Annotated in this window: 55 protein-coding genes, 2 tRNA genes and 2 riboswitches (2 of these 59 cut by a window edge); of the genes, 46 read left to right on the top strand and 11 right to left on the bottom strand. The window is 58.5% G+C overall.

Annotated elements, in window-relative coordinates:
- A protein-coding gene (locus tag NT179_02010; GenBank protein MCX5720791.1) for a Fe(2+)-trafficking protein crosses the window boundary here: on the bottom strand, window positions 1-198 show its 5' portion. 81 nt of this gene lie to the left of the window's left edge; 198 of the gene's 279 nt are visible here — the first part of the coding sequence; its start codon is at window positions 196-198; its stop codon lies off the left edge, out of view.
- A 149-nt stretch (window positions 199-347) separates the two neighbouring features.
- Between NT179_02010 and NT179_02005 the strand changes: the two genes are divergently transcribed.
- The 3 genes from NT179_02005 to NT179_01995 all read left to right on the top strand — a co-directional run bounded on the left by NT179_02005 (window position 348) and on the right by NT179_01995 (window position 1,760).
- Window positions 348-434, top strand: a tRNA-Leu gene (locus NT179_02005).
- Between the two features lie 230 nt (window positions 435-664).
- Window positions 665-1,405 (top strand): hypothetical protein, encoded by a 741-nt coding sequence (locus NT179_02000; protein MCX5720790.1) that lies wholly within the window; start codon window positions 665-667, stop codon window positions 1,403-1,405.
- A gap of 115 nt (window positions 1,406-1,520) precedes the next feature.
- On the top strand, window positions 1,521-1,760 hold the full coding sequence (locus tag NT179_01995) for a sulfurtransferase TusA family protein (GenBank protein MCX5720789.1): 240 nt from the start codon (window positions 1,521-1,523) through the stop codon (window positions 1,758-1,760).
- Here NT179_01995 and NT179_01990 read toward each other — a convergent pair.
- Window positions 1,735-2,538: an rRNA small subunit methyltransferase 1 gene (locus NT179_01990; GenBank protein MCX5720788.1), complete on the bottom strand. Its 804-nt coding sequence runs from the start codon at window positions 2,536-2,538 to the stop codon at window positions 1,735-1,737. The genes NT179_01995 and NT179_01990 overlap by 26 nt on opposite strands.
- Before the next feature lie 62 nt (window positions 2,539-2,600).
- On the opposite strand from NT179_01990, the gene ccsA reads away from it, so the two are divergent.
- The 21 genes from ccsA (at window position 2,601) to NT179_01885 (ending at window position 24,746) form a co-directional block, all read left to right on the top strand.
- Entirely contained in the window at window positions 2,601-3,404 is an 804-nt protein-coding gene (ccsA, locus tag NT179_01985; protein MCX5720787.1) for a cytochrome c biogenesis protein CcsA, read from the top strand.
- Window position 3,405: 1 nt separating this feature from the next.
- On the top strand, window positions 3,406-4,797 hold the full coding sequence (gene hemA / locus NT179_01980) for a glutamyl-tRNA reductase (protein ID MCX5720786.1): 1,392 nt from the start codon (window positions 3,406-3,408) through the stop codon (window positions 4,795-4,797).
- A 345-nt stretch (window positions 4,798-5,142) separates the two neighbouring features.
- On the top strand, window positions 5,143-6,090 hold the full coding sequence (gene hemC, locus NT179_01975; GenBank protein ID MCX5720785.1) for a hydroxymethylbilane synthase: 948 nt from the start codon (window positions 5,143-5,145) through the stop codon (window positions 6,088-6,090).
- Window positions 6,087-7,652 (top strand): uroporphyrinogen-III C-methyltransferase, encoded by a 1,566-nt coding sequence (cobA, locus tag NT179_01970; GenBank protein ID MCX5720784.1) that lies wholly within the window; start codon window positions 6,087-6,089, stop codon window positions 7,650-7,652. Before hemC ends, cobA begins: the two co-directional genes overlap by 4 nt.
- Window positions 7,653-7,700: 48 nt before the next feature.
- On the top strand, window positions 7,701-8,093 hold the full coding sequence (locus tag NT179_01965; GenBank protein MCX5720783.1) for a CBS domain-containing protein: 393 nt from the start codon (window positions 7,701-7,703) through the stop codon (window positions 8,091-8,093).
- Between the two features lie 4 nt (window positions 8,094-8,097).
- Window positions 8,098-9,069, top strand: a complete 972-nt coding sequence (hemB, locus tag NT179_01960; GenBank protein ID MCX5720782.1) for a porphobilinogen synthase — start codon at window positions 8,098-8,100, stop codon at window positions 9,067-9,069.
- Window positions 9,070-9,074: 5 nt separating this feature from the next.
- Window positions 9,075-10,022 (top strand): bifunctional riboflavin kinase/FAD synthetase, encoded by a 948-nt coding sequence (locus tag NT179_01955; protein MCX5720781.1) that lies wholly within the window; start codon window positions 9,075-9,077, stop codon window positions 10,020-10,022.
- Window positions 10,023-10,024: 2 nt separating this feature from the next.
- Window positions 10,025-11,506 carry a tRNA lysidine(34) synthetase TilS gene (gene tilS / locus NT179_01950; protein ID MCX5720780.1) on the top strand — a complete coding sequence of 494 codons (1,482 nt, stop codon included), beginning with the start codon at window positions 10,025-10,027 and terminating at the stop codon, window positions 11,504-11,506.
- A 6-nt stretch (window positions 11,507-11,512) separates the two neighbouring features.
- A complete protein-coding gene (hpt, locus tag NT179_01945; GenBank protein MCX5720779.1) occupies window positions 11,513-12,052 on the top strand; it encodes a hypoxanthine phosphoribosyltransferase in 540 nt (179 codons plus the stop codon).
- Between the two features lie 98 nt (window positions 12,053-12,150).
- The gene (gene ftsH / locus NT179_01940) at window positions 12,151-13,962 is read left to right on the top strand and encodes an ATP-dependent zinc metalloprotease FtsH (protein MCX5720778.1); all 1,812 of its coding nucleotides are present in this window, start codon (window positions 12,151-12,153) and stop codon (window positions 13,960-13,962) included.
- A gap of 117 nt (window positions 13,963-14,079) precedes the next feature.
- Window positions 14,080-14,964, top strand: a complete 885-nt coding sequence (gene folP, locus NT179_01935; GenBank protein MCX5720777.1) for a dihydropteroate synthase — start codon at window positions 14,080-14,082, stop codon at window positions 14,962-14,964.
- A complete protein-coding gene (gene glmM / locus NT179_01930) occupies window positions 14,957-16,306 on the top strand; it encodes a phosphoglucosamine mutase (GenBank protein MCX5720776.1) in 1,350 nt (449 codons plus the stop codon). Before folP ends, glmM begins: the two co-directional genes overlap by 8 nt.
- A 152-nt stretch (window positions 16,307-16,458) precedes the next feature.
- A complete protein-coding gene (locus NT179_01925; GenBank protein ID MCX5720775.1) occupies window positions 16,459-19,008 on the top strand; it encodes a DNA internalization-related competence protein ComEC/Rec2 in 2,550 nt (849 codons plus the stop codon).
- A 41-nt stretch (window positions 19,009-19,049) separates the two neighbouring features.
- Window positions 19,050-20,081 (top strand): S-methyl-5-thioribose-1-phosphate isomerase, encoded by a 1,032-nt coding sequence (gene mtnA / locus NT179_01920; GenBank protein ID MCX5720774.1) that lies wholly within the window; start codon window positions 19,050-19,052, stop codon window positions 20,079-20,081.
- Between the two features lie 96 nt (window positions 20,082-20,177).
- Window positions 20,178-20,597 (top strand): nucleoside-diphosphate kinase, encoded by a 420-nt coding sequence (gene ndk / locus NT179_01915; protein MCX5720773.1) that lies wholly within the window; start codon window positions 20,178-20,180, stop codon window positions 20,595-20,597.
- Between the two features lie 64 nt (window positions 20,598-20,661).
- Window positions 20,662-21,048 (top strand): glycine cleavage system protein GcvH, encoded by a 387-nt coding sequence (gene gcvH / locus NT179_01910; protein ID MCX5720772.1) that lies wholly within the window; start codon window positions 20,662-20,664, stop codon window positions 21,046-21,048.
- A gap of 9 nt (window positions 21,049-21,057) precedes the next feature.
- Entirely contained in the window at window positions 21,058-22,479 is a 1,422-nt protein-coding gene (lpdA, locus tag NT179_01905; protein ID MCX5720771.1) for a dihydrolipoyl dehydrogenase, read from the top strand.
- Entirely contained in the window at window positions 22,479-22,955 is a 477-nt protein-coding gene (locus tag NT179_01900) for a helix-hairpin-helix domain-containing protein (protein MCX5720770.1), read from the top strand. The genes lpdA and NT179_01900 overlap by 1 nt, the downstream gene beginning before the upstream one ends.
- Window positions 22,952-24,166, top strand: coding sequence for a tyrosine--tRNA ligase (gene tyrS / locus NT179_01895; GenBank protein ID MCX5720769.1), 1,215 nt, complete (start codon window positions 22,952-22,954; stop codon window positions 24,164-24,166). Before NT179_01900 ends, tyrS begins: the two co-directional genes overlap by 4 nt.
- A 53-nt stretch (window positions 24,167-24,219) precedes the next feature.
- A tRNA-Gly gene (locus NT179_01890) sits at window positions 24,220-24,294 on the top strand.
- A 137-nt stretch (window positions 24,295-24,431) separates the two neighbouring features.
- On the top strand, window positions 24,432-24,746 hold the full coding sequence (locus tag NT179_01885) for a hypothetical protein (GenBank protein MCX5720768.1): 315 nt from the start codon (window positions 24,432-24,434) through the stop codon (window positions 24,744-24,746).
- A 185-nt stretch (window positions 24,747-24,931) separates the two neighbouring features.
- Here the strand turns inward: NT179_01885 and rpmB are convergent, their stop codons facing one another.
- Entirely contained in the window at window positions 24,932-25,138 is a 207-nt protein-coding gene (gene rpmB, locus NT179_01880) for a 50S ribosomal protein L28 (GenBank protein MCX5720767.1), read from the bottom strand.
- Window positions 25,139-25,257: 119 nt separating this feature from the next.
- On the opposite strand from rpmB, the gene NT179_01875 reads away from it, so the two are divergent.
- The 14 genes from NT179_01875 (at window position 25,258) to NT179_01810 (ending at window position 38,165) form a co-directional block, all read left to right on the top strand.
- On the top strand, window positions 25,258-25,515 hold the full coding sequence (locus tag NT179_01875; protein ID MCX5720766.1) for a SemiSWEET transporter: 258 nt from the start codon (window positions 25,258-25,260) through the stop codon (window positions 25,513-25,515).
- An 80-nt stretch (window positions 25,516-25,595) separates the two neighbouring features.
- Window positions 25,596-25,766, top strand: a riboswitch (cobalamin riboswitch).
- Window positions 25,723-26,853 (top strand): cobalamin-binding protein, encoded by a 1,131-nt coding sequence (locus NT179_01870; protein MCX5720765.1) that lies wholly within the window; start codon window positions 25,723-25,725, stop codon window positions 26,851-26,853. (Overlaps the previous riboswitch by 44 nt.)
- A gap of 5 nt (window positions 26,854-26,858) precedes the next feature.
- Window positions 26,859-27,992: an iron ABC transporter permease gene (locus tag NT179_01865; GenBank protein ID MCX5720764.1), complete on the top strand. Its 1,134-nt coding sequence runs from the start codon at window positions 26,859-26,861 to the stop codon at window positions 27,990-27,992.
- Entirely contained in the window at window positions 27,989-28,888 is a 900-nt protein-coding gene (locus NT179_01860; GenBank protein ID MCX5720763.1) for an ABC transporter ATP-binding protein, read from the top strand. Before NT179_01865 ends, NT179_01860 begins: the two co-directional genes overlap by 4 nt.
- Before the next feature lie 86 nt (window positions 28,889-28,974).
- A riboswitch (cobalamin riboswitch) is annotated at window positions 28,975-29,175 on the top strand.
- Window positions 29,176-29,224: 49 nt separating this feature from the next.
- The gene (locus NT179_01855) at window positions 29,225-31,174 is read left to right on the top strand and encodes a TonB-dependent receptor (GenBank protein MCX5720762.1); all 1,950 of its coding nucleotides are present in this window, start codon (window positions 29,225-29,227) and stop codon (window positions 31,172-31,174) included.
- A gap of 36 nt (window positions 31,175-31,210) precedes the next feature.
- Window positions 31,211-31,810: a cob(I)yrinic acid a,c-diamide adenosyltransferase gene (gene cobO, locus NT179_01850; GenBank protein MCX5720761.1), complete on the top strand. Its 600-nt coding sequence runs from the start codon at window positions 31,211-31,213 to the stop codon at window positions 31,808-31,810.
- A gap of 4 nt (window positions 31,811-31,814) precedes the next feature.
- Entirely contained in the window at window positions 31,815-32,021 is a 207-nt protein-coding gene (locus tag NT179_01845) for a cysteine-rich CWC family protein (protein MCX5720760.1), read from the top strand.
- 11 nt (window positions 32,022-32,032) lie between these two features.
- Window positions 32,033-32,629, top strand: a complete 597-nt coding sequence (locus NT179_01840; protein ID MCX5720759.1) for a cob(I)yrinic acid a,c-diamide adenosyltransferase — start codon at window positions 32,033-32,035, stop codon at window positions 32,627-32,629.
- Window positions 32,630-32,633: 4 nt separating this feature from the next.
- On the top strand, window positions 32,634-33,170 hold the full coding sequence (cobU, locus tag NT179_01835; GenBank protein ID MCX5720758.1) for a bifunctional adenosylcobinamide kinase/adenosylcobinamide-phosphate guanylyltransferase: 537 nt from the start codon (window positions 32,634-32,636) through the stop codon (window positions 33,168-33,170).
- A gap of 14 nt (window positions 33,171-33,184) precedes the next feature.
- A complete protein-coding gene (gene cobT / locus NT179_01830; GenBank protein MCX5720757.1) occupies window positions 33,185-34,240 on the top strand; it encodes a nicotinate-nucleotide--dimethylbenzimidazole phosphoribosyltransferase in 1,056 nt (351 codons plus the stop codon).
- Window positions 34,237-34,998 (top strand): adenosylcobinamide-GDP ribazoletransferase, encoded by a 762-nt coding sequence (locus tag NT179_01825; protein ID MCX5720756.1) that lies wholly within the window; start codon window positions 34,237-34,239, stop codon window positions 34,996-34,998. Before cobT ends, NT179_01825 begins: the two co-directional genes overlap by 4 nt.
- Window positions 34,995-35,957 (top strand): adenosylcobinamide-phosphate synthase CbiB, encoded by a 963-nt coding sequence (gene cbiB / locus NT179_01820; protein MCX5720755.1) that lies wholly within the window; start codon window positions 34,995-34,997, stop codon window positions 35,955-35,957. The genes NT179_01825 and cbiB overlap by 4 nt, the downstream gene beginning before the upstream one ends.
- Entirely contained in the window at window positions 35,954-37,045 is a 1,092-nt protein-coding gene (cobD, locus tag NT179_01815; protein MCX5720754.1) for a threonine-phosphate decarboxylase CobD, read from the top strand. The genes cbiB and cobD overlap by 4 nt, the downstream gene beginning before the upstream one ends.
- Window positions 37,046-37,643: 598 nt before the next feature.
- A complete protein-coding gene (locus tag NT179_01810) occupies window positions 37,644-38,165 on the top strand; it encodes a hypothetical protein (GenBank protein MCX5720753.1) in 522 nt (173 codons plus the stop codon).
- An 18-nt stretch (window positions 38,166-38,183) separates the two neighbouring features.
- On the opposite strand, the gene lpxD is transcribed toward NT179_01810, so the two are convergent.
- The 5 genes from lpxD to lptF all read right to left on the bottom strand — a co-directional run bounded on the left by lpxD (window position 38,184) and on the right by lptF (window position 43,349).
- Window positions 38,184-39,278: a UDP-3-O-(3-hydroxymyristoyl)glucosamine N-acyltransferase gene (lpxD, locus tag NT179_01805; protein MCX5720752.1), complete on the bottom strand. Its 1,095-nt coding sequence runs from the start codon at window positions 39,276-39,278 to the stop codon at window positions 38,184-38,186.
- A gap of 4 nt (window positions 39,279-39,282) precedes the next feature.
- Window positions 39,283-39,597, bottom strand: a complete 315-nt coding sequence (locus NT179_01800) for an acyl carrier protein (protein ID MCX5720751.1) — start codon at window positions 39,595-39,597, stop codon at window positions 39,283-39,285.
- 23 nt (window positions 39,598-39,620) lie between these two features.
- Window positions 39,621-40,877: a beta-ketoacyl-ACP synthase II gene (gene fabF, locus NT179_01795; protein MCX5720750.1), complete on the bottom strand. Its 1,257-nt coding sequence runs from the start codon at window positions 40,875-40,877 to the stop codon at window positions 39,621-39,623.
- Window positions 40,878-41,161: 284 nt separating this feature from the next.
- Complete coding sequence (gene lptG / locus NT179_01790) at window positions 41,162-42,253, bottom strand: LPS export ABC transporter permease LptG (protein ID MCX5720749.1); 1,092 nt, start codon at window positions 42,251-42,253, stop codon at window positions 41,162-41,164.
- Between the two features lie 4 nt (window positions 42,254-42,257).
- Entirely contained in the window at window positions 42,258-43,349 is a 1,092-nt protein-coding gene (gene lptF, locus NT179_01785) for an LPS export ABC transporter permease LptF (protein ID MCX5720748.1), read from the bottom strand.
- A gap of 306 nt (window positions 43,350-43,655) precedes the next feature.
- Here lptF and NT179_01780 point away from each other — a divergent pair, with 306 nt between their 5' ends.
- Window positions 43,656-43,874, top strand: coding sequence for a cold-shock protein (locus tag NT179_01780; protein MCX5720747.1), 219 nt, complete (start codon window positions 43,656-43,658; stop codon window positions 43,872-43,874).
- A 146-nt stretch (window positions 43,875-44,020) separates the two neighbouring features.
- Complete coding sequence (locus NT179_01775) at window positions 44,021-45,283, top strand: tetratricopeptide repeat protein (protein MCX5720746.1); 1,263 nt, start codon at window positions 44,021-44,023, stop codon at window positions 45,281-45,283.
- Between the two features lie 17 nt (window positions 45,284-45,300).
- Here the strand turns inward: NT179_01775 and NT179_01770 are convergent, their stop codons facing one another.
- On the bottom strand, window positions 45,301-46,266 hold the full coding sequence (locus NT179_01770; GenBank protein ID MCX5720745.1) for a D-glycerate dehydrogenase: 966 nt from the start codon (window positions 46,264-46,266) through the stop codon (window positions 45,301-45,303).
- A 929-nt stretch (window positions 46,267-47,195) separates the two neighbouring features.
- Between NT179_01770 and NT179_01765 the strand changes: the two genes are divergently transcribed.
- The 3 genes from NT179_01765 to NT179_01755 all read left to right on the top strand — a co-directional run bounded on the left by NT179_01765 (window position 47,196) and on the right by NT179_01755 (window position 50,625).
- Window positions 47,196-50,039, top strand: coding sequence for an FAD-binding and (Fe-S)-binding domain-containing protein (locus tag NT179_01765; GenBank protein ID MCX5720744.1), 2,844 nt, complete (start codon window positions 47,196-47,198; stop codon window positions 50,037-50,039).
- Complete coding sequence (locus tag NT179_01760) at window positions 50,036-50,275, top strand: hypothetical protein (protein ID MCX5720743.1); 240 nt, start codon at window positions 50,036-50,038, stop codon at window positions 50,273-50,275. Before NT179_01765 ends, NT179_01760 begins: the two co-directional genes overlap by 4 nt.
- A 71-nt stretch (window positions 50,276-50,346) precedes the next feature.
- On the top strand, window positions 50,347-50,625 hold the full coding sequence (locus tag NT179_01755) for a MoaD/ThiS family protein (protein MCX5720742.1): 279 nt from the start codon (window positions 50,347-50,349) through the stop codon (window positions 50,623-50,625).
- A gap of 130 nt (window positions 50,626-50,755) precedes the next feature.
- Here NT179_01755 and hrpB read toward each other — a convergent pair whose 3' ends face one another.
- On the bottom strand, window positions 50,756-53,272 hold the full coding sequence (gene hrpB, locus NT179_01750) for an ATP-dependent helicase HrpB (GenBank protein ID MCX5720741.1): 2,517 nt from the start codon (window positions 53,270-53,272) through the stop codon (window positions 50,756-50,758).
- 71 nt (window positions 53,273-53,343) lie between these two features.
- On the opposite strand from hrpB, the gene NT179_01745 reads away from it, so the two are divergent.
- The 3 genes from NT179_01745 to NT179_01735 all read left to right on the top strand — a co-directional run bounded on the left by NT179_01745 (window position 53,344) and on the right by NT179_01735 (window position 56,498).
- Entirely contained in the window at window positions 53,344-53,550 is a 207-nt protein-coding gene (locus NT179_01745) for a hypothetical protein (protein MCX5720740.1), read from the top strand.
- A 215-nt stretch (window positions 53,551-53,765) separates the two neighbouring features.
- Entirely contained in the window at window positions 53,766-55,556 is a 1,791-nt protein-coding gene (locus NT179_01740) for a DEAD/DEAH box helicase (GenBank protein MCX5720739.1), read from the top strand.
- Window positions 55,557-55,817: 261 nt separating this feature from the next.
- Window positions 55,818-56,498 (top strand): inorganic pyrophosphatase, encoded by a 681-nt coding sequence (locus NT179_01735; GenBank protein ID MCX5720738.1) that lies wholly within the window; start codon window positions 55,818-55,820, stop codon window positions 56,496-56,498.
- Window positions 56,499-56,509: 11 nt separating this feature from the next.
- Here the strand turns inward: NT179_01735 and NT179_01730 are convergent, their stop codons facing one another.
- Window positions 56,510-56,825 carry the 3' end of a sensor domain-containing diguanylate cyclase gene (locus tag NT179_01730; GenBank protein MCX5720737.1) on the bottom strand. 1,046 nt of this gene lie beyond the right edge of the window, so only the last 316 of its 1,362 coding nucleotides appear in the window; the start codon falls outside the window, past its right edge; the stop codon is at window positions 56,510-56,512.

Genomic DNA, 56,825 nt, shown 5'->3' with positions numbered 1-56,825 from the left:
CTTGACGAGTTCCCTGCCGCTTTCTTCGCCCAGGTTGACCTGGTATTCGTTGATGACCATGACTCGCATGCCTTCCCACTTCTTCCAGCAGGGTTTGCAGACTTTGGCTTTCACCTCGGCTTCGAGCTTCCCCATGAATAGGGGGTCGGTAATGGCTTCTCCCGCTTGTCCACACGTCACACACTGAACGTCTGCCATGGTCTGAGGATCCTCCTGCGCATAGAATAAGGTAAGTGGAGCGGGATTGTAGCATTGCGTTCATGCGTAAGAAAAGAGGGGAGATTGATTGCGCCTGCCTATGGCTTCGTGTTAAGAAGGTGCGACCTTTTATGATTGGTATGTGCTGTGCCCGGATGGCGGAACTGGCAGACGCGCCGGACTCAAAATCCGGTTCTCGTAAGAGAGTGGGAGTTCGACCCTCCCTCTGGGCACCAACAGTTGAGACGTTGAGGGCATCGGGTTTTTCGCGGTTCGTTCAGTTGGCCGGTTGTGCGTGAATCAACAGCGAATTCATCGCAATTATGCCTCTTGACATGACGGAATGGGTGGCCTATAGTCCGCGCCCTAGAGCAGTGATGAGAAAATTCTAACCTGATCATGTTGGTCCCATATTTTGTTGTCCGTCATTTCATTTCATTCTCTAATCTCACCAAGGAGGCAGCACATGCGTAAAGTGTTGGCACTAGGAACGGCAATTCTTTTTGTCGGTTCCGTGGGTGTGTCAATCGCTCAGGAGCGCTTGCAGACTAACCAATCAGGGTTGGGCGTGGGCGAAGGAGTTGGCGATGTGTCGGGGTCGAGCACCCGCGTGACTACGTTCGATCGGAGCAGCTTCCTCGATCGGTTGTCGCAGGCGGAAACGATTTATGGCCGCGTGATCGGCCTGGATCTGCCGGCTAAGAAAATGCATCTTGAGGGCGGCGGCAGCTCTCACGATGAGGGCCGTGCGGGTGGTGGCGCCATGAACTACCGCACCGTGTATTTCGATGACAAGACCAATTTCGATCAGATTCGTATCCTTGAGTCTGGTGACGACGTCACCATTCAGGCATATGAAGAAACGAGTGCGGCTCAGCCCTTCGGCACGGGCCGGAAGATCGTCCGTGAGATCACCGTCATTCGCGGGAATGAGAAGCTCGCTGGTAACGGCGGACTTGGTCAACGCCCGAATCCGGGAACCGAGCGCGGGATTAATACGAATAGCGGCTCCACCACCGGTGGTATTGGCGGTGCGGTGCTCCCAGGCAAGATCGATTCTGGTATCACCAGCCCGGTTGGTGAATACACCGGCGCCGCTCCTTGCTGGCAGTGTGAACCGCAGCCAGGCTGGGGCAATGCAGTCGGCAACAAGTCAGACTACGGGACGGACTACACCAAGCCGAACTTGGTCAAGGGTCTGAACTAAGTCGAGATACATTCCGTGAGGATGTGAGAAGGGGCAGCGTTTTCGCTGCCCCTTCTTTTTTTGCGCGCAGCGGGTCGCTACAATGCAAGCACATGCGAGAGGGAGCGCGACAGTGATGGATCAGCCGGATGCCGAGTTAGATTTGCGGGGAGTGATTTGCCCCTACAATTTCGTTAAGACGAAGTTGAAGCTGGAAGCGATGGAAGGGGGGCAGGTTCTTTCCGTGCTCTTGGATGGTGGCGATCCGATTCAGAATGTCCCCCGCAGCGTGAGCAATGAAGGCCACACCATCCTTTCGCAAGATCTCGTCGAGGGGTCCTATCGCGTGCTCATTCGCCGCCGTGAAGGGGAGTAGCGCGAGGTTGTTTTCCTTTTTTTTGTTTGATTTGGTTTCCCGCCCCATCTCCTTCAATCACGACCGTCACAGCTGAGTCTCTGGGCACTCGTCCGATCTCTTGGAGCAGGCCCGTAGGCGTTCCGCGGAAGAGCGCTTCTTGGTTCGTGGTGAGATTTATGGCGATAGCCACTTGTCTGGTTGGGAGTATTTGCGCCAGGGTTTTTATCAACCTGGTGAGGGCTCCTGGATCCACGTAGAAGGCGAGAGTTCTTCGTTCTGTGCGGAATTGAGAGAGATGTTTTGAGAGACGATCGCTGGTTGAAGGAAGTTTTCCCTCGAAGATGATCGCGTCACCGGAGAAGCCTGAGATCGCAGTCGCGGCCGTCATGGCAGAGGGGCCTGGAATGATTTTGACCGGGATTCCTGCGTGATGAGCCGCAGCCACTAACTGACTGCCCGGGTCGTAGATCACGGGGTTGCCGTTATCTGAAACGAGAGCAACATCCTGCCCCTGGGCGAGCCGGTGCAGCAGGAGTGGCACTTTCTCCTGGCGATTGAGCGGGCCGTAGCTCGTGACGGTGGCGGTAATGCCATGGTGGGTGAGGAGCCGTTGGGTTTCTCGAGGGTCCTCGGACGCAATAATCGATACGCTGCGCAGGATCGCAAGAGCCCGCAACGTGATGTCGTCAGGGTGGCCAATCGGTGTGCCGACGATGTAGAGTGTGCCGGATAAGCGGGACGTGGCGGTCTTGCCTTTCAGATTACGATCGTTTTGTTGACTCCCATCTCGCGCCATCGATATAATTCCTTGTTTATCGCCCGTCTGTTTGTCCTGAAAAGTTGAGAGGATAGACCTCTATGGCCGCCATGTTTTTCGTGGTGACGATGGCCCTCTATTTTGCGGCCACCGTTTCCTTTCTTGCCTACTTGCTCTGGCCCTCGAAAGCCCTGTCAAAAGTCTCGCTTGGTATGACGGCAGTCGGGTTTGCCGCCCATACGATCGCGCTCGTGGCGCGGATGGTTGGCGCGACAGATGTTTCGCCGCCAGACTTCCATGAAGCCCTGTCGTTTTTTTCCTGGATGCTGATTCTTGTTTTCCTTGCCGTGGAGTTTCGCCATCGGCTGCATGTGTTGGGGTCGTTCATCGTTCCGTTGGCGCTGGTCTCGCTCGTCTCTGCCGCGGCCTTGCCGGACACGGCTCCGACATTGACCCCGGTGTTTCGAACCCTGTGGGTCCACGTCACCCTGAGCATGCTCGGCACCGTGGGATTTGCCGTGGCCTTTGTGGCTGGTGTCATGTATCTGATTCAGGACGGACTTCTCAAGTCCAAACGGTTTAACACCCTCTATTCGAAATTGCCCGCCTTGGATTTCCTGGATCATCTGAGTCAACAGTCGATCGTGATGGGATTTCCGCTCTTGACGCTCGGCATCATTACCGGCGCGCTGTCCGCCGAGTTTTCGCGAGGGTCGTATCTGAATTGGAACCCCGAGCAAACCTGGGCGTTGGTGACGTGGATGTTCTATTTTGCCGTGCTGATGGGACGATTGACCATGGGCTGGAGAGCCAAGCGGGCAGCCTATTTGACGATCATCGGGTTCGCCGGGGTGCTCCTGACCCTCATTGGCGTGGTCCTCAAGAGTCATGGACCGGTGTCTTGAGATGCATATTGTTGTTGTTGGGTTAAGCCATAAGACCGCCCCGGTGGAAATCCGCGAGAAGCTCGCGGTTCCTGAAAGCCGGATGGGCGAAGCCCTAACCCGTCTCTGCTCGTATCAAGGGGTGCGGGAGGGGATCTTGCTGTCGACCTGTAATCGCGTCGAAGTCTATGCCGTCGTGGATGAGATCGAAGCCGGCTATGGGCGCATCCAGGAGTTTCTGGCCGATGCCCACCTGTCGCTCTCCTCGGAGCAACTGACGCCTCATCTGTATTGGCACCAAGGGGACCGGGCGATCAACCATTTGTTCCGCGTGGCCTCCAGTCTTGACTCCATGATCATCGGCGAATCGCAGATTCTCGGGCAAATTAAAGATGCCTTCGAGGCCGCGCTCACGCATAAGTCGACAGGCATCATTTTAAACAAGGTCGTGAAGAAGGCGATCTCCGTCGCCAAACGTGTGCGGACGGAAACGAAGATCTCCGAGATGGCGGTGTCGGTCAGCTATGCGGCGGTCGAACTGGCCAAGAAGATTTTTTCTGATTTGAGCGAGAAGACGGTCTTGCTGGTGGGGGCGGGGGAGATGGCCAAGCTGGCGGCCAGACATTTTATTGCCAGCGGCGTTCGCCATGTGCGGGTGACGACCAGGAATCCGCAACATGGGTTGGAGTTGGCCGAGCGGTTCGGCGGCACCGCGGTTTCTTTCGAGCAGTTTCGGGAGGACATGGCCTCGGCCGATATCGTTTTGGTGTCGACTGGCGCCGCCCATTATCTTGTGAGCGAGGATGACGTGCAGCGCTCGGTCCGGCAACGGAAGAATCGTCCGATGTTCTTGATCGATATTTCGGTTCCACGCAATATCGATCCGGCCGTGCGCCATGTGGATAATGCCTTCCTCTTCGACATTGACGATTTGAAAGCGCGGGTCGAGCAGAATCGCGGGGGCCGCTTACAGGAGGCCGAGAAGGCCGAGCGGATGGTGGTGGATGAAGTCGGGGTTGTCAGGCAATGGCTCCAGTCGCTCGAAGTGACCCCCACCATCATGGCGCTTCGCACGAAAGCCGATGACATCAAGCGCGTGGAGGTCGAGAAGACCTTGGGGCGCTTGGCGAATCTGTCCGCGTCGGAGCGGGAATTGGTCGAGGCGATGGCCTCATCGATCGTGAACAAGCTGATTCATAATACGATGGTGACGTTGAAGGCCGAGGTGAATTCCTCGGACGGAGCCGCCTTCGTCGAGGCGGCGAGACGGTTTTTCAGTCTCGGGGACCAGGCCCTCTTCGCCGTCAATGAGAATGCCTCTTCTGCGTCGGGGGCCGGTGTATTACCGCAAGACGAGAGCAAGGATACTGAAGCGATGATCCCGAGAGCCGGTTCGAAGAGGCCGGATCATTGAGCGGCTATTGGTATGGGAACCGCCAGCAAGGGACCGAAACTCTTTGTCTGTCCCAAGTGTCGAAAGACGTACTTGGGGCATGACCCCTTGCCCGATTGCCCGGCCTGCGGGTTCGATTATCGTGAACGTGAGGGCGTGCGATGGGATGTGCTCGTGTATCTCCTGTCGATTCTCGGCTTGATCAGCTTTTTATTGGCTTCGTCGTCCTATCGGAGTTTTGTCAGCGGAACTCTCTCCAGCGAGACATCACGGCCGGACCGCGAGGGTTCTGAGAAACTTCCTGGGCGCAAAGGATCTGCGACGTTTCATACCCCGTATCATGATGTGAGCCGGTGAAAGGGAGCCATGTCGAAAGTCAGTCATGAACGATCGTCCGTCGTGCTGGGAACCAGGGGCAGCAAACTGGCGGTGCATCAGAGCGAATGGGTGCAGGCGCAGTTGCGTGCGCTGGCTCCGCATGTAACGGTGACGCTGCGCCGCATCCAGACATCGGGAGATAAGATTCTCGACGTCCCGTTGGCGCAAATCGGCGGGAAGGGTCTGTTCGTCAAGGAGATCGAGGAAGCCCTCTTGAGCGGCGAGATCGATCTGGCGGTGCATAGCATGAAAGATGTGCCGACGGAGCTGCCAGAAGGATTGGCCATTCTCTGTGTGCCTCCCCGCGAGGATCCCAGGGATGCTCTGATCAGCCGGGAAGGACGGTCGTTTGCGGATCTTCCTTTGGGTGCCAGAATCGGCACCAGCAGCCTGCGCCGCCAATCGCAACTTCTGCATGCCAGGCCCGATCTCACGATTGTCATGTTGCGCGGGAACCTGGATACCCGTCTCAAGAAATTACGCGAGGGCCAGTTCGACGCCATTGTGCTCGCCGCGGCCGGGCTCCGTCGATTGGACTGGGGGCATGAGATCACGGAGTACATTGCGCCGGAGATCTGTTTGCCTGCCATCGGCCAGGGGGCGCTGGGCATCGAGGGCCGGAGCGACGATCTCTTTATTCGTTCGCTGTTGAGCGGCTTGAATCATGCGCCAAGTCAGACCGCTGTCCTGGCTGAACGGGCCCTGCTCCATCGGCTCCAAGGTGGCTGCCAGGTTCCGATCGCGGCCCATGCCACCTTGGCCGGGACGAAGGTGATCGTGGAGGGAGTGGTGGCCAGCGTGGACGGGAAGGAGCTCATTCGCGATCGGGCGGAAGGCAGTATCCAAGATCCTGAGTCGATCGGCATTCAGCTTGCGGAGCAGTTGCTCGAGCGCGGCGCCGACAAAATTCTTCGCGCCATCTACGGGACGGCATGACGACACAGAGCAAGTCCGGGAAAGTCTATTTAGTCGGAGCGGGGCCTGGCGACCCGGGTCTCTTGACGCTGAAAGGCAAGGAATGTCTGGAGCAGGCGGATGTCGTGCTCTACGATTATCTCGCCAATCCTGTGTTGCTTCAGTATGCTCCGGCCACGGCGCAGCGCCTGTATATCGGTCGGCGGGGACGCGGGCAGTATCGAGATCAAGCCGATATCAATCGACTGCTCATCGAACGGGCCAAAGCGGGGAATGTGGTGGTCCGCCTCAAGGGCGGCGACCCCTTTGTGTTCGGGCGCGGGGGCGAAGAGGCGGAAGCGATGGCCGCGGCAGGGGTCGAGTTTGAAATTGTGTCCGGTGTGACGGCGGCCGTTGCCGTGCCGGCCTATGCCGGCATTCCTGTGACCCATCGCACCTTGGCCTCCACTGTGACATTCGTGACCGGCCACGAAGACCCGACCAAACCGGAAACCCTGTTGGAATGGCCGAAGTTGGCTAATGTGTCCGGCACCCTCGTGTTCATGATGGGCATGAAGAATCTCCCGTCGATCGTGGCCCACTTACTGGCGGAAGGGCGTGCGTCCGATCAGCCGGTGGCGGCGATCCGTTGGGGGACCAAGGCCGATCAACAGACGATCGTGGGGACCCTGGCCGATATTGTCGACAAAACCGAAGCGGCGCAGCTCGAGCCGCCGACGGTGATCGTGGTGGGCGAGGTCGTGCGATTGCGAGGGCAGCTGAACTGGTTTGAAGCCAAGCCGCTCTTTGGCAAGCGGATCGTGCTGACCAGGGCGCAGGAACAGGCGAAGGAATTTTCCCAGTTGCTGGCCGCCTATGGAGCGGAGCCGGTCGAAGTGCCGACGATTCAGATCGTGCCCCCGGCCAGTTGGCAGGCGCTCGATGATGCGATTGCTCGTCTCGGGACCTATCAGTGGCTGATCTTCACCAGCGTGAACGGGGTGGGACCTTTTATGGATCGGCTCCAGGTGGCAGGAAAAGATGCGCGGGCTTTGGCGAATCTTCGTCTCTGTGCCATCGGGCCACGCACGGCACAGGAACTGAAGACTCATGGGTTGACGGCGGATCTCGTACCGGCCGAGTTTCAAGCAGAAGGGGTCATCGCCGTCCTGGCCCAGGTGGGAATTCGAGGCAATCGGATCTTGATTCCCCGTGCGGAAGTGGCGCGCGAAATCTTGCCGGAGCAGTTGCGTGAGCTGGGGGCGATCGTCGATGTGATTCCCGTCTATCGCACAATCGTGCCCACCGTCGATGTCTCGGCGTTGACGCAGCAGCTTCAGGATGGGTCGGTGGCGGCGCTTACCTTCACGAGTTCTTCCACCGTGCGCAATTTCGTGGAGCTCTTTGGCGGGCAGGAAACAGTCCGACGATTAGTGGCGCAGGTGGCGATTGCCTGTATTGGACCGATCACGGCTCGCACGGCCGAGGAATATGGGTTGACGGTCACGATCATGCCGGCAGAAAATACCGTACCGGCATTGGCCGAGGCCATTGTGAAACATTTCAGTGAAGGGGCGCGCGTAGCCGTCCCGACGCATGGATAGGCAAGAGTAGACGGCGAGAAACGGACTGATTAGTAAGGAGGAGATCTCATGGTTGCAGTGAAGTCGTTCATGGTTCCGAAAGAGAAATTTATTACGGTTGAGCGGGATACGGATGTCCAGACGGCGGCGCGTATCATGCGGGATCGCGGGATCGGCAGCCTCTTCGTGACGAATGGGAAGGAAGTCGTCGGCATCCTGACCGATACCGATATGGTTCGGCGGGTGGTCGCGGCAGGAGCAGACACCCACAAGACGACGGTCGAACAGATTATGTCGGCTCCGCTCTTGACGATCGAGGAGAACAAGACTCTCTTGGATGCCAACGATCTGATGGCCCAAACGCATCTCCGCCATCTCGGCGTGACGAAGGACGGCAAGTTGGTGGGCATGATTTCCGTCCGCGACCTCGTGGTGTTCTTAACGAATCTTCCGAGGAAGTAATCCGATGGCCTTTCCAATTCAGCGGCTCAGGCGGTTGCGGCAGCACGAGGGATTTCGTCGCATGGTGCGGGAGACGAGCCTGTCCCCTTCCGATTTCATCTATCCGCTGTTCGTCGTCGAAGGGCGCAACCGCCGTGAGGAGATCGTCTCGATGCCGGGCCAGTTCCGGCTTTCGGTCGATCTCTTGGTGAAGGAGGCGGGCGAGATTGCGGCGTTGGGAATTCCCGGTATCATCCTCTTCGGGATTCCGGATCGGAAGGATGCGAAGGGGAGCTCCGGCTACGATCCGAACGGCATCGTGCAGCGGGCCGTCAAGGCGGTGAAGGACCATGTGCCGGGCCTGATGGTCGTGACCGATGTCTGCATCGACGAATATACCGACCATGGCCACTGCGGGGTCGTGAAGGATGGACGCATCCTCAACGATGAAACCTTAGACTGTCTTCGTGCCATGGCCCTGACCCATGCGCAGGCTGGAGCCGACATGGTAGCCCCGTCCGATATGATGGATGGGCGGGTTGCGGCGATCAGGGCGGAATTGGATCAGGCAGGGTTTACCGAGTTGCCGATCATGGCCTATGCCGCCAAGTTTGCCTCCTGCTTTTATGCGCCCTTCCGGGATGCGGCCTTTTCGAGCCCGCAATTCGGCGATCGGCAATCCTATCAAATGGATCCGGCCAACCGCCGGGAAGCCCTTCGTGAGATTGCCCTCGATGTCGAAGAGGGGGCCGATATCATCATGGTGAAGCCGGCTCTGCCCTATCTCGACATCATTGCCGCGGCCAGAGACCAGATCCTGCTGCCAGTGGCGGCCTATCAGGTGAGTGGGGAGTACAGCATGATCAAGGCAGCCGCCAACGCCGGCTGGCTCGACGAGTCGCGCGCCATGATGGAATCCTTGCTCTCGATCAAACGGGCCGGCGCGGATCTCATTCTGACTTACTTCGCTAAAGACGCCGCGCGTCTTCTCCGCTGACGACCATGTTGAAAGTCACGCGTGGGCTGTCCGGCGAACGTGCTCCTCGGGCCTATCCGGTCGCCACGATTGGCAATTTCGATGGGCACCATCTTGGTCATCGGGCGCTGTTGCAGACGGTGGTCGAGACGGCCAGGAAGTCACAGGGAACCGCACTCGTATTGACCTTCGAGCCTCATCCGGTGAAAATTCTTGCGCCCCATGTCGATCTTCGCTTTCTGACTAGTCCCGAGGAAAAGCTGGCGCATCTCGAAGCGGCAGGGATCGATGAAGTGGTCTTCCTGGACTTTACTCCCACCTTCGCGGCGATGAGCCCGGATCAATTTGCCTCAGACATTCTGCATCGGTCTCTCACCCTGGCTGAATTGTTCGTGGGGAATCACTTTGCCTTCGGGAAGGGGCGGGCAGGCCATATCGACGACCTGGTGCGTCTTGGCGACCAGTACGATTTTCTCGTGCATCCTGTGATGCCTGTGATGGTCGAGGGGGACGTGGTGAGTTCGACCAGAATTCGCCAGCTCATTCAGGCCGGGCATGTTGATCGGGCTGCCACGCTGCTCGGACGAACCTATGGAATCAGAGGCCCCGTGGTGCGCGGGATGCAACAGGGCCAGGCGCTTGGTTGGCCCACGGCCAATCTGCGCATCCCGGCTGAGCGTGTCGTGCCGCCGGATGGAGTCTATGCTGCGCGGGCGGTGCATGGGGCGGAGGTCTATGACGCCATCGCCTATATCGGGACCAGACCGACCTTTGGCGCGGGCGAGCGGCTCATTGAGGTTAATCTCCTGGATCACTCCTGCGATCTCTACGGCCAGGAAATTACCGTGCAGTTTGTCTCGCGGGTGCGGGGCGACCATACCTTTGCCTCGGCCGAGGAGTTGTCGAAGCAAATTGTCCGTGATGTGGAACAGGCTCGCGTCAGCTTGCGCAATATTCCGCAGGGAGTTCCGTAACCATGCCAGTTGAGACGCCCATGGCGAGGCCGTCATCCAGATCGACCGCACGACCGGCCCTATTGACCCATCTCATTCGAACGGTGCGGCAGCATGAACTATTCGTTCCGGGCCAGCATCTGCTCGTGGCTGTGTCAGGCGGACCTGATTCGATGGCCTTGCTGTCGCTCCTTTATCGCCTGGTCCAATCCTGGCGGCTCACCGTGACGGTCGTCCATTGCAACTATGGATTGCGGGGAGCGGAGTCAGACGGAGACGAGTCCTTTGTTCGAGATTTTTGTCAGGAACGGAAGCTGCCTCTGGTCATCCATCGGCCTCTGCTCGTCAAACGACGGCAGCGCTCCTCGCTTCAAGCCATGGCCCGTGACGCGCGCTATGAGTTCATGAAGCAACTGGCCCATGACGTGGAGGCGGACCGCATTGTGGTCGGTCATACGGCCAACGACCAGGCGGAAACGGTGCTCATGTGGATGTTGCGGGGGGCCGGCATGGCCGGGTTGGCCGGGATGCCCTATGTGCGTGAGGACAGAGTCATTCGTCCGCTCCTGGCCTCCACCCGCGAGGAGGTGCTGGCCTACTTGGATCAGGAAGGGCTGACCTATCGCCGCGATTCGAGCAACGAGAAGCCGCTCTACCATCGCAATCGGATCAGGCGGGAACTCCTGCCTGTCGTCACGAAGTTGGCGCCGGCTGCCGTTCGTCTGTTGCAGAGGCAGGCGGATGTCTTGCGTGAGGATGAACGATATCTGGAGCAGGTGACGGGCGATCTGGTGCGCAGGCTCGTGAGTCAGGATTCCGGAGGCGAGCAACGAGTCGATCGCCAGGCCTTCATTGAATTGCCAGTCGCCCTGCAACGGCGTCTCGTTCGGACCATCTTACGGATCTACGATGAAGAAGGCCGCGCCAGCAGCCTTCGTGTGGTGGAGTCAGTCCGACAGGTCTTCCTCAAGGGCAAGGGCGGGGCTCAGCTCTCATTGAAGCAGGTCCTTGTGATTCTGGAGCAGGAGTCGGTGCGATTTTGTCCCCTGGGTGGGGCCTGCAAAGATGCAACTGGTTCCGGGTTTGGACAGAGCGAGAGCCTGCGTCTTTCCGTGCCTTCAACGGTCTATTGGGCTGGAACGAATCAACAAATTCATGTACAACGTATGGCTCGTCGCGAGGCGGAGCAGGGAGGTGCGACTCCGTCTTCGCAGCGGGCTGTATTCGATGCCGACCGTTGTTCGGAGCCCTTGGTGGTTCGGTCCTGGCGAGCCGGCGATCGATTTGTTCCTCAGGGGATGAAGGGGAATAGTAAAAAGTTACAAGATTTCTTTACCGACCGGAAGGTCCCTCGCCACCGACGTGAGGCGCTTCCCTTATTGGTGGCCCCGGAAGGGATTCTGTGGGTGGTGGGCATGAGGCAGGATGAACGATTTGCTGTCCGCAGTGGGACGGCCACCTGTTTAGTGGTGTCGGTGAATCACAGGGTTTCAGAGAAGGAGTAGGGGAGCATGGAGCGAATTTTCGGTCGACCGATCGTGACGCAGGAAGAAATGCGTGCGCGGATTCGAGAGCTGGGCAAACAGATCACGACCGACTATATGGGGAAGGATCTCGTGTTGGTCGGGGTGCTGAAGGGGGCCTATGCGTTCTATGCCGATCTGGCCCGCGCGATCAGAATTCCCATCCGGGTGGATTTTCTCATGGTGACGAGTTACGGGTCCCGGGCAAAAACATCCGGCAAGGTCAAGATGGTGACCGAGCTGACCGAGGAGATCAAAGGCAAAGATGTCTTGCTGGTGGAAGACATCGTCGACTCAGGATTGACGGTCCAATATTTGGTCAAGGCCTTAGGGAAAAAGAAGCCCAAGTCGATTAAAGTCTGCACCCTCTTGAGTAAGCCGGAGCGACGGACAATCGACGTGACCATCGATTACGAGGGATTCAGAATTCCGAATAAGTATGTGGTCGGGTATGGACTCGATTATCAGCAGAAGTATCGCAACCTGCCCTATCTGGCTGTCTTGGATGTGGCAGAGGATCAAGAATAGGCTCGTGCCCGAACGGTTGTCAGTAGGAATGGGCTGTGGTAGCATCACAGAACTGCGTGGTTTTCCTCATTTAAGCGTCAATCCACAAGGAGATCTGGATGAATTCCAGGGCAAAGAATCTGCTTTTCTGGGTCGTCGTCGGCCTTTTCATGATTTTACTGTTCAATCTGTTCAGTGTGCCGACCCATGCGCCTGAAGAAGATGTGATTTTCAGCGAGTTTATGGCCAAGCTCGACAAGGGCGAAGTCGAGCGGGTCATCATCAAATCCAGCCACATCAGCGCCGTTCTGAAAGACAAGACCCGTATCAGGACCTATTCGGTGGAATATCCTGAATTGGTGAAAGTCCTGCGGGAGCGTGGCGTGCAGATCGAAGCCAAGCCACCGGATGAAAGCCCTTGGTACATTACCTTCTTAGTGACGTGGGGGCCGTTTGTGCTCTTCCTGGGCCTGTGGTTCTTCCTGATGCGGCAAATGCAGATGGGGGGCAATAAGGCCCTCTCATTCGGGAAAAGCCGTGCCCGCATGTTGACGGAGGACCGCAAGAAAGTGATGTTCTCCGATGTCGCAGGCGTCGATGAAGCGAAAGAAGAAGTGCTGGAGATCATCGAGTTTCTCCGGGACCCGCGTAAGTTCCAAAAGCTGGGCGGCCGTATTCCAAAGGGCGTTTTGATCGTCGGACCTCCCGGGACCGGGAAGACCCTGTTGGCCAAGGCCATTGCCGGTGAAGCCAGCGTGCCGTTCTTCAGCATCAGCGGATCGGACTTTGTGGAAATGTTTGTCGGCGTCGGCGCTTCCCGTGTGCGCGATCTCTTCGAGCAGGGGAAAAAGCATGCGCCCTGCATCATTTTCATCGACGAAATCGATGCAGTCGGCCGGCTTCGCGGCGCAGGGTTGGGCGGCGGGCATGACGAGCGTGAGCAGACGCTGAATCAATTGCTCGTCGAGATGGATGGATTCGATACGACTGAAGGCGTGATTTTGGTTGCGGCGACCAATCGGCCTGACGTCCTTGACCCCGCCCTTCTCAGACCTGGACGCTTCGACCGACAAGTCGTTGTCAATCGACCGGACTTACGGGGCCGTACGGAAATTCTCAAGGTGCATACGAAGAAAGTGCCAATCGCCACGGACGTGGAGCTGGAAAAAATTGCGCGCGGCACGCCAGGCTTCTCAGGAGCCGATCTGGAGAACCTGGTCAATGAAGCTGCGCTCTGGGCTGCGAGACAGAACAAGAAAGAAGTGGAAGTCGTCGACTTCGAGATGGCCAAAGACAAAGTCTTGATGGGGGCCGAGCGCAAGAGCCTGATCTTGAGCGACGAAGAGAAGCGGACGACGGCCTATCATGAAGCAGGCCATGCGCTGATCGCCAAGCTGATTCCGGGAACGGACCCGGTCCATAAAGTCACGATTATTCCTCGGGGCCGTGCGTTGGGCGTGACGATGCAGCTTCCCACCGATGACCGGCACAACTACTCGAAGGAGTTCTTGTATAACAACCTGGCCATCCTCATGGGCGGGCGTGTGGCGGAAGAGCTGGTCTTGAAGCACATGACGACCGGAGCAGGGAACGATCTTGAGCGGGCTACGGATCTCGCGCGGAAGATGGTCTGCGAATGGGGCATGAGCGAAAAGTTGGGTCCTCTGACATTCGGCAAAAAAGAAGAAGAAGTGTTTCTTGGGAGAGAGATGGGGAGTCGGCGCGATTTCAGCGAACAAATCGCTTTGGAAATCGACCAGGAAGTGAAACGGCTGGTGACGGAAAACTATGAGCGGGCGAAGCGTCTGCTCACGGAGCACATGGCCAGTTTGAAGGGCTTGGCGGAAGCGCTTCTGGAAAAAGAAGTGCTGGACTCAGCCGATATCGACCAGATTATTTTGCAGTCCACATCGCAAACAGTTCCTGCCTAATTGCATGCACTGGTCCGGGCCGCCCAGCCAGGGAGGCCCGGCAGTACAGCCGAGTTGTCATAGACGAGAAGGCCGCTGGCGGATTTTCAGCATCCTGCTGCAGGGAGGCGCCGTCGTTTGCTGGTAGATTACACAACATTGACGAGACGGGCCACGGATCGGCTGATCGAATTTCCCGGCCGACCGCTCATGATGGGCGTGGTGAATGTCACACCCGATTCATTTTCTGACGGTGGCCGTTACCTGGATCCTGACGCTGCCGTGGCCCATGCCCTTCGCCTAGTGGCGGAAGGGGCGGATCTCTTGGATATCGGCGCTGAGTCGACTCGCCCTGGCGCGGACCCTGTCGATGAGGCGGAAGAGCGTCGTCGCGCGATTCCCGTCGTGGCCGCAATGGCCAAAGCCGTCAGGGTTCCGATTTCCATCGATACCTCGAAAGCCTCGGTGGCACAGGCGGCTCTCGATGCGGGAGCGGTGCTGGTGAACGATGTCACGGCCTTGCGGGGCGATCCCGCGATGGTCGAGGTTATTGTCCGCATGGGAGCTGGGATCGTCCTGATGCATATGAGCGGGACGCCTCGCACGATGCAGCAGCATCCACGCTATGAGGATGTGGTGGGCGAGCTCTCCGCATTTTTCGACGAACGAATCCATTTCGCCTTATCGCGCGGCGTGGTGCAAACACAAATCATGCTTGATCCGGGCATCGGATTTGGTAAGCTGCTCGAACATAACCTGACGCTCTTGGCGCAACTGGACCGCTTTGCGGGGTTTGGCTGCCCCCTGCTGGTGGGTGTCTCACGCAAGGCGTTTCTCGGACAGCTGGTGGACCGGCCGGTGCAGGAGCGTCAGTGGGCGACGGCGGCAGCGGTGGCGATGGCGGTCGAACGCGGGGCCGGAATCCTTCGTGTGCACGATGTGCGCGCGATGCGAGAGGTGATGCAGGTGACAATGGCAATCAGTCAAGCGACGGCTCGGCCCATGAAAGCACAACATGCGTAAATTGTTCGGCACGGACGGGGTTCGCGGGGTAGCCAATCTCGATCCGATGACCAGTGAAATGGCGATGCAGCTGGGACGGGCCGCCGCGCATCTGTTTATGCGCCGGGCCGGACGACACCAGATCGTGATCGGCAAGGATACTCGCATCTCCGGCTATATGTTGGAGTCGGCCTTGACCTCCGGGATTTGCTCCATGGGCGTGGATGTGTTGTTAGTCGGTCCGATGCCGACCCCGGCGATTGCATTTCTAACCAGGAGTCTCCGGGCCGATGCGGGGGTGATGATTTCGGCTTCGCACAATCCTTACCAGGATAACGGTATCAAGTTTTTCTCCAACGACGGATTCAAGCTACCCGATGAAATAGAAGCGCGCATCGAGGAGCTCATCGTCTCGAACGGGATCGCCCATCTCAGGCCGACGGCCGATGCCATCGGCAAGGCCTATCGCATCGACGACGCCGAGGGCCGCTATATCGAGTTTGTCAAACGGTCCCTGCCGAAGACCATGGATTTCAAGGGACTCAAGATCGTGGTCGATTGCGCCAATGGCGCAGCCTACAAAGTCGCGCCGAAAGTCCTGCGCGAACTCGGGGCGACGGTCGACGTGATCGGTGATAAGCCGAACGGGATGAATATCAATGCCGGTTGTGGGGCGGTTCATCCTGAATTGCTGCAGCAGGCGGTGCGTGAGCGGGGGGCCCATCTTGGTGTGGCGCTGGACGGGGATGCCGATCGCGCCATTTTCGTCTGCGAACAGGGACGAGTCCTGGACGGAGATCCTATCATGGCGATGTTGGCGCTCGATCTGCATCGGCAGGGACAGTTGGCTAGGCAGACGGTGGTGGGGACCGTCATGAGCAACTTCGGGCTGGAGCGCGCCATGACGAAGGCCGGCATCACGCTGGTGCGGACTGCCGTCGGCGACCGGTATCTACTCGAACGGATGTCGGTTGACGGGTATAACTTCGGGGGAGAGCAGTCCGGCCACTTCATCTTTCTGGATCACAATACGACCGGTGACGGGTTGCTCTCGGCGCTCCAAGTGCTGTCGCTGATGAAACGGACGGACAAATCCCTGTTGGAATTGGCCCAGGCCATGACGGCAGTCCCGCAAGTCTTGCTCAATGTGAAGGTGGCGAAGAAGCCGGACCTCGATACGGTCCCAGAGCTGCAACAAGCCATTCGCGACAGTGAACAGCGCCTCAATGGCAGCGGACGTGTGTTGGTGCGGTACTCCGGAACCGAACCGCTCTTGCGGGTGATGGTCGAGGGGGAGCGCGACGATCAGATTCGCGATGTGGCCAATCGACTGGTTGAGGTCGTCAAGACCCATATTGGGTAACCTCAGGAACAGCCTGAGGATGCTCAAAAAGGCCGTCCAACAAGGCCGCAGCGAGTGAAGGGCCGAGTCGTACCCTTTAGGGTACGTTGAGGGCCTGAGCGATGCGAGAACGAAGCTGGCGGACTTTTTCAGCATCCTCTTGAGGGAGGCCCATGCTGCCGTCCCTGACTATTGCTTTTATCGTCGGGCTCTTCGTCGGATCGCAGATTCCCTATTTCCCCCTCTCCTCCTCCGGTCTCCTCTTCCTCGCGGCGCTCGGTTTTGTCCTCCTTGAACGACTGCATCGTTTCTCCATCCGTCAAGCCACGTGGCTCTACGGAACGCTCCTGGCGGGAGTGGTCTATTGGGCTCTGGCCGTCAATCTGCCTGGCAATATCCCGCTGGCCGAGCCGCCATCCGATCGGGCGGTTGAGATGACCGGTCGCATCGTCGCGCCGGTGCAACAGGCTCCGGATCGGTTGGTGATGATTGTCAGGCCGGATGATCCTTCCGCATCGCCGGGAGTTTCCAGATTGGTTCGACTGACTTGGCGGACCCCTGAGCGAATATTCTTTCAAGGCGACCTGGTCCGCTTTCGGGCTCTGCTGCGCCGTCCGAGCGGGTCGTTGAATCCAGGAGGGTTTGACTATGCGGCCTATCTTGAGCGGCAAGGCATCGATACCGTCGCCACAGTGACAGGGGCCGAAGCGGTGCAGTTGATTGAGTCCGGACTGGGCCATGCTCGGTGGGGGATTTGGAATCGCTTGGATCGGTGGCGGAGCAGCATTCGTCTCGCCGCGATACAAAGCATTTCTCAGCCGGCCCTGGGGCTCTATCTGGGCATCATCCTCGGCGATCGAGGGTATCTCGATCAGGACCTGCGCGATCAGTTCATGGTGACGGGAACGGTCCATCTCCTGTCCATTTCAGGAAGCCATTTGGGCCTCGTCGCGCTGCTCATCTTCGCGGTGATCAGATGGATGATGATTCTGCTGCCAGCCGATTGGCTGCTGGTCTTGTCCCGACGAATCACGCCGACTCGCATCGCTACGGTCTGCACGATTCTGCCGGTCGCTGGTTATGCCTGCCTCGCAGGGGCGGAATTGGCGACGATGCGCTCGTTGCTGATGGTGGCTGTGGGGTTGACGGCGATCTGGCTCGGTCAGGAACGGCGGCTGTTCCATGCCCTCTCTGCCGCTGCGTTGGTGATCCTCTTGCACGATCCTCAAGCCCTGTTCGATATTTCCTTTCAACTGTCCTTTGTCTCCGTCCTTGCCATTGCCGGGTGGCTTGCCTGGCAGGGCGATGCTGATGCGGAGGAGTTGCCTGGCGAGCCGTCGAGTTTCAAAACCTATGCGCGGTGGGGGAGAGATTCAGTGTTCATGAGCGGGGTCGTGACAATGGTGACCCTTCCGTTGGTGGCTCACTACTTCAATCAATTGCCCTGGCTTGGTTTGTTTACCAATGTGGTAGCTGTCCCCGCGATGGGAGTCCTGCTGGTCCCGATAGGACTGGCTGCCGGAGTCTGGCAGATTATGACAGGGGCAAGCCTGTTGCCATTGGCGTCATGGAATCAGTGGCTGCTTGAACACTTTGTAGCGTCAGTTCGTTTGCTCTCGACGTTACCGGGAGGGGACTGGCATGTCGCGGCCCCTTCGGTGCTCACCATGGGGCTGTTCTATGTCTGCCTTGGATTGCTATGGCTGCGAGTGGGCCGTGTGGGGCTTCGGTTGGTCGCAGGAGCCGGATTGGTAGTGGTCTTGTTCTGGTGGGCTTGGTCTCCCAGGATGTTTCCTGATGGAGAGCATTTCCGCGTGACGTTTCTGGACGTCGGCCAAGGCGATAGTGCGGTCGTGGAACTGCCGGACGGTCTGGTCCTGTTGATCGACGGAGGGGCGACCTATGAACGATTCGATATGGGCCGCGGGGTCGTGGCTCCGTTTCTCTGGAATAGAGGCATTCGTACCATCGACCATGTGATCGGTACGCATCCGCAACTGGATCATGTCGGGGGGCTGGCCTGGGTGCTCCGTCATTTCACTGTGAAAAATTATTGGGGACTGGGCGAGCCAAGGGAGGAGCTCTTCTATCAACGGCTGCAGCAGTCATTGGCCGATCGAGGATTATTCGAACAGGTGGTGAGAGAGGGGCAGGAGATCCTATCGTCCGGTCCCTGTCGGATGGTCGTCCGTAACCCGCCAGCGGAGGAGCCTGTTGGTGCATCGATTCGTGATCGTCATGGGAGTGGGCATGGCCTGAATAATCGTTCGGTGGTGACGAAGCTGACGTGCGGTCATCATACGATCCTCTTTGCTGCGGATGTCGAGCGGGATGGTTTGTCTCGGATGACGAGCGCGAAGCCTTATGACCAGATCGAGATCCTCAAGGTGCCTCATCATGGAGCGGTGAGTTCGTTGAACCGTGACTGGCTGGCATCGGTACAGCCGACCTATGCTGTCTTTTCAGCTGGCCGTCATAATCCCTATCGCCACCCGGCTCAGGTCGTCCTCGACACCTACGAGTCGGCTGGCATTGCCACGCTACGAACCGATCGTGACGGAGGGGTCTGGTTTGTAGGCGGAGTCTCCGGCGAGGCGCTTGAAGTCCATCGAACGAGAGAGTGGTTGTGGCAACCGGCGAATAGAACCTCTTGCCTTTGGGCCTGCGAACGGGCGAACTGGACCAGGCTGTGGCAGCAGTGGCGCGATTTCTTGAAGTATTAGCCCCTTGCACTGCGTCGCAGTTCCCGCTACAAGATTCCTCTATGGTTCCTACTGTTGAATGGAAAGACGGAGCAGTTCGACTGCTCGATCAAAGTCAGCTTCCTGGGAAAGTGGTATTCCTGGATTGTCGGGACTACCTGACGGTGGCTCGGGCCATTAAGGAGCTGGTTGTTCGCGGGGCGCCTGCAATCGGCGTGACGGCCGCGATGGGCGTGGCGCTTGGTGCACAATCAATTAAGGCAGCATCTTACGATGAATTTATGAAGGCGATGCTGGGTATTTGCGACTGCCTGGCTGCGACCAGACCGACCGCCGTTAATCTCTTCTGGGCGATTGAACGGATGAAGCGCACGTTATCAGAATTACGGGATCGACCGGTATCGGATATCAAGCGGTTGCTCCTAGAGGAGTCGCAGCGAATCCTGGATGAGGACATCGCGCTCTGCAAGGCGATGGGACAACATGGCGCGAAGCTCATTGCGAGTGGCCAAACGGTTCTGACCCATTGTAATGCCGGCGCATTGGCGACGGCGGGCTACGGCACGGCGCTCGGCGTGATTCGCGCAGCCTGGGAGCAGGGGAAGAAGATTCAGGTCATCGCGGATGAGACCAGACCGGTGCTGCAGGGTGCGAGGCTCACGGCCTGGGAGTTGATGCAGGACAAGATTCCTGTAACGCTCATCACGGACAATATGGCCGGCACGCTCATGAGACAGGGGAAGATTCAACTCTGTGTCGTGGGGGCCGATCGGATCGCCGCCAACGGGGACGTGGCGAACAAGATCGGGACCTACTCGGTTGCCGTGCTGGCGAAGGCCCACGGCATTCCCTTCTACGTGGCCGCGCCCTATTCGACGATCGATTTGAAGACGAAAACAGGAGCGGACATTCCGATCGAAGAACGGAATCCCCTGGAAGTTACTACCATCCACGGCAGCCACGCGATCGCACCAGCTGGAGTCGCAGTCTACAATCCTGCCTTCGACGTGACACCGGCTGAATTGATCACCGGCATCATCACCGAGCGGGGCGTCTTTCGCCCGCAGGATCTCGCGGCGCAATTCGCCTCTTAAGGCCTCGCTCCCTTGCAAGGCTGGCAGCCCCTCCTTATAATGGGCCGGTCAATTTCGACATTTTTCTATCATTAGCGTGGAGGAAGAGTTTAAGCGATGAGTGAACGAACATTAGCGATTATCAAGCCGGATGCTGTGAAGAAGAACGCGATTGGCGACATTATTGCCAGCTACGAAAAAGCAGGCCTGAAGCCGGTGGCCATGCGCATGATGCAGTTTTCGAAATCGACCGCCGAGGGGTTTTACTCCGTGCACAAGGCTCGTCCATTTTTCGATAGCCTCTGCACGTTCATGTCGTCCGGTCCGGTCGTGGTGCTGGTCCTGCAGGGCGACAATGCGATCAAGAAGAACCGTGAGTTGATGGGCGCGACCGATCCGGCCAAGGCGGAAGCGGGCACGATTCGCAAGGCGCATGGGGCGAACATCGAGTTCAACGCGGTGCATGGGTCCGATTCTCCAGAGACCGCCCAGTTCGAGATTGCCTATTTCTTTCCCTCGATGGAAATCGTCGGATAGGCATCTACCGGTCGGCGTAAGCAACTGCGTCGCCTGAGCCCGGTCTTCTTCACAAGGAGCGCGCATGATTCCGAAAGATCTCCGGTACCACCAAGAGCATGAATGGGTGCGCGTGAGCGGCACTCAGGCTACAGTTGGCATCAGTCATTTTGCCCAGGATGCGTTGGGCGACATCGTCTTCATCGACATGCCGAAGCCCGGCGCTGTCGTCAAGGCGGGGCAGCAGATCGGTGAGGTGGAATCGACCAAGACGACCTCCACGATCTACACGCCCGTAAGCGGCACGATCGCGAAGATCAATGCCGATTTGAAAGACCATCCTGAAGTGGTGAACTCCGATCCCTACGGCAAGGGCTGGATGGTGACGATCGATCTCTCCAATGCCGGTGAAGTCGAGAAGCTGATGACGTCAGCGCAGTACGAGGACTTTCTCTCCACGCAAAAGCATTGATTCGCTCCCATGTCTAAACACATCGCCATTGTCGGCGCGGGGCCTGGTGGGTATGTCGCGGCGATTCGGGCGGCCCAACTGGGCGCCCGCGTCACCGTCATCGAGTCCCATGCGTTGGGCGGCGTCTGTTTGAATTGGGGCTGCATTCCCAGTAAGGCCCTCCTCTCAGTCGTCGAGCTCGGCGACAAGGTCAAGAAATCAGAAGACATGGGGCTGCTCGTTCAAGGGCTGGTTACGTACGATCTCGCCAGGATGGTCGCCAGAAAGAATAAAGTCGTGGCAACGCTTGTGAAGGGCATTGCCACGTTGTTCAAGGCCTGGAACATCGAGCAGGTGCAGGGGAGGGGATCATTACGGGATCGGCAGACGGTTACGGTGACTTCAGCCGATGGTGCAACGCGGGCTATTCAGACTGATGCGATCGTGATTGCGACCGGGTCGTCCTGGCCGAACTTACCGCAGTTTCCAATCGACGGGCAGCAGTTGCTCACCAGCCAACATCTCCTGGACCTCGATCGGATTCCTGCCAGTCTGCTGATCGTCGGAGGGGGAGTCGAGGGCTGTGAGTTCGCGGCGCTCTACAGTGGTCTGGGGACGGAGGTCATGATCGTTGAATTGATGCCGCGCGTGCTCCCATTGGAAGATGAGGATATTTCATCGACGATGGAGCGAGAGCTCAAGAAGCGCGGCGTGACGGTGTTGACCGGGAACACAGTCGAAAAATTTGACCGATCACCGACGGCTATCACGGTGCATCTCAAAGATGGTACGCAGGTAACGGTTGAGAAGCTGTTGGTGTCCGTGGGGCGAGGATTGAATAGCCAAGGCATCGGGCTGGAGCAGGTAGGGGTGCAGACGGGTAGGCGGGGGGAGATCCTTGTCAACGACCGGATGGAAACCACCGTGCCTGGGATCTATGCGATCGGCGACGTGGTCGGCAAGGTCATGTTGGCGCATGTGGCTTCGGCTCAGGGCAAGGTCGCGGTCGAGAACATTATGGGGCATGAGGCGCAGGTCCGCTACGACGTCATTCCTGCCGGAATTTTCACCCTGCCTGAGATCGGTCGCGTGGGTGTGACGGAGCAGCAGGCTCGCGAGCGAGCCCAGGCTGCCGGAGAGAATCCTGACAGCTCGGTTTCGGTGGGACGGTTTCGCTATGCAGGCTTGGGGAAGGCGCAAGCGACAGGGGACACGACAGGATTGTTCAAGGTCATTGCCGAGGCGCCGAGTGGAAAAATTCTGGGCGTCCATATCATTGGGGCCCACGCAGCCGATCTGGTGCATGAGGCGGCTTTGGCGATGCAGGTCGGTGCGACGGTGACGCAAATGGCGGAGATGATCCATGCCCATCCGACATTGTCAGAGGGCCTGATGGAAGCGGCGGAAGATGTCGAGGGGAAAGCGATTCATCAAGCGCGCAGGCGAACATAATGATGTGGCAATCGCTCCTCCTCAAGCTCGGCATGTTCGTTGTGACCCTGGGAGTGGTCTTCTGGATCGGGTGGAGCCTGCCTGCCTCATTCGAGCAGGCGCGCGAACGTGAATCGAAAGCGCCTGAGGAGCCGAAGGCAGAGAAGGTGTCAGGCGGTAGACAGGTTGCGGCGGTGAGTCCAGCCCCTGTCGCTTCGTTGCCAGCGCCGGCGCTTTCTATTGTTCCGAAACGATCTCACGATGGCCTCCTCGATCTGAACCGGGCGACGGAGCAGGATTTTGATGCGCTGCCGGGGATCGGCCCGAAGTTGGCCGAACGGATTATGGAGTATCGGCAATCGGTGGGGGCCTTTCATGCGCTCGATGAATTGCGAGACGTCAAAGGGATCGGCAAAAAGAAGTTTGAGCGGATTCGTCCACTGGTCACGGTGACGCCGGATGCCAGTTCTATAGCGAAGGGGAAGAAGGCGACATGAGCGAACTCTCCCGTCAACTGGAGTTGATCCTCCGCGGAGTTGTGGAGGTCATTCAACGGGCCGAACTTGAATCGAAGCTGACCCGGTCTTTGAAAGAGAACCGGCCGTTGCGCGTGAAAGCCGGTTTCGATCCGACCGCGCCGGATCTGCATTTGGGCCATACGGTCTTGATCCACAAGCTCAAACATTTTCAGGAACTCGGCCATCAAGTGATCTTCTTGATCGGCGATTTCACCGGCATGATCGGCGATCCGACCGGCCAATCGGAGACGCGCGTCGCGCTGTCGAAGGAAAAGGTGTTGGAGAATGCCAAAACCTACGAGCGGCAGATCTTCAAGATTCTCGACCCGGCCAAGACTCTGGTGGAGTTCAATAGCCGCTGGATGAGCACGATGACGGCTGAAGGGTTGATTCATCTGAGCGCGCACAGCAGCGTCGCGCGGATGCTCGAACGGGACGATTTTCATAAACGGTACCATGAGCAGAAACCGATCAGTATCCATGAATTCATGTATCCCCTTGTGCAGGGCTATGATTCCGTGGCGCTCAAGTCCGATGTCGAGCTGGGCGGCACCGACCAGAAGTTCAATTTGTTGATGGGCCGGGAGCTGCAACGGGACTATGGGCAGGAGCCGCAAGTGGTGATCACGATGCCGTTGCTTGAGGGGATGGACGGCGTGAAGAAGATGAGCAAGAGTCAGGGGAACTACATTGCGCTGGAAGATAGCCCGAATGAGATGTTCGGGAAGCTCATGTCGATCAGCGATGTGTTAATGCTCCGGTATTACGAGTTGCTCACGACGGAAGATTTGGCCGGCGTGAAGGCCGCGCATCCGATGGAGGCGAAGCAAGCGCTCGCCTCTCTGATCGTGGCGCGGTATCATGGGGCGGAAGCAGGCCAGCAGGCGAGGGCGGCCTTTCAGCAAAAGTTTTCCGAGCGAGAGTTTCCCGCGGAGCCGGATGTGCGCTTGACCTTGACCTTGGCCGATTTGCGTGAGGGGCAGACGATCAGTCTGGTCGATCTGGTGGCCAAGACGGGGCTGGTGCCGAGTAAGAGCGAGGCCCGGCGGCTGATTATCCAGGGAGGGTTAGAAGTCGATGAGCAGAAGCAGGGCGATGCCACGGCGGTCTTATCGATCGTGCCTGGGAAGGTTTATCGCTTGAAGATCGGTCGACGAAAGTTTGCGTTAGTTGAATTGTCTGGATCGTGACCAAGAGTTTCTTGACTTGGCCTAGAGGCCCGTCGTAGGATTCGGTTCAGTGAGCGGGCGTAGCTCAGTGGTAGAGTCCTTGCTTCCCAAGCAAGTTGTCAGGGGTTCAAATCCCCTCGCCCGCTCCAAACACAGACGTTACACGTACGAGGTGAAGGACTTGAGAGGCATGCGCTTTCAAGTCCTTTTTTTGTACCTTATGCGGTTTGAGTCATGATGCAGGCGATCATGGGCGATAGCCTGTGTATTGCAGAAAGGATCTATTGTGAGCCGAAGACAGTTTGGATTTCTGATCGTTGTGACGTTCGTTGGAAGCCTCACGGGCGGAGCCGTCAGCGGGTGGTGGTTGGCTCCGTCGCTCGTGGGGGCGCAGAAGGCCAATGGGGTGAACGCCGAAGAGTTTCTGCTGCTGGATGTGAATGGTAAGGCGCGAGCCGGATTGGGACTCGATCAAAATGGGGAGGTGGGTCTGGTGCTGACGAGTCGTGATGGGAGTCGGAAGCTGGCTCTGTCTCCCGACGATCGATTTGCCGTGAAACTATCTGATCAGAACGGGCGGGTCATCTGGTCGGCCCCGTAGCAGAGGCCGACTAAGAAATATTGGGCTGGATAAAATCTGAGGTGGACCGGGTGAATCTGGAGCCTGTTCAAAAAGGCTGTCCAGCAAGGCCGCAGCCGATGACAGCACCGGAGGCGTAGCCTTTAGGCTACGTTGAGGATGTTGTCGAGGCGAGAACGAAGCTGGCGGACTTTTTCAGCAGGCGACTAAACGGCTTTTTCGACTTTGCCGCTGCGCAGACAACGGGTGCAGACCCGAATGCGTTTCGGCTGACCGTCGATCAGAGCCCGGACTGGCTGGAGATTCGGTTTGAAAATCCGCTTGGTCTTGTTATTGGCGTGACTGATGTTATTGCCGGATTGGCGACGTTTGCTGCAGAGATCACATGTAAAAGCCACGGTACACTCCTTCATCTGGTCGAATCGATAGAAGATTGCGAAGGGGAAATGTACCACAGGGCCATCGGTCTTGACAAGCAGGTTTGATAGCTGGCTGGTGGCAAGGGGGCGATAGCCAGGAAAGGTGATAGATAATGACGGGAATCGATCTCTTAGGGTTTGCGGCAGGGACATTGACTACCTGCGCCTTCTGGCCCCAACTGCAGAAAACCTGGACGTCCAAGTCTGCAGGCGATGTCTCGATGGGCATGCTGGCCATCTTCTCTGCCGGTGTCTGTCTCTGGTTTCTGTATGGGCTCGTCCTTCATGCCTGGCCGATCATTTTGACCAATGCCGTGACGCTGCTATTAACCGGGGCGATTCTTGTGCTGAAGCTGCATTACCGCCGCTAGCGGCGATGAGCTGCTGGGCGCGCAGATGGCCGCCGTTCATTATTGAACTTGACAACTTTCTTCTCCTCTCCTAGAGTGCCCTCCACATTGTGATTCCTGGGTAAGGGAAGAGGGTGCAAGTCCCTCGCGGTCCCGCCGCTGTAAATGGGGACGAAACCCGTACATGCCACTGTTCGCCTCGGCGGATGGGAAGGCGCGGGGAGTAGGGTGAACCATGAGCCAGAAGACCTCCCAGGATCGTTGACCGAGATTCCCTCGTGGGCTGGGGAATTGGCGAGGATGAGTTGCGGGTGCAATCCTCAGGGTCTTACTACGGCCTTGGGGATTTTTTATTTGCGCATTCGAAGCCGTCACTCGATCGGTTGGGCCGCGGCGGCCATGCTCTTCGTGGTCTGTGCCGCCCCGGCCTGGAGTGACGGCTCTTTTGCGCAGGCAGGCGAGGCGGACATGGCACGTCGACAACAAGGCATCCTGACCGGGATGCCCTTTATGGCGAATATCACCCCGCGGACTTTCGTCGACGATCTCGGCCGTAAATTGTATTTGGCAAAGGCGCCCACGCGGATCGTCTCCCTCGCGCCCAGCATCACGGAAATTCTTTTTGCCATCGGGTTAGAGCAGCAGATCGTCGGCGTCACCGAGTTTTGCGACTATCCGCCGGAAGCCAAGCAGAAGCCCAAAGTCGGCTACACCCATCCCAACATTGAAGTCATCGTTTCGTTGCAGCCGGATTTAGTGCTGGCTCCGCGCTCCTTTCTCCGGGCCGATCTCCTGGTCAAGCTGGAGCAATTGAAAATCCCGACCTTCATCGTCGATCCGGAATCGTTCGAGGAGATTCCCAGCCGCATTCAGTTGATCGGCCGCATGGCCGACCGCTCCGCATCGGCCGACGCGGTCGCGAAGGCGATGAAGGAACGGATCGCGGCGATCCGAAGCAAGACGGAGGGTTTGCCGCGCGTCCGCGTGCTCTATGTGCTCAACAGTCAGCCGCTGATTACCGTCGGTCCCGGAAGCTTCATCCATCATGTGATCGGGTTTGCGGGAGGCGTCAACATTGCGAGCCAGGCCTCCGTGCCCTATCCACGCCTCAACATGGAAGTGGTATTGAAGGAAGATCCCGAGATCATCGTCTTCCCCATCGGGAAGGCTGATGGAGTTCCATTTGGCGATCAACAGCTCTGGCAGCAATGGCCGTCGCTTTCGGCGGTGAAGCAGGGACGGCTCCATCAGATTCCTTCCGATCTTCTGAACCGTCCTGGACCTCGGATCGTCGAGGGGTTGGAACGGCTGGCCAGCATTCTCCATCCTGAAGCCTTCGCGGCGAGCGTCGCGCCGTGACTGACATGAAGGCCACCAGCGATCCGCCGCAATCTGCCGTCCCATCTAAACAACCGACCATTCTGAAATATCCAATTGCCTCTCCCTTGTTGAGCGGCGCCGTGCTGACCGCCAGGCGCTGGAGCGCCGTGATGGCGCCGCTTGCGCTGTTGTCCGTCGTCGGAGTCTTGATCTGTTTGCAGTTTGGATCGCAATGGATCGGGCTCGGTCAGGTGATCGATATTGTGAGTCACGTCCTGCGCGAAGGGTCTGTCGAGAGTGAGCAGGTGGGGACGACCGGCGTGATCCTCATTCAGGTACGATTGCCGCGCCTCTTGTTGGGTCTTCTCGTTGGCGCGTGTTTGGCTTCCGTCGGCGTCGTGCTGCAAGCCCTGTTGCGCAATCCCTTGGCCGATCCCTATGTGCTCGGAGTGTCGAGCGGGGCGGCCCTTGGCGTGGCCCTGGCGATTCTGCTGGGGATCGGTTCGACGTTTCTTGCTCTGTCGATCTTGCCGCTCTGTGGATTCGCCGGAGGGCTGTTGTCTCTGGCGGTGGTCTATCGGATGGCGCTTTCTTATGGACGGTTGCCGATTCACAGTCTCCTGCTCGCAGGGGTCATCCTCAATTCGATCTTTTCGGCCTTGATCATGTTCATCACCTCGATCATGGAACCGAATCGCTCTGCAGGCACGATGACCTGGCTCATGGGGACCTTGACCGCGCCGTCGTATCCGGCCTTGGCCATCCTGGCCTGCTATCTGCTGGGAGGGCTCTTTCTTTTGCTCAAGCAGGCTCGCCGGTTGAACATTTTGACCTTGGGTGAAGAGTCCGCCCGGTCCCTGGGAATCGAAACGGAGCAGGTCAAGCGGCAGGTCTATCTTCTCTCCGCCCTGATCACCGGGGCGGTCGTGTCTGTGAGCGGGATGATTGGTTTTGTCGGGATGGTGATTCCCCATGCGGTGAGACTCATGCTCGGGGCGGATCACCGTTTGCTCCTGCCTGCTGCAGCGCTCGTCGGAGGGCTGTATCTGATGGTTGCCGATACCTTGGCGCGCACGCTGCTGACTCCGGCTGAGATTCCGGTCGGGATTATCACGGCGCTGGCAGGCGGCCCCTTTTTCATCTATCTCCTGGTGTGGCGGAAGGATCGGTTCGCATGAGCCTCTTTCCTGAGAATGATCGCGGCATGACCGGCAGGGCCGTTGCTTCACGTAAGGCCTACGAGGTGCGGTCTTTGCGGTTTCAGTACCAGCCTCTCAGTCAGGGTCTTGATATCTGGGTGGTTGACGGACTGACTTTCGATGTCGAGGCTGGAGAGATTCTGGGCATCGTGGGCCCGAACGGGTCTGGAAAGACGTCGCTGCTCAAGCTGTTGGCGAAGGTCTTGCGACCGCACGATGGTGACATGGCCCTGTTCGGGCGCGATCTTGGCGCAATGCCGCAAGTGGAAGTGGCAAGGACGGTGGCCTTTGTGCCGCAAGAGAGCCCCCAGGTCTTTTCCTTTACCGTGATGGAAACGGTCCTGATGGGCCGGTTCCCGCATCATCATGGCGCGACCTGGAGCGCGGGCTTCGGCTGGGAAAGCGCCGAGGATCTGTCGATTGCCGAGCAGGCGCTGCAGTATACGGATCTCATCCATCTGGCTGGCCGCTCGGTGATGGATCTTTCGGGCGGTGAACGCCAGCGCTGCATGATTGCCAGGGCCTTGGCGCAAGCGCCCCAGGTCCTCTTGCTGGATGAGCCAACCGCGTTTCTCGATCTTCAGCACCAGATGGAAATCTGCGCGATTGTGCGCCGGCTGAAAGAAGAGCGGGGCCTGACCGTGGTGCTCGTCTCCCACGACCTGAATCTGGCGAGCCAATACTGTGATCGCATTCTGATGCTGAAGGCCGGAGCCCTTTTCCGTCTCGGTGCGCCGCATGACGTGATCAATGTGGATGTGTTGAAAGCCGTCTATGGCTGTGACGTCTTGATCGATCGTCATCCGGAATCGGACGTGCCCAGGGTTACCTTGCCGCAGTATCGGGCCGCGAAGAATCTTGGAGATCGTTTGTAGCGGAAGGATTAGTGCCCGATCCTTCCGCTTCTTGTCGGGGCACGTATTTTTAATCAGGGGGAGCCTATAGAGAAGAACCATCAGCGACGGGGAAGATGGTGTAAAGCCATCACGGTGCCGCCACTGTAAGCGGGGAGTGATCCTGCACAAGAGCCACTGTCATGACGCGTGAAAGGTGAAGCGTAAAACGTAAGGGACTGAGTCAGTCCTTTTACGTCTCACGTTTTACGACTCACGCTTCAGATGGGAAGGCGCAGGGGAACGACGATCCGCAAGTCAGGAGACCCAGCTGACAGGTATTTTCATGCAGCCCTTCGAGCCAAAGGGAGGTTTCGCATGCAGTCTCGTCGTGGGGATCGGTTTGTCTTGTGCTGCGCCGTGGCAGCTTGTATCGGCCAAATTGTTTGGTCGTCGCCCGTATTCGGTGAAGAGCCTGCCGAAGCTGAACCGGTTATTGAAACCAGGGAGGTGGTCGTCTCGGCAACGAAGACGCCTCTGCCGATTAGTCAGGTGACCAGTGCGGTGGAAGTAATCACCGGCGAGGAGCTAGAGCAGAAGAAGATGAAGACGGTCGTGGATGCGTTGCGGCTCGCCCAAGGAGTGGCCGTTCTTTCCAACGGGGGTCCTGGAAGAGAAGCCACCGTTCGAATCCGTGGGGGAAGCAATACCCACACGCTGGTTCTCATTGATGGCGCCATTGTGAACAGTGCGACACAGGGGTTTTACGATTTTTCGAGCCTCACAGCCGAGAACATCGAACGAATTGAAATCCTCCGGGGAGCCCAAAGCATGCTCTATGGATCGGATGCGATGGGAGGCGTGATCAACGTTATTACGAAGAAGGGGCGGGGGGCGCCAAGCGGGAGCCTGTTCACGGAGTATGGATCGTTTGCGACCATTCGAGAGGGGGCCCAGGCGTCCGGTGCGAAAGGACCGTTCGACTTTGCCGGCTCGGTCTCGCGTTGGGACACTAGCGGTTTCTCCACAGTGAACTATAAGCGGGGAGCGGCAGAACGAGATGGGTTTCATAACTGGCAGGGATCTGCTCGTGTGGGCGCGACGCTGCCGAAAGACGGCCGGTTGGACTTCAGTCTTCGTTGGTCGAACTCCGATGTCGGTCTGGATAGTGTCACCAGTACCGCGAAGTCCGACGTTTTGGGGTCGAAGCAGACGACGCGATCGCTCATCCTGAGCGGTGAGTACGAACAGCCGCTGACGTCTTGGTGGTCGCAGAAGCTGACGGTTGGACAGAACAACGAGCGGACGCTTTTTGATGGAGGCACGGTACGGCGTAACGTGGAAACCGGCGCTGTGAGCACCCTCTCACCGCGAACCCTCTCCGACATTGAGATTCTGAACCGGCGCGCGGAGTGGCAGCATAATTTTCAGATCGGGAAACCCTTGTTGCTGACCGCCGGGTATCAGTATCGGGATGAGCAGGGGAACAATCCGAACTTTCAGCCAAGCACCACGCGGCTGAAAATTCTTTCATCGCATGCCGGCTTTGCCCAAGCCCAGGTCAATCTGGCGGATCGGGTCTTTTTTACGGGAGGTGCTCGGCAGGACAGATTTAATACGTTCGGAGACGCGACGACCTATCGAGTGACAAGCGGATACCTGCATCCAGAAACTGGCACAAAAATCCGCGGTTCCTATGCCACAGGTTTCCGATCCCCGAACATTAATCAGTTGTTTTTTCCGGGGTTCGGTAACCCCGATCTCAAGCCGGAGAAAAGTAAAAGCGCCGATATGGGCGTCGATCAAAATCTTCTCGATGGCAAATTGAAGCTGAGTGCCGGGTATTTCTGGAATCATTTCGACAATCTGATCCAGAATGTACTCGCGGGGGCCTTGCTGAGACCGGAAAATGTCGGTCAAGCGAGGGCTCAGGGGTGGGAACTTAGTTTCCGCATGGATGTATTGAAGCAACTCAGTGTCCGAGGCCAATATACCTATACCTCGACCCGGGATTTGTCGAACAACCGCCGCCTGGTCCGTTGGCCGACTGACCAGGCGAGCCTTGGTGTGAGCTATAAACCGATTACTCCCCTGCAGATCAATATGGACTATCGGTTTGTCGGAGCCCGCAACAATGATGCGAATAATACGCCAAGCCAACGAATGGGATCATTCGGCGTGGTGAATGTGTCCACAACCTATGATGTCAATAAGACGATGCAGATTTTCGGGCGCGTGGAGAACCTGACCAACCAAGATTATGAAGAGATCGCCGGATTCGGGACGGCGATTCGGTCGGTCTATGGTGGAGTGAAGATTACATTCTAAGACGTTTACGATAGCCGGTGCTTCAGGAGGCATGCAGTGACGGAACAGGACGAACACAAAGCGAAGATGGAGCGGTTGAAGGCGTCGGTGGATCGGCGCATCGAAGCGGCGCAAGAAGAGCGAGGCCTGTTGATCGTCTATACGGGCGCTGGCAAGGGGAAGACGACCGCCGCGTTGGGGATGGCGCTGCGCTGCATCGGCCACGGATTGAAGGTGGCGGTGGTGCAGTTCATCAAGGGGGCGATCGATACGGCGGAGGAGCGGGCGCTCAAGTCCTTTGGCGACCGGGTCACCTTTCTTCGCATGGGCGAAGGCTATACCTGGGAAACGCAAGATCGTGAGCGGGATGCCGCCTGCGCCCAGCAGGCTTGGGCCGAGGTCTGCGGGTTCTTGCGCGATCCCTCCTATGCGATGGTAATCCTCGATGAATTCAATATCGCCCTGAAGCACGACTATGTCAGACTTGAAGCCGTGTTGCCGGTTCTTCGGGGCCGGCCTCCCATGCAGCATGTGGTCATCACTGGGCGCGGCGCTACGGAGGCCTTGATCGAGGAGGCCGATTTGGTTACGGAGATGAAGCAGGTGAAGCATCCTTTCAGGACAGGAGTGAAGGCGCAGCCAGGAGTGGAATTTTAGCAGGATGAGAGGACCAGTCACCAAAACGTGCGAACAGTGCAGTCAGACCTTTGAGTGCGGGCAGTACGGCTGCTGGTGCGGACAGATGGGTGTGACCGATCAACATCTGGACTGGATCACGGCTCGTTTCGAGGATTGTCTCTGTCCTGCCTGTTTGAAGCAGGTGGTCTCCGGTGAACTGGGGCCTTCAGCCACCCCTTCCGCAGAATAGGGAGTCAGAACATGCGCATTACAAAAGTGTATACCAGGACCGGTGACGCGGGTAAGACGCGGTTGGCCGGCGGACAGCAGGTCTGGAAGGATAGTCTTCGAGTTGAGGCCTACGGGACTCTGGATGAGTTGAATGCGGTGGTTGGGGTAGTGCGGGCGATGAATGGTGAGATGGCTTGCAGCCCTATCCAGGTTGAGCAGCTCGATGAGGATCTTCGCTGGATTCAGAATAAACTGTTCGATCTCGGAGGGCTTCTTGCGACGGTTCCCGGGCAAGCGTTCAAGAATATGCCGCAGGTGACGGGAAAAGATGTGACGAAGTTGGAGAAGATGATCGACCGTTGCCAGAAAGATTTGCCTCCGCTCAAGGAATTCATTCTCCCTGGCGGGGGGAAGGTCTCAGCCTTTTTGCATCAGGCGCGAACGGTTTGCCGCAGGGCGGAGCGGTTCTGTGTGCAGCTCTCGCGGGAAGAGCCGGTCGATGCGGTCTCTATCAAGTTTGTGAACCGGCTGAGCGATGCCCTGTTCGTTCTGGCTAGATGGGCAGCTAAGACACAGGGGGAGCCTGAGTTCCTCTGGCAACGTGATGTGAAGAAGACAGCGAGATGATCCTATGAAGAAGGCACGCAAGGGACGGTCGAAGCTCATTCTGGTGTTGGGTGGCGCTGCTTCAGGCAAGAGTCAGGTGGCGCTCGATCTGGCAGGGGAGGCGGGACCGAGAGCCTTCGTAGCGACAGGTCAGGCGCTGGATCGGGAGATGAAGGTGCGGATCGAGCGGCATCAGGCCACTCGCTCGTCGGACTGGGAAACGGCGGAAGTGCCGGCTGATTTAGCCGAGTGGTTCTGTGGTAATCGCAATAGTTATCAAACGATTGTGCTTGATTGCCTCACGCTATGGTTAAGCAATTTGAAGGGGCGGAAACTGCACGATGTAGCAGTGCTTGATGCCACAGATGATTTGCTGCAGGCGATCAGGCTGACGAAGGCTCGCGTCGTGATTGTGAGCAACGAATTGGGTTTGGGCCTTGTGCCTGCCACGAAAAATGTCCGGGCCTTTCGCGATCTGGCAGGACGGGTCAATCAACAGGTGGCGGCAGAAGCGGATGAAGTCTACCTGACGGTCAGCGGCCTTCCGCTTCGATTGAAGTAAGAGGAGTGTCGAGGATGCTGTTGCGTGAAACCATCGACCGGATTCAGCCGACTGACCCTCGTCTGCTGGCTCAGGCTCAGGTGCGACTTGATCGATTGACGAAGCCGGTCGGCAGTCTGGGCCGGCTCGAAGAACTGGCGGCGCGCTACGTCATGATTACAGGGGAGCTGAAACCTCAGATTCCGCGCGGAGCCGTCTTTACCTTCGCGGCCGATCATGGAGTGACGTCGGAAGGGGTAAGCGCCTATCCCTCCGCCGTGACGCCTCAGATGGTCCTGAACTTTTTGCGCGGGGGCGCCGCAGTCAATGTGCTGGCACGTCATGCCGGCATCGAGGTTCGTGTCGTGGATATCGGGGTGAATTTTGACTTCGAAGCGGCTCCGGGACTTATCCATAAGAAGGTCATGCCTGGCACAAAAAATTTGCTGGTGGAGTCTGCCATGAGTCCCGCGCAGGCGGAGCAGGCGCTGCAAGTCGGGATCGAGCTGGCCAGGGAAGCCGCTCAGCAGGGGATCGGCCTGATCGGAACAGGGGAGATGGGGATCGGCAACACGACCGCCAGTTCGGCGATTACCGCTGTGATGACGGGCAGACCGGTTTCCGAGGTGACAGGACGGGGGACCGGGATCGACGATGCCAGCCATGCTCATAAGATCGAGGTGATTCAGCGGGCGCTCGCTCTCCATCGGCTCGATCAGGCCGACGCGATGCAGGTGCTCGCTAATGTAGGTGGGCTGGAAATCGCCGGGTTGGCTGGCTTGATGTTGGGCGCGGCTGCGTCTCGCATTCCGGTGGTGCTGGACGGATTCATCGCAGGAGCGGCTGCCTTGATCGCCGTGGGTCTGCAACCTCGTTGCAAAGATTATCTCATTGCGTCCCATCGGTCGGTCGAGCGAGGCCATCAGGCGATATTGGAGCATCTGGAATTGAAGCCGCTCTTCGATCTGGACCTTCGTCTGGGGGAAGGTACCGGCGCTTGCCTGGGTATGAGTCTGGTTTTTGCCGCGATCAAGATTCTGATGGAGATGGCGACGTTTGACGAAGCCGGCGTGTCGGAGCGCACAGTATGACGTCGTTGCTGCGAACGTTTCTTTTTGCTTGGCAGTTTCTCACGGCTGTTCCCCTTAGCCGTTCGACGCACGATGCCAAGCCGGAGGAGTTGGCTGCCTCCATGAGTTGGTATCCCTTTGTGGGCGGACTCCTGGGCCTGTTGTTAGTCACGGCGGATCTGTTTCTGGCGCAGATTTTTTCTGCCGAGGTCACGAGTCTGCTCTTGCTGCTTCTGCTCATCGGCATTACGCGCGGGCTCCATCAGGACGGCTTGGCCGATATGCTGGACGGGTTGGCCGGAGGGCGAACCCCTCAGGCTCGCCTGGCGATTATGAAGGATGGGCGAGTCGGGGCGATCGGCGCGACTGGGCTCTTTCTCTCGCTCGGTCTGCGTTATGCCGGGCTCAATGACATGCCGATCGACGAGCATCTTGCCTTGTTGCTTGGCATGCCGGTGGTCGGTCGATGGGCCATGGTCATGGGATCTTTCCATGCGACCTATGCAAGGGTGGAGGGAGGATTGGCCCAATCGTTTCTCGCACATTTGTCCTGGCGACATCTCACTGTAGCAACCGTCACGGCAGGATTGATTTTATCTTTCTTGTTGGGCCTTTGGTTAGCCTTGGGCTGCCTCCTCATCGGCACGGTTCTCGTCAGGCTTTCGACCGCCTGGTTTCATCGGATGTTCGGCGGCGTCACCGGTGACTTGTTGGGCGCGACGAACGAAGTGGCAGAGATTCTCTTTATCCTGATTGTGCCCCTGGTGCTCTTCCGATGACCGGAGGCGAATTGGCGTTGGCCTGTATGTTGGACGCGGTGGTCGGGGATCCCCGCTGGTTTCCCCATCCGGTGCGCTGGATGGGATCTGTCATCAACTGGTGTGATCGGTTCGTCCATCAGCTCCTCTTGTCTTCGACCAAGCAACGGATGGCTGGCATCCTATTGGCAGTCGCCTTGCCAGCTGGGGCTTATGCTGTTGCTACGATACTCATTCAGTTTGCCGGTTCGATCGATGCGTTAGGGGGAAGTGTGGTTACGGTGCTGCTGGCCTGGACCACGCTTGCGGCCCGCGATCTCATCGACCATGTCCGCTCCGTGCAGAGGGCGCTCCAGTCTGCCTCCTTGACGGAAGCGAGAGCCGCCCTCGCGAAGATTGTCGGACGCGATACGGAGGAGATGGCTGAAGCCGATATCGTGCGCGCCTCGGTGGAAACGATTGCGGAAAGTACGGCGGACGGGATTATTGCGCCTCTCTTTTATCTGGTGATCGGAGGCGCGCCCTTGGCCTTGGCCTATAAGGCGATCAGCACATTGGATTCGATGATCGGCCATATGGACGAGCGATACCGGTGGTTCGGCTGGGCGTCGGCCCGATTGGATGACGTGGTGAATTTTATTCCGGCTCGCATCACCGCGCTCTTGTTGGTCTTGTCAGAGGGAATCGTGGCTCGATCCTGGCCTGCCATGCAGAGGGCCTGGCAGATCCTCTTGCGTGACGGGGGGGCGCATCCAAGCCCGAACAGCGGCCATCCGGAGGCGGCGATGGCCGGCGCGCTCGGCGTGCAATTGGGCGGGAGCAATCGTTATGACGGCCTGCTTGTTGAGCGGCCCTGTCTTGGCGATCCGGATCAAGCCCTGACGAGTGAGCATATTGGTAGAGCGCTCCGGCTCATGTTGTGGGCCAGTCTGCTGGGCGTCTTGTGGGGCGTCGGGTGGCTGTTGATGGTGAGGGAATGACACAGCCGATTCACGGAGGGAATGTCTACAAGGTCGCGCGGGAACAACGGGTTCCCGTCGATCGGATCGTGGACTTTAGCGCTAGCATCAATCCATTGGGCTTCCCGACAGCAGGGCTTCGTGCCATTCGCACGGCGCTCAAGCAGATCGTCCATTATCCGGATCCGGACTGCTGGCAGCTTAGACAGGAATTGGCGCTACAGTGCGACGTCGATCCTGACATGATTCTCGTCGGCAACGGTTCGACGGAGCTGATCCATTTGCTGCCCCGCGCGCTTGGGATCACGTCGGCGCTCATTGCTGGTCCTACGTTTGAGGAATATGCGAGCGCTTTGACCGATGCAGGGAGTTCGTCCCAGTACCTGCATGCCAAAAGAGAAGAGCGATTTCTCCCTCCCGTGAAAGACCTGCTGCGAAGGTTCTCGGCTACACGGTCGAAATTCGACGCCCTCTTTTTGTGTAATCCCAACAATCCGACCGGCCAGGTGCTGGACCGGCAGGCTGTGCGCGAGCTGGCTGAGGCCACTGAGCGGCAGCAGGGCTGGTTGATCGTGGACGAGGCCTTCATCGACTATTGTCCGGCTCAGTCGGTGGTGTCGCTGGTGAGCGAATATCCTCGTCTGATCGTGCTGCGCAGTCTGACGAAGTTCTATGCCATGCCGGGGTTGCGAATCGGCTATCTGGTTGGAGCGAGTCAGGTCGTTGCGCGGATGAAAGATCGCCAGCCCCCCTGGTCGGTCAACTCATTGGCCCAGGAGGTCTCCCTGGCGGTGTTGCAGGACCAGGCCTATGCGACCAAGAGCCGCACCTTCATGAAGGGTGAGCGGTCACGATTCATGCGCGGGCTTCGCTCCCTGTCCGGCCTGCGTGTCTACCCATCAGCGGCGAATTTTGTGCTGATCGAGTTGCCTGCGACGACGAGCGCTGGCGAGGTGACAGATCGACTGGCTGCTGAGAGGCTGCTTGTCCGCGATTGTTCGACCCTGCCAGGCCTGACCAGCCAGATGATTCGTCTTGCCATCAAGACTGCGAAAGAAAATCGACAGTTGCTGGCAGCACTCGGAACCAGCCTGAAAAATAAACGATAGGTCTGTACAGTTCTGTACGTTCAATCACAACAATTTTCCCTCGCGTGAGTGATTCGCTCTCTTTTTCTGAAGATCGTTTTCGTCGGCTCATCACATCTTGCTGAAATCTCACAGGTTGCGCTGCCTACTGATTGGGCAATGTGCAAGGCTCTGTAGTGTGGCAGGCAGTTGGCGACTCATCCACATGGTTATCCACAAGCCATGCACATATTTTGTGGACATAGAAACGATGGGGGCTCATGGCTTCAGTTCTTGTTGCCTTTTTCTGCGCAGATTTTTAGGGTGATGACGGAGAATCACCAGTCATAGAGCGGCATTTTCGTGCAGATGTCTATCTGTATATGATGGAGTCAGCGGGGGATGGTGTCTCATGGAAAAACCGGCCATGCCATCTACTGTCTAGCACCGGTCATCCACAATTTATCGTCTGGGCCTGGAGATGGCGCGTTCGCTTCGATGGGGTGAGGCAGAAAGAGGCTCCCTTGTCACTTCACGTCCATGTAACAAGCGATAGAAGGATGGTATGATGCCACGGTTTGCTGCCTTCCTTCATCGAGGACGATGACATCCGGCAGCGTCATGGGGTGGGAGAACGTCAATGCCAAAACTTGTGACAATGTTGCGACCGGAAAAGATTGAGGAGCAGGCTCGTTTCTACATCCGGTCCTATATCCTCATGCCGGCCGGAGTGGTCGGGCTGGTCTGCATGGTCGGTGGGGTGGGATCGCTCGGGTATCAGCTGCTGGCGAACCATACCTATACCTGGGTGACGTTTCTGGCCAGTTCAGGCTTGCTGGTGGTCGGCGCATTTTGCGGGTGGGGGCAGACCCGTTATCACCGCTATCTGTTGGCGAACTTCCCGGAAGTCTATGCGGCTAGGATGAGAACTGCCGTGACCCGTCATACCAAAAAAGCCAAGACCGAGCCGGACGTGCCGACAATCACTCATGCGGGACGACGCTTCGTCCCACTGATGACGCTTGCCGGAGCGGCGTTGATTTTCGGTGCAGGGGCTTTTGCCATGATGCAGGGCGATCTTGACCCTGTTCCTGCTGTGTTGATGCCCTGGGCCGGATTCTACTGGGCTAAGCTGTTCGGCTGGCGAGGGATTGTCGGGTAGGGGCGGCAGATCTCTCTGCTATCTGGTTCGCTTCTTCGGTTTCGCCTTCGAGGCGCGGGGCGCTTTGGGGCTGGCTTCCAGCTGCTTCATCTTTTCTTCCAATACACGCACGGTCTGTCGGAGTTCAGGGAGCCGTGGAATCACGGCTTGAGCCTTGATCCAGACTTCATGGGGCATGACGGGAGCCCCCGAGACGATTTGGTTCGGTTCGAGATTGCGATTGACGCCGGCGCGCGCGGCAATCATGACTTGATCGCCGATGATGAGGTGATCGGCCAGTCCTGCCTGTCCACCGATCATGACGTGATGGCCCACGCGAGTGCTGCCGGCGATCCCGACCTGCGAGATGATGATGGAATGGGCGCCGATTGTGACGTTATGGGCGATCTGAACAAGATTATCGACTTTGGTGCCCTGCTTGATGACTGTATTTTGGCGAGGCATTGTGGCTCGATCGACCGTTACATTGGCGCCCAGCTCGACATCATCTTCGATCGTGACCCCGCCAAGCTGAGGAATCTTGTAGTGCCGTCCTTGGTCCTGCACATAGCCGAATCCATCGCTTCCGATCACCGTCCCGCTGTGCACGATGACCCGAGCTCCAATTGTGCAGCCTTCCCTGACGACGACGTTGGGATAGAGGAGCGTATCGTCTCCGATGGTCGTATCGTTGCCGATGAACACGCCGGGGTAGAGCGTCACTCGCGCGCCGATGGTCACTCTGTCTCCCAGGGTGACTCCCGGCCAGATTGAGACATCGGGGCCGATGTGCGTGTCCTGGCCACGGACCACCGTCTCATCGATGCCGCGCGGAGGCGTGACCGGGCAAAAGAAGGCTGTGGCAGTTTGCGCAAAAGCTAATGCTGGATTGGCGACGACGATGTGAGGGTTAGGAAGCTCCGCTAGACGCCGGTGGGCGAGGAGTATTCCGGCTCGGCTCAGTCCGCTCGTCTTGAGCATCCGATCCCCTGTGAGGAAGGTCAGATCGTTCGGGCCTGCTTCCTCAAAACTCGCCAGGCTTGTGACGCTGGCTTGTGGCGAGCCGACCAGTTCTCCTCCGACGACGGAGTGGATCTGTGCCAGCGTAATGGGGCTGCGTGGACGAGTGGCCATGGGATTACAGTTTCTTTTTGCTCTTCGGTTTTTTGAGCGTCGCTGGTTTCTTTGTCGGGGCTGCTGGGGCCGATTTCCCCAACCGTTTTTCAACATAGCCCACGACATGGCCAACCGTCGTCAGTCCCACCAGGTCCTGGTCCGGGATCTGGAGATCGAAGGCTTCTTCGATACGATAGAGTAATTCGATGACCGCCATCGAGTCGAGCCCCAAGTCGTCGCGCAGATGTTGGGTGACCAGTATCGTCGCGGGATCTCGTTTGAGGTACTCGCCCAAGGAGGTGCGGATCTTCAGGGATATGGTGGGGTCTGTTGCCATCGATGGATTCTCTCGTTGGTTCGTTACGTGGTTGCCTGTTTCAATACCACAGCGGCGTTGTTGCTGCCAAATCCAAAGGCGTTCAGCAGGGCGACTTTCACCCGACGTTCCTGCGCTGAGCGGGAGAGCCCCGCCAAGGCACAGGCCGGGTCCGGATCATCGTAGTTGGCCGTCGGGTGGATTTGGCCAGTCTGGAGGGCCAGCACCGAGGCGATGCCTCCGATGGCTCCGGCTGCGCCCAGGGTATGGCCGATCAGAGACTTGGTGGCGCTGATAGCGATCTTGTCGGCGCGCGATTTAAAGAGCTGCCTGATCGCCTTGGCTTCGACCGCGTCGCCGATCGTCGTCGATGTGGCGTGGGCATTGATGTAATCCACCTGTGACGGGGTCAGGCCTGCATCCGCAAGCGCCAGCTTCATCGTGTGCGCGACTTCCAGGCCATCCTCACGAGGGATGACCATATGATAGGCCTCGCTGGTGGCCGCGTAGCCGGCTACTTCTGCATAGACACGGGCTTTGCGCTTTTTGGCATGGGTAGCCGATTCTAGGATTAAGGTGCCGGCGCCTTCTCCCATGACGAAGCCGTCGCGAGACCGATCGAACGGTCGGGAGGCCTTTTCCGGTTGATCGTTGAATTTGGAGGAGAGGGCGCGCAAGGAACAAAATCCTGCGAAGACAAGGGGGGTGATGCTGGCGTCGGCTCCCACGACGATCACGACATCGGCCCGGCCTTCGCGAATGCAGTGGAGCGCTTGCCCGAGCGCATGGGCGCTAGAGGAGCAGGCGGTCGAGATGGTCAGATTAGGTCCCTTGGCCCCGTAGGCCATTGCGATGATGCCGGAGGCGGAGTTGAGCGTGATGGTGGGAATGAAGTTCGGATGGACACGATGGGGTTTCTGCTGCTCATAGAGCTGCGTGACCTCACGTTCGCCCATCACCATGCCACCCATGCCGGCTCCCACGATGACCCCGACCCGGTGGGGGTCTTCCTTTGCCATCTTGAGGCCTGAGTCGGCCAGCGCTTCTTTTGTCGAAACCAGGGCGAACTGGGCGTAGCGGTCGACTCGTTCGCCGTGGGCGCTGTCGAGAAACCGTTCGACCGAAAAGTCGCGCACTTGGCCCGCCACCTTGGAGCGGTAGCCATCCATGGCAAAAGGAGCGAAGGAGGTAATGGCCGAGATGCCGGATTGGCCGGCGAGGGCGGCTTTCCAAAATTCACTAATCCCGATGCCGATCGGTGAGACAACTCCCAGCCCTGTGACGACGACCCGTGCCCGCATTTTCGTGAAATCCTTTCAGTAACGATCCTGTCTTTACTTACCGGAAGCGCCAGGAGCAGTCAACCAGCTGCCAAGGTTAGGTCGCAGGCTGTTGAGTGATTTTATGGACGAGGAAAACTTCATCGCTGGGCCTGTTTCGAATAGCGCGATCATACCATGCAGGATGCTCAAAAAGGCCGTTCAGCAAGGCCGCAGCGAGCGAAGGGGCGAGGCGTACCCCGGGGGTACGTTGAGCCTCTGAGCGATGCGAGAACGAAGCTGGCGGACTTTTTCAGCATCCTGATTCAGTAGCGCACCTTGAGCATCAGATAGAGGCCAAAACTGAGGAAGAGGAGATTGGCCATCCAGCCTGCGAGCAGGGGCGTTAAGACTCCGCCGCGGCCGAGCGCGATGGCGATGGAATGGGTCGTCCAATAGCAGAAACCGACGGCGAGCGCCTGTCCGATGCCCACCGCCATGCTGCCCCCTCTGGCGCCGCTCCGGCGAAGGCTCAGCGCAATGCCGACCAGCACCATGATCACGGTGACGAAGGGAAAGGCGATTCGACTGTAATAGTCCGTCTGGAAGCGCGACGTTTGGGTGCCTTCCTGGTGCCGCCGACTGGTATAGGCGCGGATATCGTGGAACGTCATCAACTCGGAATCGCCGGTGAGCCAGACGGTGAAGTCATCCGGGATGAGGGTCAGCGGGAAGGCTTCGCGGTCGAATCCTGTGATGGTGACGGCTCCATCTTGAGGGAGCCGCCGGTGTTGCCCTTGATAGAGCGTCCAGGCGGATCCATCGTAGCGGGCTTCCTTGGCCTCGGTGATATCGACAAGTTGGAAGTCCTGGTCGAACCGAAAGAGGTGCACCTGGCCCAAGCGTTTTCCGTCGACGGAGACGCTGGTGACTTGCATGAGGCTGTCGGCGCTGATTCTCATCCAGGGTTGCTGGAGGACTAAGGCTGCGGCCTGCGGTTTCTTTTCGATGCGCGTGGTCCTGATTTCTTCGGACTTGCCTGCGGCTAGTGGAATGACGGTGGAGCTGAAGAGTAGGAGCACGAGGGACAGGCCTGCGGCGAAGGCAATGAAGGGGGCGGTGATCCAGGGGAGGCTGATGCCGCAACTGCGCATGGCCGTGATTTCGTGGCCGCGCATGAGCAACCCAAACGTGAGGAGGGTGGCCATGAGGATGGCCAGCGGCGCAATCTGGAAGAAAATCGCCGGCGCCTTGAGCAGGAAGTAGGTCAGGACGTCGAGCCAGTTGGCGTCGTGGCGCAAGAAACGGCGCACCTTTTCGAAGAAGTCGATGACGAGGTAAATCGTCATCAGGCCGCTGAAGCACATCATGAAGATTTTGCTGTATTCGCGAAGGAGATAGCGAAAGAGAATAGGCATAGGGTTACCGGCGATTCATGATGTACAGCGACACGATGGTGGCGAGCGTGAAGATGCCGTTCGGCAGCCAGGCTCCGGCAAAGGGCGGCAGGACCGCCGTCGTGACCAGGAATTCGCAGGCGACGTTCAGCATGTAGTACATGACGACGATGAGCACGCCAACCGCAAATCCGCCCATGCGTCCGGACCGTTTCGAGACGATGCCGACCGGCACCCCCAGCAGGCAAAACACCAGCGAGGCGGTGGGGAAGGCCAGATCTTTGTAGTATTCCATCAATCGTCGGAGCGCGGAGGGGTCGCGCCATTGGGATTCTGTGAGCAGGGCGATAATCGCGTGGTAGGAGGGACGTTCCTCCGTGGCCGCGTAGCCGCTTTGGTTCAGCGAGAGCTTCAGGTCGTAACTCGTAAAGACGGTCTGCTCGTATTGATCGGTCTGATTCGGCCGGTTATGAATGACCCCCTGCTGCAGATGGAGCGCGACTTGGTTGCTGGAGGCGTCCATCAGGACTTCATACTGTTGCGCCACGATGATGCGGGGATTGTCGGCATTGCGCGCATCGGAGATGAAGATGCCGGTCGTAGCCTGCCCCGGCGCGCTATCCGGGACATAGATCGTCAGGTTGGGGATGGGCTCGTTAAATGTGCCCCGCTCCAGCGCCAGCACCAATTGATCTTTCAGGAGATTCAGTGCGACTTTCTTGAGGTTGATGGAGCTCCAGGGTTGCCCCCACTGAGCCAAGCACAGGGTCAATCCGAATACGAGCAGGGCAAAGAGCAGCACCGGGCGGGTCAATCGTAGGAGGCTCATCCCCGCCGCCTGCATCGCCACCAGTTCTTTATCGAAGGAGAGTCGTCCGAAGGCGGTAATTGAGGCGATGATTCCGGCGATGGGGAGGGTCAACACGAGGAACGAGGGCATCAGATGGGCGAAGACCTGTAGCACGGCCACGATTCCAACGCCTTTGGTGACCAGCAATTCCACTAGACGCAGGAGTTCCCGCGTGAGCATGACGAAGCACAGGGCTCCGAGGCTTAAGCTAAACGGGGACAGGAGTTCGGAGAAGATGTAGCGGTCTAGCAGCGTTCGTAAAAACATTCGAAGAATCCCGCTCCTCGCACGGTGCGACACTATAGGCGACCGGGCGAGGCTTGTCCACCTCGCGCGCGCGGCTGGGCTGGTTTGCCCCTTACCTAGGAATGGCTTGACAAGGTTTGAAATGCCATGGTACATGCTGCGCGATTTATAACCAAGATGGGTCTCGTGATCGATTTTGTCTCGTCAATGAGCCAGTCAGTCCAGCCCGCGCTTCTTTCTGTTTTTTCTCTTCATCATGTGTGTTGCCAACTGCTTCGGGAGCCGGCCGCGTAACTCTGCGTGGCCGTTGAGGAAAGGAGTACTTCTGTGAAGGAAAAAGGGACGGTGAAGTGGTTCAATGACCGCAAGGGGTTCGGGTTTATTCGTCTTGAGAGCGGGGATGATGTGTTCGTGCATTATTCCGCTTTGCAAGGAGAGGGATTCAAGACGTTGAAAGAGGGAGAGAACGTCGAGTTTGATGTGGTGCAGGGCGCCAAGGGACCGCAGGCGTCGAACGTGTTGAAGGCTGCCGTCGCCGGCTCCTAAGGGGTTTCAGTCGCAAGATTCCGTATGAAGGGCCTGTCCCACTCTGTTGTGGGGCAGGCCTTTGTCTTTTTCGGCCTGCACTGTATGCCCATTTCGTTGACAAGATTCGGAGCCACTGTTAGCGTTTGTACGTTGTGAGGTCTATTTTGGCGATCGACCGCAGTAAGGTTCTGCATAGCGCACAGCTCCTGGCGTCACGGGGGCAATTCGAGGAAGCCATCGCTGAGTGGAAGAGGCTTTCAGTCGAATCGCCTGGCGATGGCAGCATCTTCAACTCGATCGGCGACTTGCACCTCAAGCGCAATGCGACGCAGGATGCCGTGACGGCGTTTATGCAGGCCGCCACCGCCTTCCGTGCGGAAGGGGCGACGTTGAAGGCGATTGCCACGCTCAAGAAAATTTTGAAGGTCGATCCCTCTCAGTACGATGTGTACCGGCATCTGGGGGACCTCAATGCTGAGCGTGGTTTGCTGAACAGCGCGGTGCAAGACTATCTCATCCTCGGGACCCACTACCTCAAAGAGGGCAACAGTAAGGGCGCGTTGGACATCTATCGGAGGATTGCCAGTCGGGATCCTTTGAATCTGGATGCGCAACGGCAGGTGGCGGAGTTGTGCCTGCAAGAAAATATGCCGGACGAAGCCTTGAAAGTCTATTTGCAGTTGGGGCGGGAGTGGTCGGCGCAACAGGGTTATGCGGAGGCCAGGGAGGCCTATCAGGCCGTGTTGCGCATTGAGCCAGCCAACAGTGAGGCAGTCCAGTTCATTGAGGAAGTTGAGAAGGTCGCTGCGATGCCTGAACAGCCCGTAAAGGCGGGAGCTAGTCGTGTGGGAGGCCCGTCCAGGAGTTCTGAGCCAGTTGATCTGCTGGCAGAAGCGATCCGCCGCATTGAGGCAAAGCAATTTGCCGGTGCTGAGGCCATTCTTCAGCAATTGTTGACTGTCGATCCGGGGAATCAGGCCGTCTGTCAATTGCTGGCGAAGGTCCATCTGCATCGAGGTGATCTCCGAGTGGCGCTCGGCGAATATCGCTACCTGGCGGGGGCGGCCTTGCGGGCGCAAGACTACGGGCAGGCCGAAGCACTGATTGAAGATTTTCTGGCGATCGAACCGCAGTCGGCGGCGATGCGTGAACTCTACGGAGAACTCTACGAAGTGAAAGGAGATGCGACGAACGCTGTGCTCCAGTATGGGAAGGCGATTGAGCTCTTGTTGGTCCATCCCGAGCCTGGGATGCCGACCTTGCCGCAGGAGTTATTCGAGAAGATTGCCGCGTTGGCGCCTGATAGTGTGACCGTGAAGAAGCTGACGGCCCTCATGCAGGGCACGGCAGCGGCTGGCCAATCTGCTCCGGTTCCCTCCGAGACCGCTTTGTTTTCCTCAGCCTCGATCTCACCCAGTCCAGTTTAAGCACCGCATCCACCCCGCTAGTGAATCTGATTCGGGGCAGGACATCCGTCCAAGACCGCCCGGATATTGTCCAGACAGATCAGTCCCATGTTTACCCTGGCTTGCAGGGTGGCAGAGCCGATGTGGGGGAGCAACACGACTTGTTGCAATCGAGCCAGCGCCTGGTGAACGGCCGGTTCCTCTTCATACACGTCGAGGCCTGCTCCGGCGATCGTGCCATTCGTGAGAGCCTCGACCAAGGCTCCTTCATCGACGATCGGACCACGAGCCGTGTTGATGAGGAAGGCCGTGGGTTTCATCCAGCCCAATTCGCGCGCGCCGATCAGATGACGGGTGTCCGGCGTGAGGGGCACATGGATCGTCACGATATCGGATTCTTCGAGAAGCGCTTGCAGCGATCGGTATTCCCATTCCTGAGGGCCAGTTGCTGCGGTTATGGGGTGACGCTGGTGATAGAGCACCGTCATGCGAAATCCCACAGCACGTTGTGCAACCGCCTGTCCGATTCGTCCCATGCCGATGATGCCCAGTGTCTTGCCTGAGACATCCGCTCCCAAGAGTTGTGTGGGACTCCAGCCGGTCCATGTGCCGGATCGGACGAGGGCATCGCCTTCGATGATGCGGCGTGCCGTCGCCAGGAGCAGGGCCCAGGTCAGATCGGCGGTGGCATCCGTTAAGACGTCCGGCGTATTAGTGACGATCAGGTCCCGCTGTTGTGCGGCAGCGAGATCGATGTTGTTGTATCCGACTGCATAGTTCGCAAGGATTTTTAGCCTGGTGGCAGTGAGAAGGGTTTCTGCGTCGATGCGATCGCCCAGGGTCACGATTGCGGCGTCGGCTTGGCAGAGGCCTGCTCGCAGCGCCGATGGAGAGGGCAAGGTGTCGAGCGGTTCCTGCACCAGTTGAAACCGCTCCCGCACAATGGCCATGACAGGATCTGGGAGCAGGCGTGAAATGTACAGGGCAGGGCGTGTGTCAGTCACGGTTAGTGCTCCTCGTTACGAATCGCATTTTAGCAGGATGCTGAAAAAGTCTGCCAGCGTCGTTCTCGCCTTGAAAGCATCCTCAACGTAGCCGGGGGCTACGCCTCCGGTGCTTTCATCGGCTGCGGCCTTGCTGGACAGCCTTTTTGAGCATCCTGCAGGCATTAGACTTTCCTATGCCACACATGCGGTCATCGATGCTCTTCGTGATCGTAAGGTTTTTCCGCTGCCGCCTCCCTTCGAGATTAGAGGGTGGAGCCCGGGTCGTTATGCAGGAGTTGACTCCCTTGCCTGCGTTCGCTACGCTTTGTCGTCGCTCTTCGATTGGAGTTTTCAGTATGTGGCAATCTCATGGATGGGTGCTCAGTCTTACCGTTGCGCTGACTCTCACGGGTTGTGTCAGCAGCGGGAACTCTTCCATTGTCAAGACCGCATCTCGCAAATCAAGCTCAATATATCCGTGAAAGACGATGTGAAGCGGATTCTTGGGCAGCCGAATGGCATTTCTCGGCAATCTGGGAGTTATCCTGCATTTCCTGGCGACCAGCCTCTACAGCTACGATCAATATCGAGATGTGGAGTTACACCCATATGAATGTTGACGTAGATCCAGCCACGTTTATTCCGATTGTGGGTCTCTTTGCTGGTGGAGCCACGTCTAATCTTAATGCGCTCACTGTGTCATTCGATGAGCAAGGCATCGTCCGTCACATTTCGTCAACGCAAGCTCAGGGGCGCTCGGGGGTGGGAACTGGGAGTGAATCGACCCCCGCAAAGCCCGTGAATTAGCGGCCGTCTCACCTCGTCTCTTTTCCTCGCATCGCGGGGATGAAAAAATAATGAAGCAAATAAGGGTGAGCACCAGTGCTGGTAGGCTATGGCTTGTTCTCGTCATCGCTGTCCATCTAGAATGAGTAACCCTTTCAACTATGACTGCACCAACTCTCATTCTGCCAGAACGCTCCCACGCCATCGCGTCCGACCTCCGGGCCGCGCTCGGCAGGGACAAGGTCAAAGACGATTATTCGACGCTCACCGCCTATGCGGTGGATGCGAGCATCTATCGCATGGCGCCTCAGGCGGTCGTGCTGGTCGAGTCCGGGGAGGATATTGCCGCCACGATACGGTACGCCGTGCAGCGAGGCATTCCCCTTACGCCGCGCGCTGCCGGGACGAACCTGACCGGCTCGGCGATCGGGTCCGGGATTATCCTGGACGTCTCGCGCATGAATCGCGTGCTGGAGCTGAATCGCGACGAGCGCTGGGCGCGGGTGCAGCCTGGGATCGTGCTGGCCGAGTTGAATAAACAGCTGGGGCGGCAGGGACTCATGTTTGGGCCAGATCCGTCTAGCGGCGACATGTGTAAGCTCGGCGGAATGTTGGCGAACAACTCATCCGGCCCCCACACGCTACGGTATGGCTCGGTCAAAGATAATGTGGAGGCGATCCGGGTTTGTCTCCAGTCCGGTGAATGGTTGGATGCCAAATCCTATGGGCTCGACGATCCTGCCTGCGCCGATCTGCTCAGGACGCACGGGCCGCTTCGGGATCTGCGGTCGCTGCTTCACGACCATGCCACGCTGATCGCGCGGAAGCGCCCGACCGTCAGCAAGAACAGCTGCGGCTACAATCTTTTTGGTCTTGTCGACGGGTTTGCGCAAGGCCGGTTCGATCTTCCCAAACTCTTCGTTGGCAGCGAGGGCACGCTCGGTCTCTTTAGTGAAGCCACGATCATGCTGGTCGAAAATCCCATTGCGACCCTTACGGCGCTCATCCATTTTTACCGGTTGGAAGAGGTGGGAGAGGCGGTGCCGAAGCTGCTGGAGTTGAAGCCGAGCGCGCTGGAAGTGATGGATGCCAACACGCTCAATCTGATCGGCAGGGCGAAGCATGGCATTCCGGCGGATGCTGCAGCCACGCTGTTGATCGAGTTGGATGCTGACGGTATGGGCACTGATCTTCGCGAACAGGCCGAGCGGATGACGACGATCTGCCGACGGTACCGCCTGACCTCCGATCCCGTGATCGCCTTCGATCCGGAGCAGCGGGACCAGTTGTGGAAGGCCCGCAAGGCCCTCTATCCCACGCTCTATCGATTCGATCCCAGGAAGAAGCCCATCAACTTTGTGGATGATGTGGTGGTGCCAGCTGAACGGATCAGCGAACTAATCCGCTATCTGGAAGAGTTCTTTGTCGGGCAGCATGTGCCGGTCGCGATCTTCGGCCATATCGGGAACGGGAACGCCCACATCATTCCGTTGCTCGACGTGAACGATTCAGACGATTTCCAGAAGATGGTGCAGGCCTATCACGAGATTCACCAAACGGTGTTAGGCCGTTTCGGCGGCTCGATCTGCGGAGAGCATGGGGATGGCCGGGTGCGAGCCGAATATGTGAAGACGATGTTCGGCCCGGAGCTCTACGACCTGTTTGTGAAGGTGAAGCAGAGCTTCGATCCTGCCGGGGTGCTCAATCCCGGCATCAAGATCAGCGACCGGCCCTTCACGGACCATATCGACTATGTGCGATTGTCGAAGCCCTGCGCGACCTGCGCCAAGTGTAATTCCGTCTGTCCGGTCTACGATGTCTTTCAATCGGAAGACATGAGTTCGCGTGGCTGGTTTGAGATCGTCACGGACAAGAACTACAGCTATCTCAATTCGAAGCGAGTCGTTGAGGCCTGTCTCAATTGTAAGTCCTGCCGGACGGCCTGTCCTGCCGGAGTGGATGTGTCCCAACTCATCCTGGACCGGCGAGCTGAGCACCCGAACAAGATGGCCGGTTTGATTTTTCGCCTCCATGCGCGAGCATGGATTTTTGAGCCGCTCTTGAAACTGCTTGCACGTGGCCAATTTCTCTGGGGGCGGCCTCTGATGCGGCGGCTGCTCGATCGTCTGACGAGACCCATCATGCGTGGCCTGGCTGCGACGGCGCGTTTGTCGCCTCAACTGGCATTGCCTCGACTGGCGAAACGACATCTCCGCGACCGTTATCCGGAATTGATTCCACAGGCAGGGCAAGCGGCTCGCTCTCCGGTGGCCTATTTTCATGGCTGCGCGGCTAACTACTTCGACGACGGGGTGGGGGATGCGGTGATTGCCGTGTTGAGAAAACACGATGTCGAGCCGGATCTGCCGGTGCAACGTTGTTCCGGAACGCCGATTGAAACCTATGGGCATCGTGTGCTGGCCAAAGAGGGGGCCAGGGTCAACCTCGCCTCCATGGCAGGGTACGAGAAGGTCGTGACCGGCTGCGCCTCCTGCACCCTCATGTTGAAGGATTATCCGACGCTGTTCGCCGGTGAGCCGGAGCAGGCAGCAGCCCAGGCCTTGGCCAAACGGGTCACCCATATTTCGGAGTTTGTGTCACAATCGCCGGTGAAGCCGGCCATGGCCAGTCAGCAGCCCAAGCCCTGCAAGGTGGCCTACCATTCCTCCTGCCATCTGCGAGCGGCGGGAGTGACCAAGGAGCCTCGTGCGATTCTGGCAGGGTTGCCTGGCGTCGAGTATGTCGAAATGCTGGACGCAGACCGGTGCGCGGGCGGAGCCGGGACCTATCTGGTGAAGGATTTCGAGACCTCGCAACGTATCGTCGAGCGGAAGCGGCAGGCCGTCGAACAGAGCGGCGCAGAGGTGGTGGCCACCAGTTGCCCTGCCTGTATGATTCAATTGCGGACCGGATTGCAGGGGGCCGCAGAGGTGAAACACGTGGCGCAAATGATTCAGGAAGCCTACGAAGCAGCGGACCGACAGAAGGATGGAGGCACAGCATGAAGTTGCGTAAGGTCGATGGCCTCTTTGTCCTGTTTGCCTTGGCCGTCATCGTCGGGGTGTCGCTGCTGCCGACTCCGAAAGACCGGAACCCCATGATCCCGGCCGATGCGGTGCATCAGCCGATCACGGTGGAAAAGGCCTGTCTGCAATGCCATGTTCCTTCCGGCAGTAAGCCTCTCCCGGAGCGCCATCCCAGACGGCAGGATTGTTTGCGCTGCCATGCAAGGGGAGCGTGAAACGTAAAAAGTAAAACGTGAAACGATGGGGTTTGGTACGCGAGCGACGAATAACAAGAGACGAGGGTTGCATGGTCACAGTGCTGGTGTTTGGATTGACGCTTCGCGATGCCGTTGGAGAAACGGAATTCGAGCTGGAGGTGCCTGAGCCGACCACGGTCAAGAAGCTCATTGAATTCAACTTCGAGCGGATGGGTCCCTTGCTGCAATTTCTTATGAACCGGGAAGTGATGATCGCGGTGAATAAGAAGGTGAGTGCCGAGGATACGGTCGTGAAGGACGGCGACATCGTGAAGTTCTCCCATCAGGCGGTGACGTCGTATGATGGGACTCGCGACATCCCAATTTAGCCGAATGCTGAAAAAGTCCGTCAGCTTCGTTCTCGCCTTGAACAGGTCCTCAACATACCCATGAGGGTACGCCTGCGGCCTCGCTGCCGAACTGTTTGAGCATTCGACGGGATCGTGCCATAAGAGAGGATTAGCGGAGTCGGCGTTTGGCTTTCGCTGTCGGTTGCGCAGTGAGGGGATCGTCCGGCCAGGAATGTTTGGGGTAGCGCCCGCGGAGTTCTTTTTTGACCTCGATATAGGCCGATCTCCAGAAGCTGGAGAGGTCCTTCGTAATCTGAACCGGTCTGCGTCCTGGTGACAGGAGATGCAGCATGACCGGGATCTTCCCGTCGACAAGACACGGCGTTTCCTTACAGCCGAACATTTCTTGCAACCGCACAGCCAGGATCGGCAGATCCGGTGTCTCATATTCCACGCGCACGTTCGATCCACTCGGGACTGTCAGGTGTGTCGGCGCCCATTGGTCGAGCTGGCGTGACTGTTCCCAGTTGAGGAGTGCGTGCAAAGGTTGAGTGAGATCGAGTCTGGTGACCCGGTCGAGCGTCGTCAGTCCTGCCAGATAGGGACCAAGCCAGTCGTCGAGTGTTTGCAACAGCGCTTCATCTGACAGATCGGGCCATCGGGACTCTTGCCCGTTGATCCTGTGCAGAAATGTCACCCGCGCCCGCCACTGCCGAAGTTCCGGAGTCCAGGCCAGCCTGTCGAGTCCCGCCCGACTGATGCCCTGTAGCAAGGCCGTCGAGATCATCGAGGGGTCCGGCTTCGAGAGGCCCTGCTCGGACAGAATGAGCGAACCTAATCGTCGTTGCCTCGTCGCCCGCACCATCTGCGCTGTGTCGTCCCACGAGACTTCATCGATGGTTTGAATGTGATCGGCATAGAGGGTTTCAAGATCGCGAAGGCTGACTGGCGCTGCCAGATCGATCCTGGCCGATTGCTGGCCTCCGTCCAGATCGGCAATAACCAGATAGTCTTCCGATCCGAGCGGGTCTGGGTTCTGAAAGAGCGCGCCACGGCCATTGGCCATGAGATAACGCGCGTTGCTTCCCTGTTGGCGCTGGGCGATACGATCCGGATAGGCCAGTGCGAGCAAGAGACCGGCTTCATCGAGGCTCTCCTGCCGACCGGAACGGGCAGCTCGAGGCAGTTGCCGTTGCCAGATGTCGGCGGTGCGGGCCACTCTCTGGCAGGCGGCTCGGTCTACGGTTGCGCTGGCCGCGTGATCGTGTTGTCCATGCAAGACATCCAAGCGGAGTCGCAGGTCGGCATTGCGCCAGCCGGAGGGGCCCCGCAGAATATCTCGCTCGCTCAATAGAGCCGCCAGTTCACAGGCGAGGTTGGTGAGGTGTAACGGCACAGATTTGAGCAGCATATGCGCGAGACGGGGATGGATCGGCAGCTCGGCCATCTGTGTGCCATGGGGAGTGATGTGCCTTTCCGCATTGAGTGCACCGAGGCCGACGAGTAGTTCCCTCGCCTGGGCCACAGATCCGGCCGGGGGGGGCGTGAGCCAGGACAGCTCGGCTGGATCGGCCGTGCCCCAGAGGGCCAATTCGAGCAGGAGGGGCGCCAGGTCTGCGTCGAGCATTTCCGGCGGGCGGCGCGGGGCCAACGATTGCTGCTCGGCAGAGGTCCAGAGGCGAACACAGACGCCCGGTTCGAGACGGCCGGCTCTGCCGCGCCGTTGCTCGGCCGAGTCCTGCGTGACGCGAATCGTGTCCAGTCTCGTGAGTCCTGATCTCGGATCGAAGCGAGGCACGCGCAACAGGCCTGCGTCGATGACGATGCGTATTCCGTCGATTGTCAAACTGGTTTCGGCGATTGAGGTGGCGAGCACGATTTTTCTCGTGCCAGGTTGAGTCGGCGCAATCGCTCGGTCCTGCGCTTCTTGCGGCAGGTCTCCATGGAGCGGTGCAATGAGGATGTGCGAGCCCAGATTGAGATCGAGCAGCTTTCGTTCGACGCGGCGGATCTCCGCCATGCCGGGCAGAAAGACCAGGAGACTGCCAGGGTCTTGCGCCAGCGAGCGTTTGATCGATTGGACGACTGCCACATCGAGGTGGCCCGAGAGGGGCTGCTCAAGATAACGGGTTTCGACCGGAAACATTTTACCTTCGCAGGCAATGACCGGCGCTTGACCCAACAGTTCCGAGACCGGTCCACAGTCCAAGGTGGCGGACATGACAAGCAGACGGAGGTCCGGACGAAAGATCCTTTGTGATTCCAGGCAGAGGGCCAGGCCCGTATCGGCCTGCAGGCTCCGTTCATGGAATTCATCGAAGAGGACGATCGCGTAGGCGCTGAGGGCGGGATCGTTCTGGAGCAGTCGAGCGAGAATGCCTTCCGTGACCACTTCGATTCTGGTTGTGGGTCCCACCTTCGTGTCGAGCCTCATGCGGTAGCCGACCGTCTGGCCAACCGGTTCACCCAGCGTGGTAGCCATACGGTGGGCTGCGGCACGGGCCGCAAGCCTTCGTGGCTCCAGCATGAGCAAATTTTTTCCCGCGAGCCAGGGGGCATCGAGCAAGGCTAAGGGCACTTGCGTCGTTTTTCCTGCGCCAGGCGCCGCAGTCAGGAGTACGTTCCGTTCCTCCGTCAACGTGCGACGAAGAGTTGGCAGTACGTCTTCTATTGGGAGCTTGGACATGGTAAGTTCACTCGCGACAAAAAGAGACTGTAACAGAGTCGTGATAGGGACGAAAAGGAAGCGGTACGGACATGGCCCCCAATCAATGGACGAAGGAAAAGCCCGCTGTCACCGGTTGGTACTGGTTCCGTGGCCTGGCGCACGAAGCAGACCCCTTTATCGTGCAAGTGGACGAGGTGGGCCAGTTTCAATGGCCGGACGGCGGGTATCAGGAAGTGGGGCTGGCCAAGGGGGAATGGGCCGGGCCGATCCAACTGCCTGAAGACAGGGACGCATAGAGCGAGGTGTGCGCTCCTACTCACATAACGAGCAGGACTGAGTAGTTGCTCGCTTAATGGACACACGAAACCCCCTCAGGGCCGGGGCGGCGAGAGTTATTTTTGCCAGCCGCTATCACTTCTCAGTGCAATCACAGTAGTATGATGATTCAGCGCGAGTTCGACTCTTTATCACGTAACCAGCATACAGCTCAGAAAGGCCATCGAGGCACTATATGAAACATGAGACTACCAACCCACCGGCGGAAACGCCGGCGAAGGGATTTTCGCCCGGCTTTGCGGCACTCGGCCTGGAAGCAGCCTTGCTCACCACGCTCGACACGCTGGGCTATGAAGAGCCCACGCCGATTCAACGGGAAGCGATTCCTCCATTTTTAGCAGGCCGCGATCTCTTGGGCCAAGCGGCGACCGGGACCGGCAAGACGGCTGCCTTTACGCTGCCGATGCTCCAGCGCATCGCCCATTCGGCGCGGCGTTGTCCCTCCGCCCTCATCCTGGTACCGACCAGAGAGTTGGCCATGCAGGTCGGCGAAGCCGTCACGCGGTACGGCAAAGAGTTGAAGATCACGGTGCTTCCGGTCTATGGAGGCCAGGCGATCGGTCCGCAGCTCCATGCGCTCAAGCGCGGGGTCGATGTCATCGTGGCGACGCCCGGTCGGGCGCTGGACCATATCCGCAGAAAAACGCTACAGCTCAAGACGATTCAGATGGTGGTGCTGGACGAAGCAGACGAGATGCTCGACATGGGCTTTGCTGACGATCTGGACGCCATCCTGGAGCAGGTCCCCAAAGAGCGGCAGACCGCTCTGTTCTCCGCCACCATGCCGCCCAGGATCGCCTCCATTGCGAAGCGCCACCTGAGAGAGCCGGTCGAGATCAAGATCGCCAAAGAGGCACTCAAGGCTGGCGCCGTTCCGCGTGTGCATCAAACGGCCTACGTCGTGACCAGACCGCATAAGGTCGCGGCATTGGCTCGCATCCTGGACATGGAGGCGCCGAAGTCCGCCCTCATATTCTGTCGTACGCGTATCGAAGTCGATGAATTGACCGCGATGCTGACTAGCCGCGGGCACAGGGCCGAAGCGATCCATGGCGGCATGAATCAGCCCCAGCGCGATCGTGTCATGAGCTCGTTCCGGTCCGGACAAACTGAACTCCTCGTGGCCACTGATGTGGCGGCGCGGGGCTTGGATATTCCGTCCGTGTCGCATGTGGTGAACTACGATCTGCCTACGTCGTCGGAAGTCTATGTCCATCGGATCGGACGGACCGGGCGCGCCGGGCGCGAGGGGTCGGCCATCACCGTTCTCGATCCGCGCGAGCAGCGTCTGCTCTGGAACATCGAGCAGCTGACGAAAGCGAAAATTGTTGTGACGCAAGTGCCGACCATCGCCGACCTTCGGACGAAGCGGTTGGCACGAACCAAGAGCGCGATTGAAGAAGTGTTGACGGCCGGTGATCTGGATCAGTTCCGGGCCGTGGTCGCATCGCTTGCCGAACAGGGAGACCCGCTGGAGGTGGCAGCGGCAGCTCTGAAGCTTCTGTTCCGCATCCAGGGTGGAGAGCGGAAGGAATACGATATTCCTGCTTCGTCGAGCAGGCCGCCGGAGCGTCCCTCGATGGCGCGGCGTCCCATGGGCGATCCTCGAATGGATCCTCGCGGGCGGGCCGGCGCCGTGATGCCACGCGAGGGTCAGGGGGGGCAGGGTCGATCCTTCAGCCCTCCCGTCCGTGGCGGACGAACGGCTGGCACAGCCAAGCTCTATATCGGCGCAGGCCGTGAGGCAGGTATCCGGGCCGGCGACCTCGTCGGGGCGATTGCCAACGAGGCAGGACTCAATTCGAATGTTATCGGCGTCGTCGAAGTGATGGACCATTTTTCGCTGGTGGAAGTGCCGGAAGTATTGGCCCGTGAGATCATCGAGACCCTCAGCCGCACCAGGATCAAGGGCCAGAAGGTGGCTGTGCGGTTGTTTACGGAGCAGCCACGAGGGGGACGGGCGTAGCAAGAGCGGTAGGAGTTTTCTTTGCTCCCGGAGCGCGCGCCCTCAGAAGGGCCTCGCTCGACGGCCGCAGTCGAAAGCTCCTACCGCCCTTGCTGTTTTGTGACAGATAGATTGAGAAAAGTAAGTGAGCGATGAGGGACGCAAGACAGTTGTTGCCTGGAATGATGAGCGATCTTCGGTATCCTCTTCCTGCCTGGTCATAGCCTAGACGCCCGACGCAATCAGCTCCCATTTTCATAACATTCAACGGAGGACGACGTGATGAGCGGCAACCAAGCCGATTCCCTGCTGCGACTAATGAGCCAGATGTTTCGAGCCCATCCCTGGCATGGAGTCTCCATCGGAGAACAGGCGCCGGAGATAGTGACGGCCTACATTGAAATTGTGCCGACCGACACGGTGAAGTACGAAGTGGACAAGGTCAGCGGGTTTCTCAAGGTCGATCGTCCGCAGCGGTTTTCGAATTATTGTCCCGTCTATTACGGACTGGTGCCGCAAACCTATTGTGGCGAGGGCGTGGCCGCGTTGTTTTCCGCGCGGGCCAATCGCAAGGATGTCGTGGGGGATGGGGATCCGCTCGATATCTGTGTGCTCACGGAAAAGACGATCCCGCACAGCGACATTCTCCTCACGGCTTTGCCCATCGGCGGGCTGAGCATGGCAGACGGTGGCGAAGCGGACGACAAGATCATCGCGGTCATGAAGGACGACGCGACCTATGGCGGCTATACCGATATCTCGCAGGTTCCGTTGCCGCTGCTGGATCGCTTGCGGCATTATTTCCTGACCTATAAGAGCGCGCCAGGCACCACCCAGCACAAAGTCGAGATTACGAGTATCTATGGTCGCGAGGAAGCCTTGAATGTGATTCGCACCAGCCATGCCGATTACAAGGCGAAGTTTCCTGAGCTGGAAATTCGTTGGGGCAACGGGAAAGCGTAGCTAGCTGGCGGTTACCCGACTTTTTTTATCTGCTCTGGCACGAGGGTGTGGGGGTGGGGGACGATATCGACTCCGTTTCTGCCGCGGCTTTTGACGCGGTAGAGGGCGTAGTCGGCCATCTTACGCAAGAGCTCCGAGCTCAAGGGGTGGCCGGGGGATGCGACCGTCGCGCCGATGCTGACCGTAATGGGCAGCGGGCCGCTCGGTGTGTCAAAGGGCATGCCGCTGATGGCCATTCGAAACCGCTCGGCGCATTCGCGTAGTGAGTCCAGATCGCAGTTCGGGACGATGATCAGGAACTCTTCCCCTCCGGCGCGCCCGACGTGA

It is taken from the genome of Nitrospirota bacterium (genome assembly GCA_026387665.1).
GTDB lineage: Bacteria > Nitrospirota > Nitrospiria > Nitrospirales > Nitrospiraceae > Palsa-1315.
The sequence above is the reverse complement of the archived record's forward strand: the minus strand, read 5'-3'. Positions and strand labels throughout refer to the sequence as shown.

Excerpts from the sequence above, each read along its gene's own strand:
- NT179_01760 (MCX5720743.1), top strand. The coding sequence starts at position 50,036 with ATGAAGTTGCGTAAGGTCGATGGCCTCTTTGTCCTGTTTGCCTTGGCC.
- NT179_01745 (MCX5720740.1), top strand. The coding sequence starts at position 53,344 with ATGGCCCCCAATCAATGGACGAAGGAAAAGCCCGCTGTCACCGGTTGG.
- NT179_01900 (MCX5720770.1), top strand. The coding sequence starts at position 22,479 with ATGATGTGGCAATCGCTCCTCCTCAAGCTCGGCATGTTCGTTGTGACC.
- ccsA (MCX5720787.1), top strand. The coding sequence starts at position 2,601 with ATGGCCGCCATGTTTTTCGTGGTGACGATGGCCCTCTATTTTGCGGCC.
- lpxD (MCX5720752.1), bottom strand. The coding sequence starts at position 39,278 with ATGGCCACTCGTCCACGCAGCCCCATTACGCTGGCACAGATCCACTCC.
- NT179_01990 (MCX5720788.1), bottom strand. The coding sequence starts at position 2,538 with ATGGCGCGAGATGGGAGTCAACAAAACGATCGTAATCTGAAAGGCAAG.
- NT179_01765 (MCX5720744.1), top strand. The coding sequence starts at position 47,196 with ATGACTGCACCAACTCTCATTCTGCCAGAACGCTCCCACGCCATCGCG.
- hpt (MCX5720779.1), top strand. The coding sequence starts at position 11,513 with ATGGAGCGAATTTTCGGTCGACCGATCGTGACGCAGGAAGAAATGCGT.
- NT179_01840 (MCX5720759.1), top strand. The coding sequence starts at position 32,033 with ATGCGCATTACAAAAGTGTATACCAGGACCGGTGACGCGGGTAAGACG.
- NT179_01755 (MCX5720742.1), top strand. The coding sequence starts at position 50,347 with ATGGTCACAGTGCTGGTGTTTGGATTGACGCTTCGCGATGCCGTTGGA.
- NT179_01810 (MCX5720753.1), top strand. The coding sequence starts at position 37,644 with ATGCCAAAACTTGTGACAATGTTGCGACCGGAAAAGATTGAGGAGCAG.
- gcvH (MCX5720772.1), top strand. The coding sequence starts at position 20,662 with ATGATTCCGAAAGATCTCCGGTACCACCAAGAGCATGAATGGGTGCGC.
- mtnA (MCX5720774.1), top strand. The coding sequence starts at position 19,050 with ATGGTTCCTACTGTTGAATGGAAAGACGGAGCAGTTCGACTGCTCGAT.
- lptF (MCX5720748.1), bottom strand. The coding sequence starts at position 43,349 with ATGTTTTTACGAACGCTGCTAGACCGCTACATCTTCTCCGAACTCCTG.
- NT179_01875 (MCX5720766.1), top strand. The coding sequence starts at position 25,258 with ATGACGGGAATCGATCTCTTAGGGTTTGCGGCAGGGACATTGACTACC.
- cobA (MCX5720784.1), top strand. The coding sequence starts at position 6,087 with ATGACGACACAGAGCAAGTCCGGGAAAGTCTATTTAGTCGGAGCGGGG.
- ndk (MCX5720773.1), top strand. The coding sequence starts at position 20,178 with ATGAGTGAACGAACATTAGCGATTATCAAGCCGGATGCTGTGAAGAAG.
- cobD (MCX5720754.1), top strand. The coding sequence starts at position 35,954 with ATGACACAGCCGATTCACGGAGGGAATGTCTACAAGGTCGCGCGGGAA.
- NT179_01965 (MCX5720783.1), top strand. The coding sequence starts at position 7,701 with ATGGTTGCAGTGAAGTCGTTCATGGTTCCGAAAGAGAAATTTATTACG.
- tilS (MCX5720780.1), top strand. The coding sequence starts at position 10,025 with ATGCCAGTTGAGACGCCCATGGCGAGGCCGTCATCCAGATCGACCGCA.
- hrpB (MCX5720741.1), bottom strand. The coding sequence starts at position 53,272 with ATGTCCAAGCTCCCAATAGAAGACGTACTGCCAACTCTTCGTCGCACG.
- NT179_01925 (MCX5720775.1), top strand. The coding sequence starts at position 16,459 with ATGCTGCCGTCCCTGACTATTGCTTTTATCGTCGGGCTCTTCGTCGGA.
- fabF (MCX5720750.1), bottom strand. The coding sequence starts at position 40,877 with ATGCGGGCACGGGTCGTCGTCACAGGGCTGGGAGTTGTCTCACCGATC.
- NT179_01995 (MCX5720789.1), top strand. The coding sequence starts at position 1,521 with ATGGATCAGCCGGATGCCGAGTTAGATTTGCGGGGAGTGATTTGCCCC.
- NT179_01740 (MCX5720739.1), top strand. The coding sequence starts at position 53,766 with ATGAAACATGAGACTACCAACCCACCGGCGGAAACGCCGGCGAAGGGA.
- cobU (MCX5720758.1), top strand. The coding sequence starts at position 32,634 with ATGAAGAAGGCACGCAAGGGACGGTCGAAGCTCATTCTGGTGTTGGGT.
- lpdA (MCX5720771.1), top strand. The coding sequence starts at position 21,058 with ATGTCTAAACACATCGCCATTGTCGGCGCGGGGCCTGGTGGGTATGTC.
- ftsH (MCX5720778.1), top strand. The coding sequence starts at position 12,151 with ATGAATTCCAGGGCAAAGAATCTGCTTTTCTGGGTCGTCGTCGGCCTT.
- tyrS (MCX5720769.1), top strand. The coding sequence starts at position 22,952 with ATGAGCGAACTCTCCCGTCAACTGGAGTTGATCCTCCGCGGAGTTGTG.
- NT179_01845 (MCX5720760.1), top strand. The coding sequence starts at position 31,815 with ATGAGAGGACCAGTCACCAAAACGTGCGAACAGTGCAGTCAGACCTTT.
- hemA (MCX5720786.1), top strand. The coding sequence starts at position 3,406 with ATGCATATTGTTGTTGTTGGGTTAAGCCATAAGACCGCCCCGGTGGAA.
- hemB (MCX5720782.1), top strand. The coding sequence starts at position 8,098 with ATGGCCTTTCCAATTCAGCGGCTCAGGCGGTTGCGGCAGCACGAGGGA.
- NT179_01825 (MCX5720756.1), top strand. The coding sequence starts at position 34,237 with ATGACGTCGTTGCTGCGAACGTTTCTTTTTGCTTGGCAGTTTCTCACG.
- NT179_01860 (MCX5720763.1), top strand. The coding sequence starts at position 27,989 with ATGAGCCTCTTTCCTGAGAATGATCGCGGCATGACCGGCAGGGCCGTT.
- hemC (MCX5720785.1), top strand. The coding sequence starts at position 5,143 with ATGTCGAAAGTCAGTCATGAACGATCGTCCGTCGTGCTGGGAACCAGG.
- cbiB (MCX5720755.1), top strand. The coding sequence starts at position 34,995 with ATGACCGGAGGCGAATTGGCGTTGGCCTGTATGTTGGACGCGGTGGTC.
- NT179_01855 (MCX5720762.1), top strand. The coding sequence starts at position 29,225 with ATGCAGTCTCGTCGTGGGGATCGGTTTGTCTTGTGCTGCGCCGTGGCA.
- glmM (MCX5720776.1), top strand. The coding sequence starts at position 14,957 with ATGCGTAAATTGTTCGGCACGGACGGGGTTCGCGGGGTAGCCAATCTC.
- NT179_01865 (MCX5720764.1), top strand. The coding sequence starts at position 26,859 with ATGAAGGCCACCAGCGATCCGCCGCAATCTGCCGTCCCATCTAAACAA.
- rpmB (MCX5720767.1), bottom strand. The coding sequence starts at position 25,138 with ATGAAGGAGTGTACCGTGGCTTTTACATGTGATCTCTGCAGCAAACGT.
- lptG (MCX5720749.1), bottom strand. The coding sequence starts at position 42,253 with ATGCCTATTCTCTTTCGCTATCTCCTTCGCGAATACAGCAAAATCTTC.
- NT179_01735 (MCX5720738.1), top strand. The coding sequence starts at position 55,818 with ATGAGCGGCAACCAAGCCGATTCCCTGCTGCGACTAATGAGCCAGATG.
- cobT (MCX5720757.1), top strand. The coding sequence starts at position 33,185 with ATGCTGTTGCGTGAAACCATCGACCGGATTCAGCCGACTGACCCTCGT.
- NT179_01955 (MCX5720781.1), top strand. The coding sequence starts at position 9,075 with ATGTTGAAAGTCACGCGTGGGCTGTCCGGCGAACGTGCTCCTCGGGCC.
- NT179_01800 (MCX5720751.1), bottom strand. The coding sequence starts at position 39,597 with ATGGCAACAGACCCCACCATATCCCTGAAGATCCGCACCTCCTTGGGC.
- NT179_02000 (MCX5720790.1), top strand. The coding sequence starts at position 665 with ATGCGTAAAGTGTTGGCACTAGGAACGGCAATTCTTTTTGTCGGTTCC.